Source organism: Achromobacter sp. 2789STDY5608615 (genome assembly GCF_001298995.1).
GTDB classification, from domain to species: Bacteria; Pseudomonadota; Gammaproteobacteria; order Burkholderiales; family Burkholderiaceae_B; genus Achromobacter; species Achromobacter insuavis.
In genome coordinates this window covers 18,805-62,006 of record NZ_CYTY01000036.1, presented here as the reverse complement: position 1 = coordinate 62,006, position 43,202 = coordinate 18,805, and the positions used below count along the sequence as shown (strand labels likewise).

Annotated in this window: 35 protein-coding genes and 1 pseudogene; 15 read left to right on the top strand and 21 right to left on the bottom strand. The window is 67.0% G+C overall.

The features are described from left to right. Positions 1-745: 745 nt before the first annotated feature. From AOZ49_RS24855 to mpl, 13 genes are all read right to left on the bottom strand, one after another. Positions 746-1,579, bottom strand: a complete 834-nt coding sequence (locus AOZ49_RS24855) for a symmetrical bis(5'-nucleosyl)-tetraphosphatase (protein WP_054435692.1) — start codon at positions 1,577-1,579, stop codon at positions 746-748. Next, on the bottom strand, positions 1,576-2,754 hold the full coding sequence (gene lptG, locus AOZ49_RS24850; RefSeq protein ID WP_054478369.1) for an LPS export ABC transporter permease LptG: 1,179 nt from the start codon (positions 2,752-2,754) through the stop codon (positions 1,576-1,578). Before lptG ends, AOZ49_RS24855 begins: the two co-directional genes overlap by 4 nt. A 98-nt stretch (positions 2,755-2,852) precedes the next feature. Then, positions 2,853-3,587 carry a monofunctional biosynthetic peptidoglycan transglycosylase gene (gene mtgA / locus AOZ49_RS24845; protein WP_054478367.1) on the bottom strand — a complete coding sequence of 245 codons (735 nt, stop codon included), beginning with the start codon at positions 3,585-3,587 and terminating at the stop codon, positions 2,853-2,855. Between the two features lie 4 nt (positions 3,588-3,591). Continuing rightward, positions 3,592-4,455 carry a shikimate dehydrogenase gene (gene aroE, locus AOZ49_RS24840; protein ID WP_054478365.1) on the bottom strand — a complete coding sequence of 288 codons (864 nt, stop codon included), beginning with the start codon at positions 4,453-4,455 and terminating at the stop codon, positions 3,592-3,594. Then, positions 4,452-5,351: a TonB family protein gene (locus tag AOZ49_RS24835; protein ID WP_082380579.1), complete on the bottom strand. Its 900-nt coding sequence runs from the start codon at positions 5,349-5,351 to the stop codon at positions 4,452-4,454. The genes aroE and AOZ49_RS24835 overlap by 4 nt, the downstream gene beginning before the upstream one ends. Before the next feature lie 38 nt (positions 5,352-5,389). Continuing rightward, positions 5,390-6,478, bottom strand: coding sequence for an ABC transporter ATP-binding protein (locus AOZ49_RS24830; RefSeq protein ID WP_054478363.1), 1,089 nt, complete (start codon positions 6,476-6,478; stop codon positions 5,390-5,392). After that, positions 6,471-8,249 carry an ABC transporter permease gene (locus AOZ49_RS24825; protein WP_054478361.1) on the bottom strand — a complete coding sequence of 593 codons (1,779 nt, stop codon included), beginning with the start codon at positions 8,247-8,249 and terminating at the stop codon, positions 6,471-6,473. Before AOZ49_RS24825 ends, AOZ49_RS24830 begins: the two co-directional genes overlap by 8 nt. 149 nt (positions 8,250-8,398) lie before the next feature. Beyond that, on the bottom strand, positions 8,399-9,496 hold the full coding sequence (locus AOZ49_RS24820; RefSeq protein ID WP_054435679.1) for an ABC transporter substrate-binding protein: 1,098 nt from the start codon (positions 9,494-9,496) through the stop codon (positions 8,399-8,401). A gap of 138 nt (positions 9,497-9,634) precedes the next feature. Continuing rightward, positions 9,635-12,121, bottom strand: a complete 2,487-nt coding sequence (locus AOZ49_RS24815; RefSeq protein WP_054435677.1) for a sensor histidine kinase — start codon at positions 12,119-12,121, stop codon at positions 9,635-9,637. Further along, the gene (locus AOZ49_RS24810) at positions 12,108-12,779 is read right to left on the bottom strand and encodes a response regulator transcription factor (RefSeq protein ID WP_006392749.1); all 672 of its coding nucleotides are present in this window, start codon (positions 12,777-12,779) and stop codon (positions 12,108-12,110) included. Before AOZ49_RS24810 ends, AOZ49_RS24815 begins: the two co-directional genes overlap by 14 nt. Positions 12,780-13,810: 1,031 nt before the next feature. After that, a complete protein-coding gene (locus AOZ49_RS24805; protein WP_054478359.1) occupies positions 13,811-15,718 on the bottom strand; it encodes a ribonuclease catalytic domain-containing protein in 1,908 nt (635 codons plus the stop codon). A 66-nt stretch (positions 15,719-15,784) separates the two neighbouring features. Beyond that, positions 15,785-16,387 carry a YqiA/YcfP family alpha/beta fold hydrolase gene (locus AOZ49_RS24800; RefSeq protein WP_054478357.1) on the bottom strand — a complete coding sequence of 201 codons (603 nt, stop codon included), beginning with the start codon at positions 16,385-16,387 and terminating at the stop codon, positions 15,785-15,787. 42 nt (positions 16,388-16,429) lie between these two features. Beyond that, positions 16,430-17,800, bottom strand: a complete 1,371-nt coding sequence (mpl, locus tag AOZ49_RS24795) for a UDP-N-acetylmuramate:L-alanyl-gamma-D-glutamyl-meso-diaminopimelate ligase (RefSeq protein ID WP_054478354.1) — start codon at positions 17,798-17,800, stop codon at positions 16,430-16,432. Positions 17,801-17,898: 98 nt separating this feature from the next. Between mpl and AOZ49_RS24790 the strand changes: the two genes are divergently transcribed. The 13 genes from AOZ49_RS24790 (at position 17,899) to AOZ49_RS24730 (ending at position 29,593) form a co-directional block, all read left to right on the top strand. Next, a complete protein-coding gene (locus tag AOZ49_RS24790; protein WP_054432842.1) occupies positions 17,899-18,435 on the top strand; it encodes a TlpA family protein disulfide reductase in 537 nt (178 codons plus the stop codon). An 89-nt stretch (positions 18,436-18,524) separates the two neighbouring features. Continuing rightward, a complete protein-coding gene (gene aroQ / locus AOZ49_RS24785) occupies positions 18,525-18,959 on the top strand; it encodes a type II 3-dehydroquinate dehydratase (protein ID WP_006392754.1) in 435 nt (144 codons plus the stop codon). Between the two features lie 88 nt (positions 18,960-19,047). Further along, complete coding sequence (gene accB, locus AOZ49_RS24780) at positions 19,048-19,506, top strand: acetyl-CoA carboxylase biotin carboxyl carrier protein (protein ID WP_054432841.1); 459 nt, start codon at positions 19,048-19,050, stop codon at positions 19,504-19,506. Positions 19,507-19,515: 9 nt separating this feature from the next. Then, positions 19,516-20,862, top strand: coding sequence for an acetyl-CoA carboxylase biotin carboxylase subunit (gene accC / locus AOZ49_RS24775; RefSeq protein ID WP_006392756.1), 1,347 nt, complete (start codon positions 19,516-19,518; stop codon positions 20,860-20,862). Between the two features lie 98 nt (positions 20,863-20,960). After that, entirely contained in the window at positions 20,961-21,887 is a 927-nt protein-coding gene (gene prmA, locus AOZ49_RS24770; protein ID WP_049071128.1) for a 50S ribosomal protein L11 methyltransferase, read from the top strand. Positions 21,888-21,910: 23 nt separating this feature from the next. Then, on the top strand, positions 21,911-23,305 hold the full coding sequence (locus AOZ49_RS24765) for a DUF3426 domain-containing protein (RefSeq protein ID WP_054478352.1): 1,395 nt from the start codon (positions 21,911-21,913) through the stop codon (positions 23,303-23,305). Positions 23,306-23,317: 12 nt separating this feature from the next. Further along, entirely contained in the window at positions 23,318-24,259 is a 942-nt protein-coding gene (locus AOZ49_RS24760) for a carbohydrate kinase family protein (RefSeq protein WP_054432839.1), read from the top strand. A gap of 220 nt (positions 24,260-24,479) precedes the next feature. Beyond that, on the top strand, positions 24,480-24,983 hold the full coding sequence (locus tag AOZ49_RS24755; RefSeq protein ID WP_006388608.1) for an outer membrane lipoprotein: 504 nt from the start codon (positions 24,480-24,482) through the stop codon (positions 24,981-24,983). Positions 24,984-25,394: 411 nt separating this feature from the next. Continuing rightward, positions 25,395-25,631, top strand: coding sequence for an acyl carrier protein (locus AOZ49_RS24750; RefSeq protein WP_054478351.1), 237 nt, complete (start codon positions 25,395-25,397; stop codon positions 25,629-25,631). Next, the gene (locus AOZ49_RS24745; RefSeq protein WP_054478349.1) at positions 25,612-26,790 is read left to right on the top strand and encodes a D-alanyl-lipoteichoic acid biosynthesis protein DltD; all 1,179 of its coding nucleotides are present in this window, start codon (positions 25,612-25,614) and stop codon (positions 26,788-26,790) included. Before AOZ49_RS24750 ends, AOZ49_RS24745 begins: the two co-directional genes overlap by 20 nt. Next, positions 26,787-26,993 (top strand): hypothetical protein, encoded by a 207-nt coding sequence (locus tag AOZ49_RS33090; protein ID WP_006392763.1) that lies wholly within the window; start codon positions 26,787-26,789, stop codon positions 26,991-26,993. Before AOZ49_RS24745 ends, AOZ49_RS33090 begins: the two co-directional genes overlap by 4 nt. Positions 26,994-27,000: 7 nt before the next feature. Beyond that, a complete protein-coding gene (locus AOZ49_RS24735; protein WP_054478348.1) occupies positions 27,001-28,128 on the top strand; it encodes an MBOAT family O-acyltransferase in 1,128 nt (375 codons plus the stop codon). A gap of 16 nt (positions 28,129-28,144) precedes the next feature. Next, positions 28,145-29,593, top strand: coding sequence for a D-alanine--poly(phosphoribitol) ligase (locus AOZ49_RS24730; RefSeq protein WP_054478345.1), 1,449 nt, complete (start codon positions 28,145-28,147; stop codon positions 29,591-29,593). Positions 29,594-29,652: 59 nt separating this feature from the next. Here the strand turns inward: AOZ49_RS24730 and AOZ49_RS24725 are convergent, their stop codons facing one another. From AOZ49_RS24725 to AOZ49_RS24705, 5 genes are all read right to left on the bottom strand, one after another. Next, positions 29,653-30,213 (bottom strand): YggT family protein, encoded by a 561-nt coding sequence (locus tag AOZ49_RS24725; protein ID WP_006392766.1) that lies wholly within the window; start codon positions 30,211-30,213, stop codon positions 29,653-29,655. Between the two features lie 167 nt (positions 30,214-30,380). Further along, entirely contained in the window at positions 30,381-31,034 is a 654-nt protein-coding gene (locus AOZ49_RS31960) for a histone H1-like DNA-binding protein (protein WP_082380580.1), read from the bottom strand. A 345-nt stretch (positions 31,035-31,379) separates the two neighbouring features. After that, entirely contained in the window at positions 31,380-32,579 is a 1,200-nt protein-coding gene (locus AOZ49_RS24715; protein WP_054478343.1) for a ribonucleotide-diphosphate reductase subunit beta, read from the bottom strand. A 21-nt stretch (positions 32,580-32,600) separates the two neighbouring features. After that, positions 32,601-35,531, bottom strand: coding sequence for a ribonucleoside-diphosphate reductase subunit alpha (locus AOZ49_RS24710; RefSeq protein ID WP_054432833.1), 2,931 nt, complete (start codon positions 35,529-35,531; stop codon positions 32,601-32,603). Positions 35,532-35,834: 303 nt separating this feature from the next. Continuing rightward, entirely contained in the window at positions 35,835-39,341 is a 3,507-nt protein-coding gene (locus tag AOZ49_RS24705) for an indolepyruvate ferredoxin oxidoreductase family protein (protein WP_054478372.1), read from the bottom strand. 138 nt (positions 39,342-39,479) lie between these two features. Between AOZ49_RS24705 and AOZ49_RS24700 the strand changes: the two genes are divergently transcribed. Beyond that, the gene (locus tag AOZ49_RS24700) at positions 39,480-39,929 is read left to right on the top strand and encodes an Lrp/AsnC family transcriptional regulator (RefSeq protein ID WP_006388620.1); all 450 of its coding nucleotides are present in this window, start codon (positions 39,480-39,482) and stop codon (positions 39,927-39,929) included. A gap of 259 nt (positions 39,930-40,188) precedes the next feature. Here the strand turns inward: AOZ49_RS24700 and AOZ49_RS33875 are convergent, their stop codons facing one another. From AOZ49_RS33875 to AOZ49_RS24690, 3 genes and pseudogenes are all read right to left on the bottom strand, one after another. Continuing rightward, positions 40,189-40,446 carry a tripartite tricarboxylate transporter substrate-binding protein gene (locus AOZ49_RS33875; RefSeq protein WP_255353710.1) on the bottom strand — a complete coding sequence of 86 codons (258 nt, stop codon included), beginning with the start codon at positions 40,444-40,446 and terminating at the stop codon, positions 40,189-40,191. Between the two features lie 136 nt (positions 40,447-40,582). Continuing rightward, positions 40,583-41,173 (bottom strand): annotated as a pseudogene (locus AOZ49_RS33870) (Bug family tripartite tricarboxylate transporter substrate binding protein); the annotation flags it as partial. Between the two features lie 152 nt (positions 41,174-41,325). Then, on the bottom strand, positions 41,326-42,168 hold the full coding sequence (locus tag AOZ49_RS24690) for an alpha/beta hydrolase (protein WP_231690438.1): 843 nt from the start codon (positions 42,166-42,168) through the stop codon (positions 41,326-41,328). Between the two features lie 83 nt (positions 42,169-42,251). On the opposite strand from AOZ49_RS24690, the gene AOZ49_RS24685 reads away from it, so the two are divergent. After that, positions 42,252-43,151 (top strand): LysR family transcriptional regulator, encoded by a 900-nt coding sequence (locus AOZ49_RS24685; protein ID WP_054478338.1) that lies wholly within the window; start codon positions 42,252-42,254, stop codon positions 43,149-43,151. The last annotated feature ends 51 nt before the right edge of the window (positions 43,152-43,202 follow it).

Sequence of the window (43,202 nt, the reverse complement as noted above, 5' to 3'; positions counted from 1 at the left end):
CTAAAAGGCCGCGCGGGCGGCCTTTTAGGACTTACGCGGTGTCTTGCGTCTGAGCGATGGCGCTTTCGCGTGTGGGTGACGGTGCTGGCGTTCTTATGGGGGGCTGGTGTGGATTGGAAGATCTTGCGTTGGTCGCCCTTCCTCGGCCGCGCGGGCGGCCTCGGGGGCATCCGCGGTGTCTTGCGATTGAGGATGCCGCTGCGCGCTTGCGAGGAGTGGTGGGGCGGGGCCCGCCTCAAACCGGCCGCGCGGGCGGCCTTTTGAGGCTTACGCGATGTCTTGCGATTGGTGATGACGCTATCGCGTATGGCGGCGGCGAGATTGTTTTCTTTGAAGGCGTGCCTGCGTCGTGACGCATTTGCTACTGAAGGCATGCCAGCACCGCGACGCATTGCTACCGAGGCATACCAGCGCCAAGTACCGTTGCCGTTGAACGCATGCCCGCACCAAGACTGTTTGTGGTCGGCGCGCGAAGTCCGCCACGCGCAACACGGCGCACATCGCGCCGACCACCACCGCCCCTCCCCCTGATGCGCGGAATCAATAGAAAACCGCTCGCCACCCGCGCACAGCGCACCCGCCCCACTTTCAAATGCACAGACGCCCAGCGTGGCCGCCCGCCATCGGGTCCGCCCGACCGAGGGGCGACCTACGAAGACTCAACAACGCCAAGAAAAAAAGGCCAGAACCAGACGTTCAAGCCCGAAGCAGCAACGACCATCACCTCGATCGCAAGAAGAATCCGTCACTCAGACAACGGATCCTGAAACTGCGAACACTTCACCTGCACCAGCTTCCGATCCTGCAACCGCAACGCCGTCAACGCCCCGCCCCATACGCACCCGGTATCCAGGCAGATCACGTCCGGACGCTGCATCAGGCCCAGCGTCGACCAATGGCCGAACACCGTCGTCACATCGCGCGTGGCGCGGTTCGGCACATCGAACCATGGCACCAGCCCCGCCGGCCACGCGCCAGGCGTCACCTTCGTCGCGAACTCCATGTGGCCGTTCGGCGTGCACAGGCGGATGCGCGTCAGCGCATTGATGATCACCCGCATCCGCTTGCCGCCCTTGTGGTCTTCCTTCCAGGTGGCCGGCTCGTTGCCGTACATCTTCTGCAGCGCCTTCTGCCAGTTCGGGCCGCGCAGCGCGTCCTGTACCTCGGCCGCCAGCGACAGCGTCTTGGCCACATCCCATTTTGCCAGCGTTCCCGCATGCACCATCAGGTGATTCTGCTCGAAATGCGCCAGCGGGCGCGAGCGCAGCCAGTCGATCAGGTCGGCCGAATCCGGCGCGCGCAGGATGTCGTCCAGCGTGTCCGACTTGGACGGCTTGCGCACGCCCGCGGCCGCCGCCAGCAGGTGCAGGTCGTGATTGCCCAGCACCACCGTGGCGCGGTCGCCCAGGTCGATGATGCGGCGCAGCGTCGCAAGCGACTGCGGGCCGCGGTTGACCAGATCCCCGGCGAACCAGAAGCGCGACTTCGGATCGCCGACCAGTTCGGAATGGGACAGCAAGCGATCCAGCGGCGAGCAGCAACCTTGCACGTCGCCGATCATCCAGATACTGCCGTTCATGCGGGACTCTTGCTCCAGGGCCAACGTTGTTGGACGATACGGGTGATGGTGTGGCGGTACTCCATGTAGCTCATGGCGCCCAGCGCCAGGGCCATGGCGCCGATGTTCGGCCCCAGGGCGGTGAGCCAGGGCGGCCACTTGCCCGGCATGCCTACGTTCAGCGCCAGCTGGTTGAGCATGAAGAAGCCCACGCCCAGCAGGATGCCGATGAACACCTTGGCGCCCACGCCGCCGCGGCGCGTCTGCATCAGGCCGATGGGGGCGGCGATGGTGATCATCACCAGCAGCGTGAACGGATACGCCAGTTTGCGCCACAAGGCGACGACCTGTCGACCATATTGCAGCTGGTTGTTGCGCAAATAATCCACATAGTCCAGCAGCGTCGCGATCGACATCCGCTCAGGGGTCAGGATCCGGGCCAGCAGGCGTTCGGCGCTCAGGGTGGTGTCGACGGTGCGTTCCGGCACCTTCACCACCACCGCGGGGGGATTCTTCGGCGGGCGGGCGTCGGCCAGCGTGTCCGAGGCGTTGTCGTCCAGGCGGGTCTCGGAGACGTCCTTCAGCACCAGGTCGCCATGGGCGAAGAGCCCGGTCGGGGCGGTGGACAGCACCGACAGCGTCAGGTCCTTCTTGAATTCGTACAGGGTGACGCCGGTGACCTGGCCGTCGCCCTTGAGCTCGCCGATGTTGATGATGCGGGTGCCGCCGTTGGCGGTGGGTTCCTTGAACCAGTAGCCGCTGTTCAGCCGATCGCCGCCGGCCTTGCCGCGGAACACCAGGTTGGCCTCGCCCGATTTCATCTCGGCCCAGGGGGTGACGTACTCGGACAGCAGGGCCGCGCCGATCATCAGCGGAATGGTGACGATCCAGAGCATGCGCAGCAGGCGCATGCCGCTGACGCCGGAAACCCGCAGGATCACCAGCTCATTGCGCTGCGCCAGGCCGGCCAGCGCCAGGATGGCGCCGATCAGCAGGCCGATGGGCAGGAGGTCGTACAAGCGGGTGGGGATGGCCAGCGCCTGCATGTACAGCAGGGCCATCATCGAGAACTTGTCGCCGACGTTGTCCAGGTCGTCCACCAGCGCGAAGAACGTGAAAAGGCCCAGCAGGGCCATAAGGACCACTGCGCAGGAGCGATAGATCTCGCGGGCCAGGTAACGACGTGCGGTACGCATGAATGAGACGGAAAAGACGAATTGGCGTAAACGTGAAAGCTTAACAAATCCCGCCGCCCAAGGTGGGCGGGAACCTGTCGAAGCGGCCGGTTTTCGTATCAGGGAATATCGACCATCTGCATCCGCCGGGTCAGGGTATAGACGCGGGAGTTCAGGTAGTTCGAGTTGCGGTGGCTGTCATAGAAGCGCGGATTGGGCAGCATGGCCGCCAGCCGGGCCGACTGGGCGGCCCCCAGGCTGGCCGCCGGCACGTTGAAATAATGCTTGGCCGCCGCCTGGGCGCCGAACACGCCGACGCCCCATTCCGCCACATTCAGGTACAGCTCCAGGATGCGCTCCTTGCTCATGACGTGTTCGATCATGTAGGTCAGCACCAGTTCCTGGCCCTTGCGCAGGTAGCTGCGGGAACTGGACAGGAACAGGTTCTTGGCCAATTGTTGCGTGATGGTCGAGCCGCCCCGCATCTTGCTGCGTCCGGCCGCCTCCTGTTTCTGGTTGTATTCCCAGGCCTTGCGGATGGCGTCCCACTCGACGCCGTCATGCTCGGTGAAGTTGGAATCCTCGGACGCCACCACCGCCAGCTTCAGGCTGCGGTTGATCTTGTCATAGGGCACCCACTCGTATTTCAAGCGGAAATCGGGGTTGCCGTCCTGCAGGCGGGACAATTCCTCGCGCATCACGGCGCTGCTGCCCGGGTTCTGGTAGTTGTACCAGACCACCAGCCCGAACAGCCAGAATTGGTACAGCAGCACGGCGCACACCAGCGCCATCAGCGCGCCGGTGATGATCCGGAACCAGGAGCGGCGCTTGCCGCTCTTGCCGCGGGCGGCCATCGGTTCAGTTTCCGGCCATGAGCGCCTCGCGCAGCGCGGCCAGCACCGGGGCGGGGCCGGGCCGCACGCCGTGCCAGATGAAGAAGCTCTCGGCCGCCTGGCCCACCAGCATGCCCAGGCCGTCGGCGGTGAGGGCGGCGCCGTCTTCCCGGGCCTGGCGCATGAACGCCGTCGGCTGGGCGCCGTACATCATGTCGTAGGCGGCCGCGCCCTCGGCGTACAGGCCGGCGGGCAGGTCGGGAGCGGCGTCCTGCAGCCCGCTGGCGGTGGCATTGACCACCAGGTTCCAGCCGCCGGGCAGGGCGGCGTCGGCCAGGCCGCCGGCGGTGACCCGGGTCTGCGGCTCGGCGCCGGTCTCGCGCCAGCCCTCGGCCAGCTCCAGCGCGCGGGCGGCGGTGCGGTTGACGATATGGATGCGGGCACAACCGGCCTGCGCCAAGGGTTGCAGCACGCCGCGGGCGGCGCCGCCGGCGCCCACCAGCAGCACCGAGGCGCCGCTCAGGCGCACGCCCAGGCGCAGCAGGTCGGAGACCAGGCCCACGCCGTCGGTATTGCAGCCGTGCCAGGCGCCGTCGCGCCACGACAGGGTGTTGACCGCGCCGGCCAGGCGGGCGCGGCTGGACAGGCGGCCCGCGGCCAGCGCGTAGGCCTCCTGCTTGAACGGCACCGTCACATTCAGGCCCAGGCCGCCCTCGGCGGCGAAGGCGGCGACGGCCGCCGTGAAGCCGTCCACCGGCGCCAGCAGGCGCTCGTAGCTGAGCGGCTTGCCGGTCTGGCGGGAAAACAGGGCGTGGATCTGCGGAGAGCGGCTGTGCGCAATGGGGTTGCCGATCACGGCGTAGCGGGCAAGAGGGGACGCCTCGGTCATGGGGCTTGGGTTTCCAGGGTGTCGTTGACGAAATGCCAGGTGCGGGTGATGACCAGCACGTCGGTGTCGCGCGCGATCTCGGGCGGGAACGGCGGGAACGGGGCCGCCAGCTGCACGATGCGGCGTGCGGCCTGGTTCAGCACCGCGTGCGGCGACGGCTGGTCGATATCGACGTCGGCGATGCTGCCGTCGGCGCGCACCGACACGGTGATGCGCAGCGAGCCATAGATGCGGCCGCGCGCCTCGTCCGGGTAATGCTGGGTGCCGACGGTTTCGATGCGGGTGCGCCAGGCGTCCAGGTAGGCGGCGTAGCGCGAGGCCTCGGCCGAGGGCGCCACGAACTGCTTGCGCGGCTCGGCGCTGTATTGCTGCACCTTGGCCGCCAGCGCGGCGACCTGGGCGTTCTGGATGACGCTGGCCTGGTCCTCGGCGTCCTTGCCGCGCTCGTTGCCGTCGGGCCAGGGGTTGACGGCCTGGCGCTCGGCGCCGGCCTTGTCGGCGGCGCGCAGCTGGGTCATCAGGCGGGTCTGCTCGGCCTCGAGCTGCACCTGGCGGCGCCGCATGGCCTCGAGCACGATGGTCTCGGCCGAGGCGCCGGTCTGGGGCAGGGGCGTGGTGGACAGGCCGCGCTCGGCGTTGCCGCCGCCGCTCATCTGGTTCTGCGCCTGGGCGCGGGGGGTATCGGGCGGCGTCTCGCTGCGGGCGTTGAGCAGCACCACCTCCAGGCTGGTCGCCGGCGGCCGCGACAGGGCGGGCGCGCCAAAGCGCCACGCCAGGGCGCCGGCGTGCACCAACAGCGAAATCGCGAGGCCGATGCGCAGGTAATGCTGGGCGGGCGCGCCCAGCCACCGCAGCGGACGGCTCAGCGGGGGAGGGGAGTCAGCGACGTGTTGCACGCACGCATTGTAGAGCCACTCCGCCCGCCGCCGTCACCTTACTTGGACGGGCGCGGGAACACCCAGACCTTGCTGGCCGGCAGCGCCAGGCGGCAGGGGCCCGGCTCGCGGCCCTCGGGACCGTAGGCGCGCAGCGCCAGGGTGTTGGCCGGATCCGCGTCAGGGGTGCGGAACAGATATTCCCAGCGGTCGCCCAGGTACATGCTGGTCAGGAGCGGCATGTCGATGTGGTTGCCGTCGGGATCGTCCGCCAGGCGGACCTGTTCGACCCGGATCACGGCGGTGGCGTCCTGGCCCGCGGCCACGCCCTCGCCGGCCTTGCCCCACAGCGCCCAGCCGCGGCCCTCGATGCGGGCGCGGCCATCGCGCACTTCGGTGACCTTGCCGTCCAGGCGGTTGTTGCTGCCCATGAATTCGGCGGTGAACAGCGTCGACGGCGCGCCGTACATCTCCTGCGGCGTGCCCTGCTGTTCGATCTTGCCGTTGTTCAGCAGCAGGATGCGGTCGGAAATGGCCATGGCTTCGCTCTGGTCATGCGTCACCATCAATGCCGACAGGCCCGGGCGGATGATCAGCTCGCGCAGGAAGGCGCGGGCCTCCTCGCGCAGCTTGGCGTCCAGGTTGGACAGCGGCTCGTCCAGCAGGATCACGGGCGGGCTGTACACCAGCGCGCGGCCGATGGCCACGCGCTGCTGCTGGCCGCCGGACAGCGCGTGCGGATGGCGCTGGCCGAGCTTGCCCAGGCCGAGCTGGTCCAGCACCGCCTGCACGCGTTCGCGCACTTCGTTCGACGGCACCTTGCGCAGCTTGAGCGGGTAGGCCACGTTTTCGAACACGGTCTTGTGCGGCCACAGCGCGTACGACTGGAACACCAGGCCGAGATTGCGCTCTTCGGCCGGGATCTCCTGGCGCGCGGCGCCGTCGTAGACGGTGCGCTCGCCGATGGTGATGCGGCCGCGCTTGGGGCCTTCCAGGCCGGCCACGGCGCGCAGCAGGGTGGTCTTGCCGCTGCCCGAGGGGCCCAGCAGCGACACCACTTCGCCCTGGCGCAGTTGCATCGACACGCCCTTGAGCACCGGGTTGTCGCCGTAATCCAGGTGCAGGTCTTCTACAGAAAGCTCAATCATGAAGTTTGACTCCGAATCGCAGGGCGATGCCCAGGCCGATCACGACCAGAACGATATTGATGAAGGAAAGCGCGGCCACGATGTCGATGGCGCCCGAGGCCCACAGCGACACCAGCATGGAGCCGATGGTCTCGGTGCCGGGCGACAGCAGATAGACGCCGGTGGAGTATTCACGCTCGAAAATCAGGAACATCAGCAGCCACGAACCGATCAGGCCGTACTTGGCCAGCGGCACGGTGACGTGGCGGGTGACCTGGCCGCGGCGCGCGCCGGCGCTGCGGGCGGCCTCTTCCAGCTCGGGGCCGACCTGCAGCAGCGTCGACGAGATCAGCCGCAGGCCATAGGCCATCCAGACCACCGTGTAGGCCAGCCACACGCTGAAGATGGTGCTGCGGATGGAACGCAGCCATTCGACGAAGTTCTCGCGCAGCCATTCCGCGAACGGCAGGCCCGACAGCCAGCCGCCCAGGTCCGGATCCAGCGCGTTGTCCAGCCACATCGGCACGAACAGGAACACCCACAGGAACGCCAGGCCCGCCAGCAGGCCGGGCACGGCGCGCGGCACCAGCACGCTGTAGTCCATGAAGCGCGTGACGTTGTCCGGCTTGCGGTGCATCGCCAGGCCGACGAAGGTGTAGCAGAACACCGCCAGCGCGCCGCCGAAGACGCCGATGGCCACCGAATTGACGATCGCGCGCATCAGGTTGGGTTGCGAGAACACCGTGCGGAACGCATCCAGCGACAGCACGTCGAACAGCGACACGCCCATGCCCCAGTTGGACACGAAGGCGCGCAGCAGCACGCCCAGCAACGGCACCACGATGGTGACCAGCAGCCAGAACGTCACCACGCCGCCAGCCACCCAGCGCCACTTGCCCAGCGGCAGCGGACGGGCGCGCGAGGCCTTGCCCTTGACGGTGACGAAGCGGTTGGCGGTGCGCATCAGGCGGCGCTGCAGCATGACCAGCGGAATCGTCATGCAGATCAGCACCACGGCCACCGCGGCCATCAGGTGGTACGACGGGATGCCAAGCTTGTTGGTCAGCTTGTACAGGTACGTCGCCAGCACCAGGTTGCCTTCCGGGTCACCCAGCACCAGCACCAGGCCGAACACTTCCAGGCCCAGGAAGAACAGCAGAACGGTGGCGTACAGCATGGCGGGGCGCACCATCGGCAGGCTCACCGAGACCATCACGCGCAGCGGCGAGGCGCCGCTGACGCGGGCCGCTTCCTCGACGTCCGAGCCCATGCTGCGCAGCGCCGACGAGATGTACAGGTGGGCGTGCGGCACGTGCGTCAGGCCGGCGATGATGACGATGCTGGTTAGCGAATACACGTTCCAGGGCACGAAGCCCAGGATGTTCTGCACCCAGGTCGAGAAGAAGCCGACCGGACCCGCCGCCACCACGTAGCCGAAGCCCAGCACCATCGGCGACACGAAGATCGGCACCAGGATCAGCGGCTCGATCCAGCGCCGGCCCGGCAGGTCGGTGCGGATCATCAGGAACGCCAGCATGCCGCCCAGCGGGATGGCGATGATGGCCAGCCCGAACGCCAGGATGAAGCCGCTTTTCAGCGCCTTGTAGAAATCGGGGTCCGCGAAGATGAAGCGGAATGCGTCCAGGCTGAAGACCTTGGACGGCGAAAAGAAGGGCGCGGATAGAAAGCTCTGGATGATGATGAACGACAGCGGCACGTAGATGGCCAAGGCTGTGATCAGCACCACCACGCCGCGTGGCAGGGACTGCCATTTTCTGCGCAATGACTGCATGGGGAAAATCCTGTTATCTCGATAGACGCGGGTCGCGCCCACTGGCCATGAACACCCGGGCCACGGGCGGCCTGGCGGGCGGCGGTGCTACGCCCTCCCGCGTGCTTGCGGCCGGGGGCCGGTGGCCCCCGGCTGTACCGGCGACAGCCTTACTTGCCGGCGGCGGCGCGCCAGTCCTTGATGAACTGCAGGCGCTTGTTCTGCTCCAGGTAGTCCAGCAGCGTCTCGTTGACCGGGATCGGCTTGAGCGAGGCGCCCAGCTTCTTGGTCATGCCGTCGACGTCGTTGTCGCCTTCGATGTCGTCACGGACCGAGGCCAGGTCGGCCTGGTTGGCCATGATTTCCTGGCCCTTCTGCGACAGCAGGTAGTCCATCCACAGCTTGGCGGCGTTGCGGTTCTTGGCCTTCTTGCTGATGAACGCCACGCGCGACAGCACCAGCGCGTAGTCGGTCGGGTAGGCCACGCCCAGCGACGGGTCGGTCTTGGCGCGGGTCTCGGCGTACGAGCCCAGGATGTTGTAGCCGACCAGGTTCTCGCCCGACGACACGCGTTCCATCATGGTGCCGGTGGACGACTGCACGATCAGGCCGCCCTTGGCGATGTCTTTGAGCGTCTCGAAGTACTTGGGATCGTTGGCCTTGTCCTGCACGGCCAGCATGAAGCCCACGGCCGACTTCTCGATGTCGTAGGTGGTGACCTTGTTCTTGAACTTGTCCGGCTGGCTGGCGATCAGCTTGGCCAGGGCGCCGTGCGTGGTCGGCACTTCGTTGGCCGGGATCAGGCGCTTGTTGTAGATGAACACCGCCGGTTCGTAGGTGGTGCCGTAGGCCGAATCCTTCCACACCGCCCAGGCCGGCAGCTTGGCGATCTCGGGCGACTTGTACTGCAGCGCGTAGTCGGTGGCCAGCTTGAGCGCCGAGTCCATCGACGAGCTCCAGACGATGTCGCCGCTGCTGCCGCCCGCCGCCTGTTCGCTGATGTAGCGGTTGTACAGCTCGGTGCTGTTCATGTCGTTGTATTCGACCTTGACGCCGGGATACAGCGCCTCGAAGCCCTTGATGATGGGGCCGGCGGCCTTGGTGTCGGTGGTCGAATAGATCACGACCTTGCCTTCCTTCTTGGCGCCGTCGAGGATCTTCTGATAATCGGCCGGGTAGCCCGCGGGAACCGTTTGGGCGTAGGCGCTGCCGGCGGCGATGGCGAATGCAGCGGCGCAGGCGGCCGCCAGTCTGGACTTGGCAAGCATGTCTTGTCTCCGTTTGGAATTGGTATCGACAGGCGCAAGGGCCTGCTTGGCGCCCATCTTAGGTTTCGGCGTCTGTCGTCGTCCTGTCATGGGACGACAGCCGGGATAGGGGTAATCCCGGTGTCCGCCCGCCGCGCCCTAGGGGCGTTCGGGCGTGTCGGTCACCAGCCGGATCCAGTTCTGCACGAAGCGCGAATGACGCCGCTGGTCGAGCCCCACCAGCAGCGCCGGCGACAGCACCACCGGCTGCACGATGCCCTGCGAGCGTGCCAGCACCGCTTCCGAGGTCCAGCGGCCGGGCGTGTCTTCCATGATCGATCCCAGCGCCGCATGGCTCGATGCCACCTGTTGGCCCGCCGGCGACAGCAGCCAGTCGACCAGCGCGCGGCCCAGGTCCGGGTTGGGCGCGCGCCGCGCGATCAGCACCGAGCGCGCCAGCACCAGCACGTAGTCCTGCGGGAACACCACGCCGATCTTGCTGCCCGCCGCCTGGCGCGACAGGGCGTAGGAGCCGAGGATGTTGTAGCCCAGGTCCATCTCGTCGTTCTCGATGGCGTCGAGCAGTTCGGCGCTGGTGGCCGACAGCCGCACGCCGACCTGGCCGAAGGCGTTGGCCAGGCCCCAGAAGTTCGACGACACCAGCTCGTCCTGCTCGGCCATCAGATAGCCCACGCTGCTGCGCGAGATATCGTAAGTGCCGACCCGGCCGTGCAGCCGCGCGCGATCCTGTTCGAGCGTGCGCAGCAGGTCCTGGCGCGAGCGCGGCACGGTGGCCTCGGTGTAGCGCTTGGGGTTGTAGACGATCACGGCCGGCTCGAAGGTGAAGCCGTAGACCTCGTTGCGCCACACCGCCCAGGACGGCAGCTTGGTCGCATACGGCGAGGTGTAGCGCTGGGCGTAGCCGTCGTTGGCCAGGCGGATCTGCAGGTCCGAGGCCGAACTCATCAGCACGTCCACGTCCTTGAGCCGGTCCTCGATGGCGGCCTCGTACAGTTCGCGGCTGCCCATCTCGCGGTAGACCACGGTAACGTCGGGCCGCTGCGCCTGGAAGCCGAGGATCAGCGGCGCCACCACCGGCGTGTCGGTCGGACCGGCGATGGTCAGCACGCGCGACGACGGCTGCGGCGCCGGATAGCGGGTGACGATCTCGGGGATATCGGCGGCGCGCACGTCGGCGGGCGCGGTGGTCAGCAGCAGCATGGCCGCGCCAATGGCGCCGAGCCAGCTGGCCACGTTACGGCCGGTGCGTTGGCGCGCCAGCGGCAGGATGACGCGCGCCGACAGGCCGCCGCCCGGACGGTCCTGCAGCCACAGCGAGCCGCCATGCGCCACCGCCACCGAGCGCACGATGGCCAGTCCCAATCCCGAGCCGGGCAGCGATTCGCCGGTGCGGCCGCGGGTGAAGCGTTGCTGCACGGCGTCCTTTTCGTCATCGGCGATGCCCGGCCCGCGGTCGGACACGGTCAGCGCCACCCGGTAGCCGGCCACCGGCGTGGCCTGGATGTCGACGGTGCCCTCGGGCGCATAGCGCAGCGCGTTGTCCACCAGGTTGCGCAGCATTTCGCGCAGCGCCACGCGATCGCCGGCGATGCGGGCGCGCCGCACCTGCGGCGCGATCTCGATGCGCAGGCGCTGCGCCTCCAGCGGCCCGATGCGGCGGCGGGTCTCGTTGATGGTCTCGGCCACGCCCACCGGCGCGCGCGCGCCCTTGCCCAGCCGGTGCGTGATGGTGGCGTCCATCAGCAGCTGGTTGATGAGCTGGCTGGCATGGGTGGCGTTCAGGTGGATGCGGCCAAGGCGCTCGTGCAGCCGCTTGGGATCGGTTTCATCCAGCGCCACTTCGGCCTGCGCTCGCAGCGAGGCCAGGGGCGTGCGCACCTGGTGGGCCGCATCGGCGACCAGGGTGTTGAGGGTGTCCATCAGTCCCGACAGGCGTTGCATGAAGGCGTTCAGGGCTTCGACCAGGCGCCGCACTTCGGTCGGCACCGGGGTGATCAGCGGCGCCAGGTCGTCCGGCGCCCGCCGCCGCAGTTCGCGCTCGACCACGGCCAGCGGCGCGAACGCGCGCTGTACGCCGAACCACAGCAGGCCCAGCGCCACCAGCGACACAACCACCAGCGGCAGCACGCTGCGGCCCAGGATTTCGCTGGCCAGTTCCTCGCGCGATCCCAGCGTTTCCGCTACCCGCACGGTGACCCAGCCGGCATGCTGGCTGGCCGACACCAGCCGGCCCACCGTGGCCACGCGCACCGGCTCGTCGTGATAACTCAGGTAGGTGAAGACCGGGGTGGCCGACTGCGCCAGCGGCAAGCCGGGCGCCAGGTCGGCGTAGCCGGTGATGAGGCGGCCGTTGGAGGTGCGGGCCTCGTAGAACACGCGCTCGCTGCCCGACAGCATGGCCAGGGACGACACGGGCGGTTCGACGGTGACGCCGTTGTCCTCGATCTGGACCGAGCCGGCGATGGTCAGCGCCGACGCCGCCAGCAGCCGATCGAAGGCCTGCTCGGCGGCGCGCTGGGCGTAGTCGCGCAGGAAGAACACCAACCCGATCAGCGCGCAGGCCAGCAGCGCCGCGCCCAGCGTGAAGACGCGGCGGCGGATCGAAAAGCTGTCAGGAAGGCTCATGGCTGCGGGCCTGGTAGCCGACGCCGCGCACGGTGACGATATCGATCGAGGCGCCCGCCAATTTCTTGCGCAGGCGCGAGATCAGCAGCTCCAGCGCATTGAGCGAGCCGTCGTCCAGGTCGAACAGCTGGTTCATCAGCCGTTCCTTGGCGACGGTCTGCCCCAGTTTGCCGACCAGGATCTCCAGCAGCCGGAATTCGCGCCGCCCCAGTTCCAGCGGCGCGCCGGCCAGCACGACGTGGCGGTTGGCCAGGTCGAGGCTCAGGTTGCCATAGGCGGTGACGCTGCTGGTCTGTCCGGCGGGCCGGCGCAGCAGGGCGCGCAGCCGCGCTTCCAGCTCGCGCAGGTCGAAGGGCTTGACGAGGTAGTCGTCGGCGCCGAGGTCGAGCATGTCGATCTTGTCTTCGATCTCGGACCGCGCGGTCACGACGAGCACGGGCGCTTCCAGCCCGGCGGCGCGCAATTCGCGGATGACACTGAAGCCGTCCTTGCCGGGCAGGTTGATGTCGAGCACCAGGGCATCCCAGGTCTCGTCCAGGCCCCAGCGCAGCGCGGCGACGCCATCACGCACCCATTGCACGCTATGGCCCGCCGAACGCAGTTTGCTCTCCACGGCATCGCCCAGGTCGAGGTTGTCCTCGACCAGCAGAATGCGCATGTCCGTCCTCCGATATTGATTTGTGATTTTTTTCGGAAGTTTAACGGGAGGCTTTGATGCTGTCGCGGCCGGGGGGGGGTGTTCTTTTGGCCGCCCGTGGCGTCGGCGGCCGGTGGGGCGCGGGGCTGCGATTGCGGTCCGGAGCGTTCGCTCCGGACTGCCCCGTCCTCATCCTCGTTGCCGCCTACGGCGGCTGCCTTCGGATTCCGTCGGGCGCATCTGACGCCCCGCGCCCCACCGGCCGCCGACGCCACGGGCTGCACCGTGATCACTTCACCGGCGCGGGGGCGAATCGTGTGCTTGGCGTTTTGGTGGAAGATCGCGTCGGGACGGAAGATTTGGCGGGGCCGCCAAAACCGGCCGCGCGGGCGGCCTTCTTTGGCATTTGGGGGGAGGCCGGGCGAGATGCGGAAGAGTCTGTGGGCATTGCCGGAGGTGTTCTGCCTGGAGGAGGGATGCATTGGGAGTGTTCCCGCGGAAGAGTCTGGGATGCATTGGGTGGGGCTCCCCGCGGGAGAATCAGCGATGCATCACCTTATGTCTTCCCCGTTACCCACTCTTCCCTAATCAGGCGGCGCGCCAAGCCCGTCACGCGCACGCCACCCTCCACCGCGCGCCGCCCACTCTCTCCCCCCCGACCGGACGGCCCCCCAGCAAGCCACCCGTCACCCGCGCACAGCGTCATCAAACCAAGCCAAGACACCGCGTAAGTTGCGGGCGGCCGCCCGCGCGGCCACCCGCAACGGGCACCAGCAATCTCGTGAAGTTTCCCCGCTCCAGTAGCGCGACAGGCCAAGAAAAACGTAGCCCGTCTGGCAGGCGGTCCTGGCGGCGGGCAACCTCGATGCGCCCGACGGAATCCGAAGGCAGCCGCCGACAGGCGGCAACGAGGATGAGGATGGGGCAGTCCGGAGCGAACGCTCCGGACCGCAATCGTGGGCGCCCGCCGCCAGGACCGCCTGCCAGACGGGCGGCCTAAGAAAGCCCCCCGCCGCCAGCAGAAACAACCCAACGACAAGCCAAATGCCGCCCTAGGCAGCAGCCTCTTCAGCCGCCGGCCCCACCTGCCCCACATACCGGCAGTCCAGCTCCAGCGACAACTCATCCATCCCCAGGATCTCCACCTCCACCGCCGTCCCGCGCTCCAGCTCGGGCATCCCCCCGATGCGGGTGACGAGCGGGCAGTTGGCGAAGCGCACCAGGTCTTCGCGCAGCACGTGGGCCACCGTGCGGGTGATGTGGTGCTGCTTCAGCCAGCGTAGGCACCAGTAGCGCTCCATCGCGCTCTGGAACTCGGCCCAGGCCGCGTACTGCGCGTCGAACGCGCCGATGATCGCGAACAGGTCCGCGTCGCGCGGCTTGAAGGGGGCCACCAGGCGCGCCGAGACGCCGTGTTCCACCGCGGCGATCAGCTGCCACTGGTTCACCAGGTCCACGTAGCGGCGCAGCGGCGACGTACTCCAGGCGTATTGCGGCACGCCGATGGCCTCGTGCGGCAGCGCCTGCGTGCTCATGCGCACGCGGCCGGCCTGTTGCGAGCGGTAGATGCCGGGCACGCCGTGCTGGTTCAGCAGGCCGCCCCACAGGTTGTTGGCCAGGATCATGTACTCGGCCACCATCCGGTCCAGCGGCGCGTTGCGCTGGCGCGGCACCAGGCGCACCGGGGTGTCGGGATCGTCGGGGTCGCCGTCCAGGTAGAAGCTGTACTCCACCCGCGAGTTGTTCTCGGGCTTGCCGCGCACGTTCTCGCGCTGCGCCGACAGCGCCTGCGCCAGCTTCCACAGCGGGCGCAGCCAGTGGCCGTAGGGCATGTCGGTGGACGTGTCGTTCAGGCTCTCTTCCGTGACCTGGGCGTCGAGCATGTTGTGGCGCAGGTTCTCGCGCACCACCACGCGCTCCAGGCGCGTGTCGGATTCGATGACCTCGCCGGTTTCCGGGTTGGCCGTCACGTACAGCGACAGCACCGGCACCTCGCGGCCCGCGTCCAGCGAGAACGCCTTGATGACGTTGTCGGGCTGCATCGGGATCTTGTCGCCCGGCATGTAGACGGTCGACAGGCGCGCGCGCGCCAGCTTGTCGAATTCGCTGTCGCGCGTCACGGTCAGGCCGGGCGCGGCCACGTGGATGCCCACGCGCAGGTTGCCGTCGGGCAGGGTGGAGACCGACAGGGCATCGTCGATCTCGGTGGTGGTGACGTCATCGACCGAATAGATTTCGGCGTCCGACAGCGGCAGGTCGCGGTCGACCGGCGGCAGTTCCAGCTCGGGGAAGGCCAGGCCGTGCGGGAAGTTCACCGCCAGGAAGCGGCGCTTGTGCAGCGCCAGCGCGTGCGGCCAGGCGCCCAATTCCAGCAGCAGGCGGTCGGGGCTCTTGCCGAGCTTGGCGCAGGCGGCGTCCAGCGCCTTCCATTGCTGCGAATTCTTGTCGGGCCGGATCAGCAGCGATTCGGCGGCCTGGGCGATGGGCTCGGGCAGGCGGCCGGCGGCCATTTCGTCCACCCATTCCTGCTGCTGCTCGGCCTGGCGCTGTTTCTTTTCCAGCGCGGCCAGGGCGGCGGCCAGGATGTCGGGCGGGGCGGGGCGGTAGCTGCCCTTGCCGCGACGGTGGAAATAGGCGGGCGCGCCGTGCAGCCGCATCAGCAGCGCGGCCTGCTCGACCGGGGTGGGGGCGTGGCCGAAATAGTCGGTCGCCAGCACGGGAGAATCGAATTCCTCCTGGGGGGCGCATTCCCACAGGAACTGCAGGTCCAGGGTGTCGGCCAGCGCGGTCGCCTGGGCCATCAGCGCGGCCGGTTCGGGCGCGGCGAAATTGAACAGGGTGTTGGCGCGCTTGATCTTGCTGCGCTTGCCCGATTCCGACTCCACCTGCAGGCTGGCGTCGGTTTCGGACAGGATATGGCCGGCCTTGAAGCTGCCGTCGTCTTCGTAAAACACATACATGGTGAGGGTCGTCCTGGGCGGCGCGCATGCGCCGCCTTGCGCAGCTATCTATCGTTGATGTCAGTGTTATTTGGGGCCATTCGGCGCGGAGCCAAGAGCGAATTCGAGCACCTCGGGCATCCAGTCGGCGAAATCGGACAGGCCGTGGTCGCTGCCCTGCACGATGCGCTGGCGGCAATCCGCGTAGCGATCGCGCATTTCGCGCCAGTCCAGCACCTCGTCGCCCGTCGCCGCCACCAGGAAATACCGCTCTGGCTGGGTGATCCGGCTGACGTGCAGGGCGGCCAGTTCCTCCACATACTCCGGCAGGAACATGAACGGCGCGTCGGAATGATACATGCGGTGCTCGCCCACCTGGGTCGCCAGGTCGCGCGCGGCCTCGACCGCGGGGTTGAGCAGCACCGCCTTGCAGCCCAGCTGTTCGGCCAGCCAGGTGGCGTAGAAGCCGCCCAGCGACGAGCCGACCACGGTCAGCGCGCGCGGGTCGGCGGCGCCGGCCAGTTGGCGCTGGGCGATGCCCAGCGCCAGCGCGACGGCCTCGCGCGGGCTGGCCGGCAGTTGCGGGCAGGCCCAGTCGCCGGCCAGGCCGCGGGCGGCCATGGCGTCGGCCATCAGGCGGGCCTTGAACGAGGTCGGCGAGGAACGGAAGCCGTGCAGGTAAAGAATCATCTCGTGCCTTTCCGGTGGAGCGGGATCGCGGAGCGCCAGGCCTCAGCCGCGCGCCTCCAGGGCGGCCAGCAGTTTGCCGTGGATGCCGCCGAAGCCGCCGTTGCTCATCACCAGCACCTGGTCGCCGGGTCGCGCGGCATGCGTGACGGCGGCTACCAGGGCGTCGATATCATCGTAACTGGAAGCACGCTCGCCCAGGGGCGCCAGCACCTCCGCCGGATTCCAGCCCAGGGCGTGCTTGCCGGCGCGGGCGCCGAAGCAGAACACCAGGTCCGCGTCGCGCAGGGAGTCCGGCAGGCGCGCCGCCATGGCTCCCAGCTTCATGGTGTTGGAGCGCGGCTCCAGCACGGCCAGGATGCGCGTCGGTCCGACCTGGCGGCGCAGGCCTTCCAGGGTGGTGGCGATGGCGGTGGGGTGATGGGCGAAATCGTCATAGACCTTGACGCCGTTGACCGTGCCGCGCAGTTCCATGCGGCGTTTCACGCCGCCGAACCGGCTCAGGGCCTCGACGCCCTCGGCCGCCGGCACGCCGGCGTGCTCGGCGGCGGCCAGCGCCGCCAGCGCGTTCATGCGGTTGTGTTCGCCGCCCAGGGTCCAGCGCACGGTGCCCATGTCGACGCCGTCGCGCCGCACCTCGAAGGCGCCGCTATCGTCGGGCGCGCCCGCCTGCCAGGCGCCATCGGCGCCGAACGTGACGGTTTCCGACCAGCATCCGCGCGCAATCACGCGGTCCAGCGCCTCCGAGTGCGTCGGGCGGATGATGCGGCCGGACGCCGGAATGGTGCGGACCAGGTGATGGAATTGGGTTTCGATGGCGGCCAGATCGGGGAAGATGTCGGCGTGATCGTATTCCAGGTTGTTCAGCACCGCGGTGCGCGGGCGGTAGTGGACGAACTTGGAGCGCTTGTCGAAGAACGCCGTGTCGTATTCGTCCGCTTCGATCACGAAGGGGCGGCGCGCCGGGTCGTAGCGCGCCGACACGTGCAGGTCCTGGGCCACGCCGCCGATCAGGAAGTTGGGCGCCAGGCCCGCGGCCTCCAGGATCCAGGCCAGCATCGAGCTGGTGGTGGTCTTGCCATGGGTGCCGGCCACCGCCAGCACGTGCGCGCCGGGCAGGATGTTGTCGCCCAGCCATTGCGGGCCGGACACGTAGCGGGCGCCGGATTCCAGAATGGCTTCCATCAAGGGGTTGCCGCGGCTGACGACGTTGCCGATCACGTACAGGTCCGGCTTGAGGGCCATCTGCTCGGGGCCGAAGCCCTCGATCAGCTCGATCCCCTGTTCGGACAGCTGGGTGCTCATGGGCGGGTAGACGCCCGCATCGCAACCGGTGACCTTGTGGCCGGCGGCGCGCGCGATCAACGCCAGGCCGCCCATGAACGTACCGCAGATGCCAAGAATGTGCAGGTGCATTGAAAACTCTCCTGTCCTGCATTGTATATATAGGCGCAGGTCATGCCGGCGCGGCGGCCGATGCGGCGAAAACCGGCCGCAGCGGTTATGATCGCGCCATGAATCGACGCCTACTCCTTTCCGCCGCCGTGGCCGTTGCCGCCACGGTCGCGGGTGGCTACACCCTGCTGGGGCGCAACAAGCCGCAGCCGGCACCCGCGGCGCCCGCCGCCGAGGATCCTGTCGCCGCCCTCATGCAGTTGCAGCTGCCCGACCTGAACGGCGCGACCCAGTCGCTGGCCGCCTGGAAAGGCCAGCCCATCGTGGTGAATTTCTGGGCCACCTGGTGCGCGCCATGCGTCAAGGAAATGCCCGAGCTCGACGCGTTGCAGAAAAAATACCCGCAAATCAAGTTTGTCGGTATCGGCGTGGATTCTGCCGCCAACATGCAAAAATTTGTCGAGAAAGTACAGGTTTCCTACCCGTTGTGGGTCATTGGCGCCGGTGCCATCGACACCCTGCGCAAGCTCGGAAACCCCAGCGGCGGCCTGCCGTTTACCATTGTTTTCAACGCAGATGGCAGCATTAACCGGAAGATATTGGGTGAAATCCAGCCTGATGATCTGAACCAGACGCTATCCGGTTTGAAGGCGTAAGTCTGTTGGACAAATAGTAGGAATTGGCGTAAAAAGCTGGTTTATCGGCTGTTTTGCCAACAATTGGCAATCCACTCATTGGCAAGCGCATGGCGCAAAACATACTGGTATTGCATGGCCCGAATCTGAACCTGCTCGGCACCCGGGAACCTCACATCTACGGCAGCCTCACGCTGTCCCAGATCAACGAGGGCCTGGAGCGGCTGGCCGGTGACTTGGGCGCCACGCTGACCGCGTGGCAAGGCAATCACGAAGGCGCGCTGGTTGACCGCATTCAGGCGGCCCGGCAAGACGGCACCGATTTCATCATCATCAACGCGGCGGCATATACGCACACCAGCGTCGCGATCCGCGATGCGCTGGCCGGGGTCGCGATCCCATTTATTGAAGTACATTTGTCCAACCTGTATAAGCGAGAGCCCTTCAGGCATCACTCATATCTGTCCGACTTGGCGGTAGGCCTCATCAGCGGCCTGGGCGCGGACGGCTACGAAGCGGCTCTGCGTTACGCAGTGCGGCACTGATCTCGCACCAACTCTCAGCTTTTACATCTTATATGGCGCGGCCCCGACGATCGGGACGTTGCCGACACTATCTCGGGAAGCAGCTTCTATGGACCTTCGAAAACTCAAAACCCTGATCGACCTGGTGGCTGAATCGGGCATCGCCGAGCTGGAAATCACCGAAGGCGAAGGCAAGGTTCGCATCGTCAAGTTCTCGCAGACCCTGCAGCCGGTGGCCTACCACCAGCCGGAAGCCGGCGTCGCCGCCGCGCCGGTGGCCGCCGCCGCGCCCGCCGCTGCCCCCGCCGCGGCCGAAGCCGCCCCGGTGATCCAGGGCCACGTGGTCAAGGCGCCGATGGTCGGCACTTTCTACCGTTCGCCGAACCCGGGCGCCGCGCCGTTCATCGACGTCGGCGCCACGGTCAAGGAAGGCGATCCGCTGTGCATCATTGAAGCCATGAAGCTGCTCAATGAAATCGAAGCCGACAAGTCCGGCGTCATCAAAGAAATCCTGGTCGAAAACGGCGAGCCCGTCGAGTACGGTCAACCCCTGTTCGTCATTGGCTGATAGCTGAAAATGTTCGAAAAAATCCTGATCGCCAACCGGGGCGAAATCGCCCTGCGCATTCAGCGCGCGTGCCGCGAGCTGGGCATCAAGACCGTGGTGGTGCACTCCGAAGCGGACCGCGAAGCCAAGTACGTGCGCCTGGCCGACGAATCCGTGTGCATCGGGCCCGCGCCGTCGCGTGAAAGCTACCTCAACATGCCGGCCATCATTTCGGCGGCCGAAGTCACGGATTCCGAGGCAATCCACCCGGGTTACGGGTTCTTGTCCGAAAATGCCGACTTCGCCGATCGCGTCGAAAAGAGCGGCTTCGTCTTCATCGGCCCGCGCCCCGACACCATCCGCCTGATGGGCGACAAGGTCAGCGCCAAGCGCGCCATGATCGAAGCCGGCGTGCCGGTGGTGCCCGGTTCCGAAGGCGCGTTGCCCGACGATCCGCAGGAAATCATCCGCGTTGCGCGCGAAGTCGGTTATCCGGTCATCATCAAGGCCGCTGGCGGCGGCGGTGGCCGCGGCATGCGCGTGGTGTACACCGAGGCCGCGCTGCTGAACGCCGTCACCATGACGCGTTCGGAAGCGGGCGCCGCGTTCAACAACCCGGAAGTCTATATGGAGAAGTTCCTCGAGAACCCGCGCCATGTGGAAATCCAGGTGCTGGCCGACGGCGGTCGCAACGCCGTGTGGCTGGGCGAACGCGACTGCTCCATGCAGCGCCGCCACCAGAAGGTCATCGAGGAAGCGCCGGCCCCCGGCATCGCGCGCCGCCTGATCGAGCGCATCGGCGACCGCTGCGCCGACGCCTGCCGCAAGATGGGCTACCGTGGCGCCGGCACGTTCGAGTTTCTGTATGAGAACGGCGAGTTCTATTTCATCGAAATGAACACCCGCATCCAGGTCGAACACCCGGTCACCGAGCTGATCACCGGCATCGATCTGGTGCAGCAGCAGATCCTGATCGCCGCCGGCGAGAAGTTCACGCTGCGCCAGCGCGACATCACCTTCAAGGGCCATGCCCTCGAGTGCCGCATCAACGCCGAGGATCCGTTCCGCTTCGTGCCCAGCCCCGGCCGCATCACCAACTGGCATACGCCGGGCGGCCCGGGCGTGCGTATCGATTCGCACGCGTTCAACGGCTACTTCGTGCCGCCGAACTATGATTCGATGATCGCCAAGGTCATCACCTACGGCGACACGCGCGACCAGGCCCTGGCCCGCATGCGCACCGCGCTGTCGGAAATGGTGGTGGAAGGCATTTCCACCAACATCCCGCTGCACCGTGAACTGCTGCAGGATGCCCGCTTCATCGAGGGCGGCACCAGCATCCACTATCTGGAAAACAAGCTGGCCCAGCGCCCCTGACCAGCAAATAGGGGCCCTTGGTCCCTTTTTTACTGCCTTAACCGGCTGACCGGGCCGCGGCGTTTGCCGCGGCCCGTTGGCCAGATGGAAGAATCATCATGCGTGAACTCGTGCTCCATTGCCAGGAGGCGCAAGCCGAGGCCCTGTCCGACGCCCTGCTGGAAGCCGGCGTGCTGTCGGTGTCCGTCGAGGACGCCGACCTGGGCACCGACGACGAGCGTCCGCTGTTCGGCGAGCCGGGCACCGAGCCCGACGTGCAGGCCTGGGAACGCAATCGCGTCGTGGCCCTGCTGCCGGACGGAGCCGATCCCGCGCAGATCATGGAAGAAGCCGCCGCCGCGGGCGAGCTCGACCCGGCGCTGTTCGCCGGCTGGAGCCTGCGCGACGTGCCGGACGCCGACTGGGTGCGCCTGACGCAATCGCAGTTCGGCCCCATCCACATCGCCGAGCGTCTCTGGATCGTGCCCAGCTGGCACCGCGACAGCCCGGACGTGCCGGGCCTGGAAGCGGCCGCGGCCGAGGACGGCGCCATCCATATCGAACTCGATCCGGGCCTGGCCTTCGGCACCGGCAGCCATCCGACCACGCACCTGTGCCTGGCCTGGCTGGAAGCCGAGTTGCCCAAGGGCGCGACCCTGCTGGACTACGGCTGCGGCTCGGGCATCCTGGCCATCGCCGCGCGCAAGCTGGGCGCCGGCCCGACCCAGGCCGTCGACATCGACGCCCAGGCGGTGCAGAGCACGGTCTTCAACGCCGAGGTCAACCACGTCGAACTGCAGGCCATGTTGCCCGACGGCCTGGCCGACGGCACGTTCGAAGTGGTGGTGGCCAACATCCTGTCCAACCCGCTGAAGGTGCTGGCGCCCATGCTGGCCGGCCGCGTCGCCGCCGGCGGTCACCTGGTGCTGTCTGGCGTGCTGGAACGGCAGGCCGAGGAAGTCGCCGCCGCCTACGCGCCCTGGATCGCCATGTCGGTCTGGCGCGCCCGTGACGGCTGGGTCTGCCTGCACGGCCAGAAGGCCTGAGTCCGTTTCCGCCGGATCGCGCCATGGCCCTGACCACCCGCTGCCCGCAATGCGGCACGTCATTCAAGGTGGTGCCCGACCAGCTCCGGGTCCGCAACGGCCTGGTGCGTTGCGGCGCCTGCGCGACCGTGTTCGACGGCCGCGCCTGCCTGCTGCCTGAGGCGGGCGTACCGGCATCGGGCGTACCGGCGTTGGGCGTACCGGCTGCGGTTCCGCCGCCCGCCTCGATCCCGCCCGCCGCGCCCATTGCGTCGCCGGTGATCGCCGCGCCGGTCCTGGCGCCACCCGCCCAACCGGCCGACGAACCTCCGCCCCTGGTGCGGCGGCCGTCCGCCGAGCAACCCCCCGTTGCGCCCTGGGACGACCTGCCCGACGAACCTTTCCTGGCGCCGCCGCCCGAAGCGGCGATCCGGCCCGTCACGCCGCCGCCCGCAGTGTCGCCCGCCATACCGCCCGCGGTGCTGCGCGGCCGCGACGATATCCGCCGCCGCATCGAACCCGACGCCGCGCTGGCGGAAGAGGGCGATGACGACGAAGACGAGAACGAAGACCTCGATCGCTACGACGATGAGCCGCGCCTGGCCCGGCAGCCGCGCTGGCAGGAACCCGCCGCGCCGCGCGACGAGCCCATCGTGGCGGTGCGCGACAGCGCGCGCTGGGACGCGCCGCGCGCCACCCGGCCGGCCGAGCCGGTGTTCGTGGTGCGTGACGACGCCGCCGATTCGCGCCACGACGATGACGAGGATGACCGCGACAGGGATCTCGACGACGATTTCGACAGAGACCACGACGACGTCGATGCCGAGCGCGACGCGGACTCGCCGGAACCGATCCTTGGCGACACGCGCACGCGCTACTCCAGCGCCACCGACGTCGGCCGCGCGCCGCCCGAATTCCTCGACCAGGACCGCCAGGAGCGCCGCGGCCTGCTGCGCAAGCTGTGGGGCTACGCCTGCCTGCTCGGCCTGATCGCGCTGGGATTGCAGCTGCTGTACGTGTACCGCATCGACATCGCCAACTCCGTGCCGGTGCTGCGGCCCGCGCTCGAGACCGTCTGCAAGCCGCTCGGCTGCACGGTCGGCTACGCGCGCCGCCTGGAGCGGATCGCGATTTCCTCGTCGTCGCTGCAGCCGCCCACGGGCGCCGCCGCCATCGACGACGGCCGCACCCGACTGGTGTTGAACCTGGTCCTGCGCAACCGCTACGACAAGCCGCAGCACTGGCCCGCGCTGGTGCTGGACCTGACTGATTTGTCCGATACCGTGGTGGTGCGCCGGGTGCTGATGCCCGAGAATTACCTGACGCCCGAGCAGTTGCGCGGTCCTTTCGGACCGGCAGGCGAACTGAAGATTTCCGTGCCGATTGAAGTGACGGGTGTCCAAGTCAACGGCTACCAACTCGACAAGTTCTTTCCCTGAAGGATGACATTCATGGCAACCCCTGTTCTAGTCTGCGGTTCGATGGCGTTCGACACCATCGCGGTGTTCGAAGGTCGCTTCAAGGAGCACATCCTGGCCGACCGCATCCAATCCCTGAGCGTGTCGTTCCTGGTGCCCAGCATGCGCAAGGAATACGGCGGCTGCTCCGGCAACATCGCCTACAACATGAATCTGCTGGGCGGCAAACCCGTGCCGGTGGCCACGGTGGGCGAAGACGCCGGTGAATACCTCGAACGCCTGGACGGCCTCGGCATCGACACGAGCCGCGTCAAGGTCGTGCCCGGCACCTTCACCGCGCAGTGCTTCATCACCACCGACCTGGACGACAACCAGATCACCGCGTTCCACCCGGGCGCCATGTCCTTCTCCGCCAGCAACGACCTGAGCGACGCCAAGGCCACCTGGGGCATCGTCGCCCCGGATGCCAAGGAAGGCATGTTCGCCCACGCCGAGCGCCTGCATAAGCAGGGCATCCCCTTCATCTTCGATCTGGGCCAGGCCATGCCGCTGTTCGACGGCGCCGACCTGGAACGCATGCTCGGCCTGGCGCAGGCCCTGACGGTGAATGACTATGAAGCCGGCGTGGTGGAACAACGCACCGGCCGTAGCATGGCCGACATCGCCACCAAGCTGCAGGCCGTGGTCGTCACGCGCGGCGCCGAAGGCGCCACGCTGCTGACCGAAGGCAAGACGATCCAGATCGCGCCGGTGCGCGCCACCCAGGTGGTCGATCCCACCGGTTGCGGCGACGCGCAGCGCGGCGGCCTGCTCTACGGCCTGACCAGCGGCTGGAGCTGGGAAGACAGCTGCCGCCTGGGCAACGTCATGGGCGCCATCAAGATCGCGTCGCGCGGTCCGCAGAACCACGCGCCTTCACGCGCCGAGATCGACGCCGTGCTGCACGCCACCTACGGCATCCATCTGCCGGTCTGAACGCGTTCCTGGCGGGTTCGGATCGTTGCGGGAACCTGAAACCGCGCAGATGGTCCAACCACGGTCAAGAAAACCGGCCGCGGCGTGGGAACGCCGCGGCCGGTTTGCAAATCGATTTTCCGCCCATGGCGGTGAGTTTCAGTGTGTTGCACGTTAGACTGCCGCTGTGGCTGGGCAGGGTATGATCAGATCGTCGGCAGTGCCCGATTGAGGAGTCCAAATGAACCAAAGCAAAACCTTTTCCCTGTTGACGCCGCGTACTGGCCGGTGGTTGGCTGTGGCTGCCGTCGTGACTTCGATGGCGGTCCTGGGCGGTTGTGCCAATCGCAGCGCATCCAGCGGTGTGTATAGCTATGATCAGGCCCAGCGCGAGCAGATCGTCCGCACGGGCACGGTAACGGGCGTGCGCCCCATCGTCATCCAGAACGACAAGTCCAGCGGCGTCGGCATGCTGGCCGGCGGCGCGCTGGGCGGCGTGGCGGGCAACGCCATCGGCGGCGGCACGGGTCGCACCATTGCCACTGTCGGCGGCGCCATCCTCGGCGCCCTGGCGGGCAACGCGGTGGAAAACCAGGTCGGCAAGAATTCCGGCTACGAAATCACGGTTCGCCTGGATAACGGCGAAACCCGCGTCGTGGCCCAGGAAGCCGACGTGCCGATCAGCGTCGGCCAGCGCGTGCAGGTCATCAGCGGCGCCGGTCCCACGCGCGTCACGCCGATGTAAACGGTCGGCGCCAGCCAACAGAAAAGCCCGCGAAAGCGGGCTTTTCTGTTTTGGGAGGCCGCGATGACGGACCGCTTTGGGGCGCTCAAGGGAGGCAGGGGGCGGATGCCGCCGGAAAATCTGTCGCTCCGCTGCAACGCAGCACCCGGTATTTACCCGCAGGCGTTACGTTTACGCGCTTTTTATAGCGATTTGGTCTGTAAGTTTCATGGCGATTCGACGGTTGTAGTGCCATGATTGCATCCGTGAGCGATCTCGCCGCCTGACTTTGATGTAACCAAGTGCATCGACGGGCCGCTCCAGGATGCTGTAAATGTCAGTCGATTTTCAGCGATTTTTTGTATACTCGCCGTCCTGTATCTCGGGGCGGGGAATATTTTGCCGACGAGGCAATGTAACGCCGCACTCTCTATGCATACCGAGCAAGAACTCCACACCAAGATCGGCTCTATCGTCGAGTCGATCGTCATGAAGAAAGTCACTCCCGATACGCAACTGATTGCCTCTGGCCTGGTCGACTCGCTCGCCGCCGTGGATATCACGCTGGCGGTCGAGGCGGAGTACGGCTGCAGCATTCCGGCTCCCGAGATCGCGGAGCACCTGCAGTCGGTCCGCACGCTCGCCGGCTATGTCGCTGCCAATATTTAGCAATACCCGCCTGTTGTCCCATGTTGCAGCAGCCGCCACCGCGGTGGCGCTGGCGTATGGGGCCTTTTGTGGCGCGGACGACGTGTTGTCCAACATCGTCCATCCGGTTTCCACGGTGGCGGCGTCCAAGAGCAACTACCTGCCCAATCTGGGGCCGGATTGGGGCACGCAGCACGTCAACCTGAACCGGCTGGGCAATGCGCTCAGCGACGGCACGCTGGTGGTGCTCGGTTCGTCCGAGTTGTCCAGCCATGACCTGCGTTTCGTGCCTTACCGCTTCTTCCCCGAAGAACTGAAGGTGCCGACGCTGGCCTACGGCCACGCCATGTTCCAGTCGTACGGCATCGTCAGCGTGCTCGAGTCGGTGGCGGATTCGCTGACGCCGAATACGCGGTTGGTGATCATGGTGTCGCCGGCCTGGTTCGCCTCGGGCGGCCAGCTGCCGCGCAGCGCGTTCGCCGAGCACGTGACCGGCCCGGTCTGGGAACGCCTCTGGGACAAACCCAGCACGCGCGAACAGATGCAGACCTGGATCAGCGACAACGCCAACTGGGGCCTTCTGTGGCTGATCGCCAATGGCCAGGTCGCCGAGCTCAAGGACAAGCTGTCGCTGTGGTGGAACGCGCGCAAGGAACCCGCGCCCGACCGTCCGCGCAGCAAGCTGTCGGTGCCCGCGCACCGTTTCGTCTCGTGGCCCTCGTCGGCCAAGCTCAATGCCGGCCAATGGTCGCGCCTGACGCACGAGGCGCGCGAAGTCGAGCACCAGCTGGGCAGCAACAACCCCTACGACGTGCGCGACGACTACTACAAGCAGTACCTGGCGCCGCTGTATTCGCCGGCGCGCAATGAATTCGCCAACGTCGATCCGCTCACCCGCACCGAGCTGGGCGACCTGTCGCGTGTCATGGCCTTGCTGCAACGGCGCAAGGTCAAGGCCTACTTCGTGATCCAGCCGTTCAATCCCAAGCTCATCCTGGACGTCGAGCGTTTCGACCCGGTGGTGGCCGCCATCACCGGCATGTGCCAGCGCTACCAGATGGGTTGCCTCGATATGTACAGCATTCCCTTCGAACCGGGCATGGTGCGTGATGACATGCATCTGGCCGAGCTCGGTTGGGCGATGGCGGACCAAGGCATTGCGGAGTACTTTTCCCGATGAACCCCTCACAGAAAACCGATGCGACGCCGGACGGCGCCGCCCAGGGGCCGGACGCCCGCAAGGCGGCCAAGGCCTGGGGGCGCCGCTTCTTCTGGCATCTTTGCCTGTATATCGGGGTGATCCTGGTGTTCGTGCTGCAGGCGCAGCCCACCACGGGTAGCGGCGGACCTATCAAGGTCGAATTCCAATATCAACAGTTCTGACCGCAGCATGGAATTGTTCGCAAGCTTGAGCTTCTTCGGCGGCGCCCTGTTCGGCGGGCTGGGTCTGTTGGCGTACCGTTCGTTCGGCATGCCCCTGCGCATCGGCTATCGCCACATCATCGGCGTGATCTGCCTGGGCGTGTGGATGGCGGTGTTCTGGGCGCGTCCCTACCAGCCAATTGCGCTGCTGGCCATTTCGGGCAGCGCGCTGTGGGCCATGCGCCGCAACTACATCCCGACCTGGCTGGCCGTCATCATCACCATGACGCCGCTGCTGCTGGTGAAGACCGGCGTGTCGCACCTGGGCGCGATGCTGGGCCTGTCGTTCGCCACCTTCCGCGCCATCGACGTGCTGCTGTTCGCGCCGCGCAACGAGCGCGTGTCGCCGCTGGACTACTTCATCTACCTGTTCTTCCCGCTGACGCTGCTGGCCGGTCCGATGTACCGCTGGCGCAGCTTCCAGGCCGACCTCAAGCGCGGCTACGAAGGCGTGAACCTGAACACCCGGCTGGCGGGCCTGGAACTGATCATGCTGGGCGTGATCCAGAAGTTCGGCCTGGCCGAACTGATCTGGCGCTACGGCCTGTCGACGCTGGACGCGCACGACTACTCGTTCACCGGCGTGGCGCTGAACGCCTCGCTCTACAGCGCCTACCTGTTCTTCGATTTCGCCGGCTATTCCACCATGGCCATCGGCATCGGCATGCTGTTCGGATTCACCCTGCCGATCAACTTCCGCAACCCGCTGGCGACGCTCAATCCGCAGGACTTCTGGCGCCGTTGGCACATCAGCCTGTCCGAATGGCTGCGCGACGTGGTGTTCATGCCGATCTACAAGGCGCTGAGCAAGACCGCGTTCTTCTCGCGCCACCGGATGGCGGCGCAGAACATCGGCATCTTCGCCACGCTGCTGGCGATGGGCGTGTGGAACGGCCTGTCGGTGCACTACATCGTCAGCGGCCTGATGTTCGGCGCGTACTCGGTGGGCCACAACCTGCTGATCAACGCCGCGCGCACCCGGCCGGCCCTGCAGGCCACGCTGGCGCGGCCCGTCATGCGCTTTCTCGGGCGCGTCCTCACCCTGATTCTGGCTGCCCTGGCGCTCTACGTGTTCAGCGGTCGCAGCCCCATCTGACGCCCGGAGTTTCGGCATGCGTTTCGACCTGAAGACTTTCCAGTTCGTTGACTCCGCGCGCGCGCCCGACGCGCTCGCGGTGGTCGGCGCCGACCGCAGCCTGACCTGGGCGCAACTGCGCGACGAAGCCACGGCCTGGGCCGACGAGGCGCGCGCGCATGGCGCGGCGCCGGATGTGCCGGTCGCCATCTATGGCCACAAGGAAGCCTCGTTCTTCGTCGCCATGGTGGGGGCGCTGCTGATCGGCGCGCCGTTCGTGCCGGTCGACACCATCTATCCGCCCGAGCGCCTGCGCCGCATCGTCGAGATCGTGCGCGCCGCCGCCGTCTATGACGCCGCGGCGCGTGGCTTCGAGCCGGGCGAGGGCGCCGAGCTGGCCGAGCGCGGCCTGGCCTACGTCATGTTCACGTCCGGCAGCACCGGCGACCCCAAGGGCGTGCAGATCGGCCGCGAAAGCGTCGGCCTGCTGGGCGACTGGATGCTCGGCAGCTTCGGTCTGGGCGAGGCGCCGGTGTTCATGAACCAGGCGCCGTTCAGCTTCGACCTGTCGATGTACGAGGTGTTCGCCACGCTGGCCGCCGGCGGCACCTGCGTGCTGAACTCGCGCGAGCAGATCGGCGCGGCCGCGACCTGGATGAGCCGGCTGGCGCAGAACGGCGTGACGGCCTGGGTCTCGACGCCGTCGTTCGCCCACCAGCAACTGGCCAACCGCGACTTCTCGCCGGCCACGTTGCCGACGCTGCGCACCTTCCTGTTCTGCGGCGAGCCCCTGCCGGCGGCGCTGGCCAAGAAGCTGCGCCAGCGTTTTCCGGACGCGGTGATCCTGAATACCTACGGTCCGACCGAGGCCACCGTGGCCACGACCTGGATCGCCATCACCGACGCGGTGCTGGCGGCGCACGATCCGCTGCCCGTCGGCCACGCCAAGCCCGATTGCGAACTGCGCATCGAGGACGGCGAGATCTGCATCATCGGCGACCACGTCATGCGCGGTTACCTGAACCGCCAGGACCTGAACGAGGTCAAGCTGTTCGTGGCCGAGGACGGCCGCCGCGGCTTTCGCACCGGCGACCTGGGGCAGCTGGACGCGGACGGCCTGCTGTTCTGCCGCGGCCGCATGGACGACCAGATCAAGCTGAACGGTTATCGCATCGAGCTGGCCGAGATCGACGAGGCCCTGCATGGCCTGCCGGGCGTCGAGGGCGGCGCCTGCGCGGTGCTGCGGCGGCCGGACGGCACCGCGGTGCGCCTGATCGGCTTTGTCGCCGGCGTGGCGGCCGAGCAGGCCGAAGCCAGCCTGCTGGCGCAGGATGCGTTGACGGGGTGGAAGGATAAGCTGGGGCAGCGCCTGCCGCCCTATATGGTGCCGTCCGAGCTGGTGGCCTGCGCCGCGCTGCCGATGTCGAACAACCACAAGATCGATCGCAAGAAGCTGATCGATATCTACGCCGCGATTCCGGCGTAACGCGCCGCCCGCGGCGTGCGCCAGAGACGGCCCGGGCAGTTCGCCGGGCCGTTGCCGTTTCAGACGCCCATCATGCTGTAGCTCAGGCGCGCCAGCACCATCAGCAGGACCTGGGCCACGATCAGCAGCACCAGCGGCGAGAAGTCGATCGAGGTGCGTGGCAGCAGCCGGCGGATGGGATCGAGCATCGGCGCGGTCAGCGCCTGCAGCATCGGCATCATGGGCGCCATCGGGTTGACCCACGACAGCACCGCCTGGATCAGCGTCAGCCACACCACCAGGTTCAACGCCCATTTGAGCGCCATCAGCAGCGCCGACAGCATGGCCGAGGGCAGCAGCGCGGCCGGGATCAGCGCGCCGATCGCGATCAGCCAGATCAGCAGCAGATAGACCAGCGCGGCCAGCCAGGTGGCGACCAGGCTGGTCCAGTCGATCTTGTTGCCGGCGGGAATGATCTTGCGCAGGGGCAGCACCAGCCAGTTGGTGGCTTGGTAGATGACGCGCGCCAGCGGATTGAAGGGATGCAGCCGTATCGCGTGCATCCAGGCGCGGGCGATGAGTGCGGCGCCGAACAGCGTGAACGCGATTTCGAGCAGGAAGCGAAGGATTTCACCGAGCATGGACGCTATCTACCTAATGATGACGGCTTTTATTGTCTCACGGCATTGCGGCAACGGTAGCGCCCAGGGCGCGGGGACACGCTTCTTTCTTCGGGCTGGGGACAAATAAAAACCGCCTGGCCGGGGCCAGGCGGTTTGAGGTACTGCTACCGTTGTGACCGGTCCGATTACGGACGGCCACCCGTCGGGAACGGCCACGACGCGGCGGGGTTCAGCGCGGTCTTCGCGCCCGGGGCAGCAGCCGTGGACGGCGGCGTGGCGGGCTTCTTCGGAGCGGCTTTCTTCGCAGCGGGCTTCTTGGCAGCGGCGGGCTTCGCAGCAGGCTTGGCGGCCGGCTTGGCAGCGGGCTTCGCGGCAGGCTTGGCAGCGGGCTTCTTGGCAGCCGGGGCCTTCTTGGCTACGACTTTCTTGGCAACCGCCTTCTTGGCGGGGGCCTTCTTGGCAACCGCCTTCTTGGCGACGGCCTTCTTGGCTACCGCTTTCTTGGCGACGACCTTCTTGGCTACCGCTTTCTTGGCGACGGCCTTCTTGGCTACCGCTTTCTTGGCGACGACCTTCTTGGCCGCTGCCTTCTTGGCTACCGGCTTCTTGGCCGCGACTTTCTTGGCGACGGCCTTCTTGGCTACCGCTTTCTTCGCGACCTTCTTGGCGGCCGGCTTCTTGGCGGCAACCTTCTTCACCGCCGGCTTCTTGGCGGCGACCTTCTTGACGGCTACCTTCTTGACGGCAGCTTTCTTGGCCGGAGCGGCCTTCTTCGCTACTGCCTTCTTGGCGGCGGGCTTCTTCACCGCTTTCTTTACGGCTTTCTTGGCTGTTGCCATGGTCATGCTCCTTAGGTTCAGGGGTCCCAGAACTTAAACCCGTGCCCCGATCCGCCAACAAGGCGAACCGTGCCCGGGCTATTCATCGGCGCATGCCGCTGTTCTGTGCGAGCAACAGCTACTACGGTTTGCGCTAATGAATTCGGCACAGCCATTTGATATGGCCCCCGCTCCTTTGGCGCGAGCCATTTCAAATGGCGCCGGTGGGCAGTCTGATCACAGACCGCCTACCGCTTGTTCTACGTGTTCGAAAACACCCTGACCTGGGAGATCGTCCTCGAGCCTGGCGCGAACGCGACGCTCTTTGGCAGAGCGTGCCCGCGCCGGGCCCGAAGGCGAACTACGTTACTCCCAGCTCAGCGTGCCACCGGTTTGGTATTCGATCACGCGAGTTTCAAAAAAGTTGCGTTCCTTCTTAAGATCGATCATCTCCGCCATCCACGGGAAGGGATTCTCTTCCTGCGGGTACAGCGGTTCGATACCGATTTGCTGGCAACGACGGTTGGCGATGAAGCGCAGGTAGGATTTGAACATGGGAGCGTTCAAGCCCAACACGCCGCGCGGCATCGTGTCTTCGGCGTAAGCGTATTCGAGTTCGACCGCTTTGCGGAAGAGTTCTCGAATTTCTTCGCGGAATTCCGGCGTCCACAGATGCGGATTTTCCAGTTTGACGGTGTTGATCAGGTCGATGCCGAAATTGCAGTGCATGGATTCATCGCGCAGGATGTACATGTACTGCTCGGCGGCGCCGGTCATCTTGTTCTGGCGACCGAGCGCCAGGATCTGCGTGAAGCCAACGTAGAAGAACAGGCCTTCCATCAGGCAAGCGAAGACGATCAGCGACTTCAGCAGCGTCTGGTCGGCCTCGGGCGTGCCCGTCTTGAAGTTGGGGTCCGCGATCGCGTCGATGAACGGGATCAGGAACTCGTCCTTGGCGCGGATGGACGGCACTTCGTTGTAAGCGTTGAAGATCTCCGCTTCGTCCAGGTCCAGGCTTTCGACGATGTATTGATAGGCGTGCGTGTGGATCGCTTCTTCGAAGGCCTGGCGCAGCAGGAACTGGCGGCATTCGGGCGCCGTGATGTGGCGGTAGGTGCCCAGCACGATGTTGTTCGCGGCCAGCGAGTCGGCCGTGACGAAGAAACCCAGGTTGCGCTTGACGATGCGGCGCTCGTCCTCGGTGAGCCCGTTCGGGTTCTTCCAGAGGGCGATGTCGCGCGACATGTTGATTTCCTGCGGCATCCAGTGGTTCGCGCACGTGGCCAGGTATTTCTCCCATGCCCACTTGTACTTGAACGGCACCAGCTGGTTGACGTCGGTCTCGCCATTGATGATGCGCTTGTCGGCAACCTTCACGCGTTGCGAGGTGGCGCTGCCGCTGGCCGTCAGGCCGGCCGCATGCTGCGGCGCGGCCGGGGTCGGCATGGCGGTGTCGCCGAACACGCCGGTCGCCGCCCGGACTTCGGGCGCAGCCTGCCCGCCCGCCGCGGGCGCGGGGGCTTGTGTAGGTTGCGTGGCGAGGGTGTCGTCTTCCCAATTAATCATGATTCATTCTCCGGAGGCGGTTTATTGGCAGGCTTCGCACTCTTCGAAGCCGGGGTCGCCCGGCCGCATGGTGCAAACCGCCCCGAGAACTTCGGGTTCCGGCAAAACAGGTGCAGCGGACACGGGGGCGGCGGTGGACTGGCCACCGGCGCTGACGGCGTTCAGTTCGCCGCCGCGTCCCGTCGACTTCTCGGCGCTGGTGGCGCCAAGGGTACGCAGGTAATAGGTCGTCTTCAGGCCACGCTTCCAAGCCAGCTTGTAGGTGTCGTCCAGCTTCTTGCCGGAGGCGCCGGCCATGTAGATGTTCAGCGACTGGGCTTGATCGATCCACTTCTGGCGACGCGAGGCGCATTCCACCAGCCAGCTCGGTTCGACTTCGAACGCGGTGGCGTAGAGTTCGCGGAGTTCGGAAGGTACGCGATCGATGCGGGACAGGCTGCCGTCGAAGTACTTGAGGTCGGCGACCATGACTTCGTCCCAGAGACCGAGTTTCTTCAGGTCACGCACGAGGTAATCGTTAACGACCGTGAACTCGCCGGAGAGATTCGATTTGACGTACAAGTTCTGGAAAGTGGGTTCGATGCACGCAGATACACCAATGATATTGGAAATAGTCGCGGTTGGGGCGATTGCGATGCAATTGGAGTTGCGCATGCCGTGTTGATTGATGCGCGCGCGCAACGCATCCCAATCGAGCGTGCTCGATTCATCGACCTCGACGTGACCACCGCGTTCGTCACGCAGCATCTTCAACGTGTCTTGCGGCAGGATGCCACGCGACCACAGCGAGCCTTCGTACGATTGATAGCGGCCACGTTCTTCAGCCAGCAGGCTCGAGGCCCAGTAGGCGTGATAGCACACGGCTTCCATCGAGGTGTCGGCGAATTCGACGGCGGCGTGCGAGGCGTACGGCACGCGCATCATCTGCAGGCAGTCCTGGAAACCCATGATGCCCATGCCCACCGGACGATGGCGCGCGTTGGAGTTGCGGGCCTTCTCGACGGCGTAGTAGTTGATGTCGATGACGTTGTCGAGCATGCGCATGGCGATGCTGACGGTGCGCTTGATCTTCTCGTGGTCGAGTTCGAAACCGCCGCCGGCGGCGGGCTTCATGTGCGCGACCAGGTTCACCGAACCCAGGTTGCAAACCGCGATTTCCGATTCGTTGGTGTTCAGCGTGATCTCGGTGCACAGGTTCGAGCTGTGGACCACACCGACGTGCTGCTGCGGCGAACGGATGTTGCACGGATCCTTGAACGTGATCCACGGGTGGCCGGTTTCGAACAGCATCGACAGCATCTTGCGCCACAGGTTCAGCGCCGGCATCTTCTTGAACAGCTTCAGGTCGCCGCTGGCAACGCGCGCTTCATAGCCGATGTAGGCTTCTTCGAAAGCCTTGCCGTACTTGTCGTGCAGGTCGGGGCAGTCGGACGGCGAGAACAGGGTCCATTCGCCGCCTTCCATGACGCGCTTCATGAACAGGTCGGGAATCCAGTTCGCCGTGTTCATGTCGTGGGTGCGACGACGCTCGTCGCCGGTGTTCTTGCGCAGTTCGAGGAATTCCTCGATGTCCAGGTGCCACGATTCCAGGTAGGTGCAGACCGCGCCCTTGCGCTTGCCGCCCTGGTTCACCGCCACGGCGGTGTCGTTGACGACCTTCAGGAACGGGACCACGCCCTGGCTTTCGCCGTTGGTGCCCTTGATGTGGCTGCGCAGCGCGCGCACCGGGGTCCAGTCGTTGCCCAGGCCGCCGGCGTACTTGGCCAGCAGCGCGTTTTCCTTGATGGCGTCGTAGATGCCTTCCAGGTCGTCGGAGACGGTGGTCAGGTAGCACGACGACAGCTGCGAGTGCAGGGTGCCCGAGTTGAACAGCGTCGGGGTCGAGCTCATGAAGTCGAACGACGACAGGATCTCGTAGAACTCGATGGCGCGGGCTTCGCGGTCGGTCTCGCGCAGCGCCAGGCCCATGGCCACGCGCATGAAGAACACCTGCGGCAGTTCGATGCGGGTGCCGCGGATGTGCAGGAAGTAGCGGTCGTACAGGGTCTGCAGGCCAAGGTAGCCGAACTGCAGGTCGCGCTTGGCGTTCAGGGCGAGGCCCAGCTTGGTCAGGTCATAGCCGGCCAGGTCGGGCGACAGCAGGCCGCCTTCGATGCCGCGGGCGATGAAGGTGGGGAAGTACTCGGCGTAGCGGGCGGCCATGCCGTCCTGCGAGACTTCTTCGCCCAGCACTTCCTTGCGGATCGTGTGCAGCAGCAGGCGGGCGGTGACCTGGCTGTAGGCCGGGTCCTTCTCGACCAGCGCGCGCGCCGACAGAATGGCGGACTTGAACACTTCGTCGACGGGGATGCCGTCGTACAGGTTCTTGACCGTTTCCTTCAGGATGGCTTCGGAGTCGATGAATTCGGCCAGGCCTTCACCGGCGGCGACGATGGTGGCGCGCAGTTCGGCGATGTCCAGCGGACGGCGGACACCCGCGTCCGTGACGTGCAGCACGTTTTCCTGCGGCGTCGTGTCGGCCTTCTGCTGGCCTTCGGCGGCCGCGGCGGCGGCGCGTTCCTGGGTGCGCTTTTCGCGGTAGAGCACGTAGGCGCGGGCGACGTCATGCTGGCCCGAGCGCATCAGGGCCAGTTCGACCTGGTCCTGGATGTCTTCGATGTGGAAGGTGCCGCCGCCCGGACGGTTGCGCACCAGCGCGTTGACGGCCTGGGTCGTCAGCTGTTCAACCAGCTCGCGCACGCGGGCCGAGGCCGCGCCCTGGCCGCCATTGACGGCCAGGAACGCCTTGGTCATGGCGATGGCGATCTTGCCGGGTTCGAACCCGACCACCGAGCCATTGCGGCGAATGATGTTGTAGCTGGCCCATTGCCCGCCATTGGCGTCGGCAGGGGAATCGGTTTGAGAGGGCGGCACGGCCGAGGGCCGGGTCACAGAGGCGATCGTAGTCTGCATGGAAGCTCCTGTGCGAAAAGCGCGTAGATAGCGACATGACGACGTCATGTCAGGTACGAAATTGGATCTTATTGAGGGGGGCGCAACGCTTGGACGGACGAATCCGTATGGCGTGGCCGACGAGTATCAGCGGTTAGGCGACCACAACATGTAGTGTAGCACCCCTCGTTGGACACTAATTCTAGTGATCGAGTACGACAGCTACAAGAAGAAGATAGGATCAGGTTCCCAAAACATTGTTACTAAATGCACTGGGCGCGCCTAGCAAGGCGCGCCCAGGAGAATGCCGCTCAGCGCGAGTGTTTATGCGGTTTTCCGCAGGGGTACATCGCGCGGGGCAGGCGCCGTATAGCTCTGCATCGAGCGGGCCAGCTCCGTCCTGTACTTCTCGACGTTCGCGGCCTTCACGTGGCCGAAGCCGCGGATGGTTTCTGCAAGGGCGGCGATTGTAGCTGCTTGCGCCAGGTTGTCGCGATTCAACCCTGCGAGCAACTGGTCTATGGTCTGGCGGTACTCGCCCACCAGCGCGCGTTCCATCTTGCGCTCGGCGGTGTGGCCGAACGGATCGAACCAGGTGCCGCGCAGGCGCTTGAAGCGGGTCAACAGCCTGAGCGCGGTCATGGTGCGCGGGCCCAGCGTCACCTTGCGCGGCACGCCGGTGCGCGGGTCCTTGCGCGCGAAGATCGGCGGCGCCATGTGGAAGCGCAGGCTGTAGTCGCCTTCGAACTGGCCCTTGAGCTGGGCCTGGAAGGCTTCGCCGGTGTAGAGGCGGGCGACTTCGTATTCGTCCTTGTAGGCCATCAGCTTGAACAGGCCGCGCGCCACCGCCATGGCCAGGCGCGGTGTCTTGGCGTCGGGCGCCAGCTCGCGTTCGCGCGCGGCGACGCGCTCGACCACGTCGCGGTAGGCCTGCGCGTAGGCGGCGTCCTGGTAGGCGGTCAGGTCGTCGACGCGGCGCGCCACGGCGCGTTCGAAGCTCTCCGGCACATGCAGTTGCACCACCTGGGCGCGCGGGCGCAGCGCGCCGTCCAGCGCGTCGGGCTGGTGCGCGGCCAGGCGGCCGCTGTCGAACGCGGCGCGGTTGGCGGCCACGGCGACGCCGTTCAGTTCGATGGCGCGGTTGATGGCGGCCTGCGACAGCGGCACGCCGCCGCGCTGCCATGCGTAGCCCAGCATGAACATGTTCGACAGGATGCTGTCGCCGAACAGGGCCAGCGCGGCTTCGTGCGCGTCGATGGCGGCGGTGTGATCGTCGCCCGCGGCATGGCGGATCTTGGCCAGCAGCGCCTCCGGCCGCATGGCGGCGTCCGGATTGCGGGTGAAATCAGACACCGGCGCGACGTAGGTGTTGACGGTGACCCGGGTGTGGCCGCGCCGCAGCGCGCCGAGCGAATCGGGCGCGACGGCGGCGACCGGGTCGCACAGGATGGCGGCGTCGGCCTGCTGCCAGTCCAGGCGCACCGGGCCGGCGGCGGCGCCCGCGGGCGCCAGGCGGATGTGGCTGACCACCGTGCCGCCCTTCTGCGCCAGGCCGGTCAGGTCCAGCACCGCGGCCGACAGGCCTTCCAGGTGCGCGGCCATCGAGACGATGGCGCCGATGGTGATGACGCCGGTGCCGCCCATGCCCGCCACCAGCAGGCGGTAGGGACGATCCAGCGCCGGCGCCTGCGGCAGCGGCAGTTGCTGGATCAGGCGCTGCAGGCGTTCCTGGTCGGCCTTGGGCGCGGCGCTCTTCCTGGGCTTGCCGCCCATGACCGAGACGAAGCTGGGGCAGAAGCCTTCGGCGCAGGAGTAGTCCTTGTTGCAGCTGGACTGATCGATGGCGCGCTTGCGGCCGTAGGGCGTTTCCAGCGGCACCACCGACAGGCAGTTCGATTTCACGCCGCAGTCGCCGCAGCCTTCGCACACGGCGCTGTTGATCAGCATGCGGCGGGCCGGGTCGGGGAACTGGTTCTTCTTGCGGCGGCGGCGCTTTTCGGCGGCGCAGGTCTGGTCGTGGATCAGCACGGTGACGCCGGGGATCTCGCGCAGTTCGCGCTGCAGGGCGTCGAGCTCGCGGCGGTGGTGTACCTTGATGCCGGCGCCCAGGTCCACGCCCTGGTATTTCTCGGGCTCGTCGCTGGTGACGACGATGCGGGCAACGTTCTCGCCGCGCAGCTGCTGGCAGATCTGCGGCACCGATATCGGACCATCCACCGGCTGGCCGCCGGTCATGGCGACGGCGTCGTTGAACAGGATCTTGTAGGTGATGTTGGCCTTGGCGGCCACGGCCTGGCGGATCGCCAGGTAGCCGGAGTGGTAGTAGGTGCCTTCCCCCATGTTCTGGAAGATGTGCGGCATCTTGGTGTAGCGCGACAGGCCGATCCAGTCGACCCCTTCGCCGCCCATCTGGGTCAGGCCGCCGGTGTCGCGGTCCATCCAGGCGGCCATGTAGTGGCAGCCCACGCCCGACAGCGCCTGGCTGCCTTCCGGCACCTTGGTCGAGGTGCTGTGCGGACAGCCGGAACAGAAGTAGGGGCGGCGGCGCATGCCGTCGGCGTCGTTGGACAGCATGTCCTGGCAGTCGAAGGTGGCCAGGTCGATGCCGGGCTGCAGGCCGGCGGCGCGCGACAGCCACTGGGCCAGCGGCCGCGCCAGCAGCGACGGGCGCAACTGGCCGGCGGACGGCACCAGCGCTTCGCCGTCGAAACCCTTCTTGCCGACCACGGTGGCGCGCTCGGGCAGGTTGAACAGCAGGTCCTTGAGCTGGGTCTCGACGACGGCGCCTTTTTCCTCGATCACGAGGATGTGCGAGAGGCCGAGCGCGAAATCGAGCATGCGCTCGGCGTCCAGCGGCCAGGTCAGGCCGGGCTTGTAGATGCGCACCGGCGCGTTGGCGGTGACGGTGTCCACGCCCAGGCGCGACAGCGCTTCCATGGCGTCCAGGTGGGCCTTGCCGACGGTGACGATGCCGACGGTGGCCTTGGGCGCCGGACAGGTGAGGCGGTCGATGCTGTGGCGGCGGGCGAAGGCGGCGACGGCCTTCATGCGCAGGTTCATGCGGGTTTCGACCGCCAGCGACAGGAAGTCGCGGGCGGAGTATTCCAGCGCTTCCGGCGGCAGGTCGGGATCGGCCGGCATGTCGTAGGCGCGCACCGGCGCGGGGGTGAAGGAGTGGCCGCTTTCGATGGTTTCGGACACGGCTTTGAAGGCGACCCAGGTGCCGGAATGGCGCGACAGGGCCCAGCCCCACAGGGCGAAGGTTTCGTATTCGTCGATCGAGGCCGGGTGCACGATGGGTATCTGCCAGCCGATCAGCGAGGCCTCGCTGGCGTGCGGGATCGAGGAGGAGACGGCGGTGTGGTCATCGCCCACCACCACCAGCACGCCGCCGTGGCGCGAGGCGCCGGCGGCGTTGCCGTGGTGCAGGGCGTCGCCGGCGCGGTCCACGCCGGGGCCCTTGCCGTACCACATGGCGAAGACGCCATCGACGTTGCGGTCGGCGCGCACGCCGGCCTGCTGGGTGCCCATGACGGCGGTGGCGGCCATGTCTTCGTTGATGCCGGGCAGGAACGAGATCTGGTTGGCGTCGAGCGCCTTCTGCGCCTTCCACATCGCCATGTCGACGCCGCCCAGCGGCGAGCCGCGGTAGCCGGAGACGAAGCCGGCGGTGTTCAGGCCGCGCTCGCGGTCGACGCGGCGCTGGGTCAGCATGATGCGGACCAGCGCCTGCGTGCCGGTGAGGAAGATGCGGCCGGTCTCGCGGGTGAGGTTGTCGGCGAGCTGGTAGTCGAGGTCCAGCGTGGGCTCGGGGGCGGGAGTGCCGTCCATCATGAATGCTCCTGTAGTCGGCACCATGATAGGTTCGCGCGGCATCGGGTTTATTGCGTTTTCGGATCGTGCTATCCCTATAATTCGCAATGAATATTTCGTGTTCGCGGAATTTCGACCCAAACAGGAGACAAAACGATGGACAAGACCGATATCGGCATCCTCAAGGCCCTGCAGGAGGATGGCCGGGCCTCGGCGCAGCAGCTTTCGGACAAGGTGGGGCTATCGGCGGCGCCGGTGTGGCGGCGGGTGAAGGCGCTGGAGGCCAGCGGCGTGATCCAGGGCTACAGCGCGCAGGTGGATCGCAGCAAGGTGGGGCTGGGCTGTATGTTCGCGCAGATCAGCCTGGAGCGGCATTCGGCGAATACGGTGGAGAACTTCGAGCGGTCGGTGCGGGATGCGCCGGAGATTCTCGAATGCTATGCGGTGACTGGGGATTCGGATTTTCTGCTGAAGATCCTGGTGGAGAGTCCGGAGGCTTATGACCGGTTCCTGCATCGGTTCTTGTTCAATATGCCTGGGATTCGGCAGACGCGGACGATTGTGGCGTTGCGGGAGATCAAGCATGAATTGAAGTTGCCTTTGTAGGGCGGCTTCTATGTCTGTTCTTGCGGCGGATTGGGTTCTTTAGCCGCGGGAGCCGGGGCAGGCGGGGGATGGCGGGGCTACGATTGCGGTCCGGAGCCTTCGCTCCGGACTGCCCCGTTGTCATCCTCGTCCGCCTTCGGCTCCCTTCGGATTCCCTCGGGCGCAATCTACACGCCCCGCCATCCCCCGCCTGCCCCGGCTCCCGCTCACGATGAGACTTAATGGGCGGTTTTGGGATTGTCTCTATATATAGAGTGTCTTACTGGGGCTGGATGCCGGAGATTTTGATCCATTCCTTCCAGCGGGCGGTGTCTTCCTTGACGAAGGTGTCGAAGCGGGCGGTGTCCATGGCTTCGGGGGTGAGGCCCAGGGCGCGGAGTTTGTCGGCGGTGGCGGGGTCGTTGACGGCGGCCTGGGTGGCGGCGTTCATCTTGGCGACGACGTCGGGCGGGGTGCCGGCGGGGGCGGAGATGCCGAGCCAGCCGGCGACGATGAAGTCGGGGTAGTAGGTCGACATGGTGGGGACGTCGGGCCAGGCGGGGTGGCGCTGGGCGGCGGTGACGGCGAGGGGGGGGGGCGAGGCCCTTGCCGTCGATCTGGCCCATGGCGGTCAGGTAGTCGACGAAGGCGAAGCCGATCTGCTTGCCGCGCAGGTCGGTGATGATCTGGGTGATGTTCTTGTAGCCGGCGGCGCCGATGTTGATGCCGGCGCGTTGCTTGAAGAGTTCGGACGGCACTTGCGAGGACGAGCCGTAGTAGCCGAAGAAGACTTCGCCGGGATGCTTCTTGGCGTAGTCGACCAGCTCGGGCACGGTGCGATAGGGGCTGTCGGGGGCGACGATGCCGACGGTGCCGAAGGTGCCGAGCATGCCGATCTGCACGAAGTCCTTTTGCGCGTCGTAGGGCAGGCGCTTGTAGAGGAACTGGTTGGCGGCGTGGGTGGAGTTGGTGGACAGCAGGAAGGTGTAGCCGTCGGCGGGGGCGTTCTTGGCGGCATTGGTGCCGACGATGCCGCCGGCGCCGGGGCGGTCTTCGACGATGATGGTCTGGCCGATCTGCTTGCCCAGGAACTGGGCGAAGGTGCGGGCGGTGAGGTCGGCGGCGCCGCCGGCGGCGGACGGGACGATCAGCGTGATGGGTTTTTCGGGCCAGCCGGCCGCGTGGGATGCGCCGGCAAGAAGCAGGCTGGCGGCGGCGAGCGCGTGGCGCAGGAATGCGCGGGGCGCGAGGGCGGTGAGGGTCATGCTTGTCTCCTGGGGCGGCGGTGGCGCCGTCATGTTCTATGGCTTGCGGTGTGTTTCATGGCGCGCTGAACGCGCGCCGGGTGGATCGGTCTGGGGTTCGTGGGCGGATGTCGGTGGCTGGGCGTGTGTCTGGCGTGGGCGGGCGTCGCGGCTCAGTCGAACTGCTGGCGATACCAGTCGAGGATCGCGTCCGCGCTGACCTGCCATGCGTCGCCGTACATCATGCAGTGCGGCTGTCCGGCGAGGACGGCGTGGGAAAAGCCGAACAACTGCGCGATGGCGCGGTCCTGGCCGGGCGGGTGGCGATCGTGGGTGTCCAGGCCGGCCTCCAGGCACAGGCCGGGGGCGGTGACGGCGGCGGGGTCGACGGGCACGCGCAGCAGGTAGCGGTCGTTGAGCACGCGCGGGCTTTCGGGGTTGAGGCGTTGCATGACGGCGCTGACGTCGCGCGTCGGCGAGGTGGCCAGGAAGCGGGCGCGGATCTCGCTGGCGGCGGGCACGGCGCGCACGGTATCCGCCGGCACGGGCGGCAGGCCCAGCGCGCCGGGCAGGTTGGCGGGCGGCGAGGGCGCCATCAGCACCACGCCGGCGACGGCGCGCTGGCTGGCGGCCAGCAGCGCGGGCAGGGCGCCCATGCTGTGACCCACCACGACGGTGGGCGCATCCAGCAGGTCGAGCGCGCTGACGACGTCGGCGGCTAGGTCGGCGATGCCGGCGTCGATGAAGCCGGGCGCCTGCGGCAAGGGGCCGTGGCCGCGCACGTCGATGGCGGCGCAGGCCAGGCCGGCGCGGGCGAAATGGTCCAGGTAATGGGCGTAGCACCAGGCGCCGTGATAGGCCCCGGGCACGAGCAGCAGGCCGGGCCTGCCGTTGGGCGCGGCGGCGGTCAGCAGCCGGCCCTGGCCGGCGGGGCGGACGGGCAGCCGGTCGGTCAGGCTGAAGTCGAGCGGATCGACGGCGCGGGCGGCGGCGGGGGAAAGGGTCGCGGTAGTCATTGCGGCCATGTTAAGTGCCGCCCTATGATGAGAAAACTTTATTTTTCCTATGATTTGATAAGTTCCTCAAATCAGGTGCCACGATGCCCGCCTTGCCCGAACTCTCCATTGCGCACTACCGGCACTTCCTGCTGGTGGCCGAATTGCGCAGCTTCCGCGCCGCCGCCGCGCGCGCGTTCCGTTCGCAGCCGGCGCTGTCGCTGTCGATCCGTGAAATGGAGCAGCGCCTGGGCCAGCCGCTGTTCGAGCGCGGCAACGGCAACGCGCTGACGCGCTTCGGCCAGGACTGCCTGCCGCTGGCGCGCGAACTGGTCGAGCACCATGACCGCGTGGCGGGCACGCTGGCGGGGCTGGCCAGCAACGAGGCCGGCACCCTGACGATGGCCTCGGTGGCGACGGTCGCGACGCATTGGCTGCCCGAGCTGGTGGCGGCCTACCGCGAGCGGTTTCCGGCGGTGGCGCTGCGCCTGTTCGACGACAACTCGGAGGGCGTGGAGCGCATGGTGCTGGCGGGCGAGGTCGAGCTGGGCGTGTGCAGCCCGGTGCTGCGCGACCGGCGGCTGGCGTTCGAGCCGCTGCTGCGCGATGCCTTCGGCCTGGTCTGCCACCGGGGGCATCCGCTGGCCGGCCGCAAGTCCGTGACGTGGCGCGAGATCGCCGGGCTGCCGCTGGTGGGCACGGTGGCGCACCGGCAACTGGCGGACTATCCGCAGGCCGCGTTCATGATGGAGCGCCAGGTGTTCGTGTCCAACATGATGTCGCTGCTGGCGATGCTGGAGCGCGGCGTGGGCGTGACGGTGCTGGCGCGGCTGGGCGTGCCGCCGGATTCTCCCGGCCTGGCGTTCGTGCCGCTGGCCCGGCCGCGCATCGAGCGCGAGCTCGGCATCACGCGGCTGGCCGGCCGCAGCTTGTCGCCGGCCGCCGCGCGGATGGAGGAAATGCTGCGCGCCAAGGCCGCCCGCGGCGGTCGCAGTGTCGCTTGAAACCAACGCATTTTTGCGCGTTGAGGCCTTAAAACACGGGCTTTGCGGCGG

Coding starts and splice junctions, on each gene's coding strand:
- AOZ49_RS24760 (WP_054432839.1), top strand. CDS start 23,318: ATGGCAACCCCTGTTCTAGTCTGCGGTTCGATGGCGTTCGACACCATC.
- mpl (WP_054478354.1), bottom strand. CDS start 17,800: ATGCACCTGCACATTCTTGGCATCTGCGGTACGTTCATGGGCGGCCTG.
- AOZ49_RS24810 (WP_006392749.1), bottom strand. CDS start 12,779: ATGCGCATTCTGCTGGTCGAGGACAACCTCGACCTGGGCGATGCCGTG.
- AOZ49_RS24710 (WP_054432833.1), bottom strand. CDS start 35,531: ATGCAGACTACGATCGCCTCTGTGACCCGGCCCTCGGCCGTGCCGCCC.
- AOZ49_RS24700 (WP_006388620.1), top strand. CDS start 39,480: ATGGACAAGACCGATATCGGCATCCTCAAGGCCCTGCAGGAGGATGGC.
- aroQ (WP_006392754.1), top strand. CDS start 18,525: ATGGCGCAAAACATACTGGTATTGCATGGCCCGAATCTGAACCTGCTC.
- AOZ49_RS24820 (WP_054435679.1), bottom strand. CDS start 9,496: ATGCTTGCCAAGTCCAGACTGGCGGCCGCCTGCGCCGCTGCATTCGCC.
- AOZ49_RS33875 (WP_255353710.1), bottom strand. CDS start 40,446: ATGTCGACCTACTACCCCGACTTCATCGTCGCCGGCTGGCTCGGCATC.
- accC (WP_006392756.1), top strand. CDS start 19,516: ATGTTCGAAAAAATCCTGATCGCCAACCGGGGCGAAATCGCCCTGCGC.
- AOZ49_RS24735 (WP_054478348.1), top strand. CDS start 27,001: ATGGAATTGTTCGCAAGCTTGAGCTTCTTCGGCGGCGCCCTGTTCGGC.
- lptG (WP_054478369.1), bottom strand. CDS start 2,754: ATGCGTACCGCACGTCGTTACCTGGCCCGCGAGATCTATCGCTCCTGC.
- AOZ49_RS24755 (WP_006388608.1), top strand. CDS start 24,480: ATGAACCAAAGCAAAACCTTTTCCCTGTTGACGCCGCGTACTGGCCGG.
- AOZ49_RS24750 (WP_054478351.1), top strand. CDS start 25,395: ATGCATACCGAGCAAGAACTCCACACCAAGATCGGCTCTATCGTCGAG.
- AOZ49_RS24800 (WP_054478357.1), bottom strand. CDS start 16,387: ATGATTCTTTACCTGCACGGCTTCCGTTCCTCGCCGACCTCGTTCAAG.
- accB (WP_054432841.1), top strand. CDS start 19,048: ATGGACCTTCGAAAACTCAAAACCCTGATCGACCTGGTGGCTGAATCG.
- AOZ49_RS33090 (WP_006392763.1), top strand. CDS start 26,787: ATGAACCCCTCACAGAAAACCGATGCGACGCCGGACGGCGCCGCCCAG.
- AOZ49_RS24805 (WP_054478359.1), bottom strand. CDS start 15,718: ATGTATGTGTTTTACGAAGACGACGGCAGCTTCAAGGCCGGCCATATC.
- AOZ49_RS24730 (WP_054478345.1), top strand. CDS start 28,145: ATGCGTTTCGACCTGAAGACTTTCCAGTTCGTTGACTCCGCGCGCGCG.
- AOZ49_RS24715 (WP_054478343.1), bottom strand. CDS start 32,579: ATGATTAATTGGGAAGACGACACCCTCGCCACGCAACCTACACAAGCC.
- AOZ49_RS24690 (WP_231690438.1), bottom strand. CDS start 42,168: ATGACTACCGCGACCCTTTCCCCCGCCGCCGCCCGCGCCGTCGATCCG.
- mtgA (WP_054478367.1), bottom strand. CDS start 3,587: ATGGCCGCCCGCGGCAAGAGCGGCAAGCGCCGCTCCTGGTTCCGGATC.
- AOZ49_RS24855 (WP_054435692.1), bottom strand. CDS start 1,579: ATGAACGGCAGTATCTGGATGATCGGCGACGTGCAAGGTTGCTGCTCG.
- AOZ49_RS24745 (WP_054478349.1), top strand. CDS start 25,612: ATGTCGCTGCCAATATTTAGCAATACCCGCCTGTTGTCCCATGTTGCA.
- AOZ49_RS24765 (WP_054478352.1), top strand. CDS start 21,911: ATGGCCCTGACCACCCGCTGCCCGCAATGCGGCACGTCATTCAAGGTG.
- prmA (WP_049071128.1), top strand. CDS start 20,961: ATGCGTGAACTCGTGCTCCATTGCCAGGAGGCGCAAGCCGAGGCCCTG.
- AOZ49_RS24825 (WP_054478361.1), bottom strand. CDS start 8,249: ATGCAGTCATTGCGCAGAAAATGGCAGTCCCTGCCACGCGGCGTGGTG.
- AOZ49_RS24830 (WP_054478363.1), bottom strand. CDS start 6,478: ATGATTGAGCTTTCTGTAGAAGACCTGCACCTGGATTACGGCGACAAC.
- AOZ49_RS31960 (WP_082380580.1), bottom strand. CDS start 31,034: ATGGCAACAGCCAAGAAAGCCGTAAAGAAAGCGGTGAAGAAGCCCGCC.
- AOZ49_RS24705 (WP_054478372.1), bottom strand. CDS start 39,341: ATGGACGGCACTCCCGCCCCCGAGCCCACGCTGGACCTCGACTACCAG.
- AOZ49_RS24815 (WP_054435677.1), bottom strand. CDS start 12,121: ATGAGCCTTCCTGACAGCTTTTCGATCCGCCGCCGCGTCTTCACGCTG.
- AOZ49_RS24790 (WP_054432842.1), top strand. CDS start 17,899: ATGAATCGACGCCTACTCCTTTCCGCCGCCGTGGCCGTTGCCGCCACG.
- aroE (WP_054478365.1), bottom strand. CDS start 4,455: ATGACCGAGGCGTCCCCTCTTGCCCGCTACGCCGTGATCGGCAACCCC.
- AOZ49_RS24685 (WP_054478338.1), top strand. CDS start 42,252: ATGCCCGCCTTGCCCGAACTCTCCATTGCGCACTACCGGCACTTCCTG.
- AOZ49_RS24725 (WP_006392766.1), bottom strand. CDS start 30,213: ATGCTCGGTGAAATCCTTCGCTTCCTGCTCGAAATCGCGTTCACGCTG.